Annotated in this window: 57 protein-coding genes, 1 tRNA gene and 1 riboswitch (1 of these 59 cut by a window edge); of the genes, 19 read left to right on the top strand and 39 right to left on the bottom strand. The window is 67.1% G+C overall.

Annotated elements, in window-relative coordinates; translation table 11 throughout:
- The 4 genes from nagZ to O2K97_RS13125 all read left to right on the top strand — a co-directional run.
- A protein-coding gene (nagZ, locus tag O2K97_RS13140) for a beta-N-acetylhexosaminidase (protein WP_269219605.1) crosses the window boundary here: on the top strand, positions 1-819 show its 3' portion. 231 nt of this gene lie to the left of the window's left edge; the window shows 819 of its 1050 coding nt (coding positions 232-1050); its start codon lies off the left edge, out of view; it ends in the stop codon at positions 817-819.
- Positions 820-825: 6 nt separating this feature from the next.
- A complete protein-coding gene (locus tag O2K97_RS13135) occupies positions 826-1644 on the top strand; it encodes a segregation and condensation protein A (protein WP_269219604.1) in 819 nt (272 codons plus the stop codon).
- Entirely contained in the window at positions 1641-2321 is a 681-nt protein-coding gene (gene scpB, locus O2K97_RS13130) for an SMC-Scp complex subunit ScpB (RefSeq protein ID WP_269219603.1), read from the top strand. Before O2K97_RS13135 ends, scpB begins: the two co-directional genes overlap by 4 nt.
- 107 nt (positions 2322-2428) lie before the next feature.
- Positions 2429-3973: a sensor histidine kinase gene (locus tag O2K97_RS13125; protein WP_269221141.1), complete on the top strand. Its 1545-nt coding sequence runs from the start codon at positions 2429-2431 to the stop codon at positions 3971-3973.
- On the opposite strand, the gene ispH is transcribed toward O2K97_RS13125, so the two are convergent.
- A complete protein-coding gene (gene ispH, locus O2K97_RS13120; protein ID WP_269219602.1) occupies positions 3970-4941 on the bottom strand; it encodes a 4-hydroxy-3-methylbut-2-enyl diphosphate reductase in 972 nt (323 codons plus the stop codon). The two genes, O2K97_RS13125 and ispH, sit on opposite strands and share 4 nt — an antisense overlap.
- Positions 4942-5261: 320 nt before the next feature.
- On the opposite strand from ispH, the gene O2K97_RS13115 reads away from it, so the two are divergent.
- From O2K97_RS13115 to O2K97_RS13095, 5 genes are all read left to right on the top strand, one after another.
- Positions 5262-5552: an AtpZ/AtpI family protein gene (locus O2K97_RS13115; protein WP_269219601.1), complete on the top strand. Its 291-nt coding sequence runs from the start codon at positions 5262-5264 to the stop codon at positions 5550-5552.
- Positions 5553-5558: 6 nt separating this feature from the next.
- The gene (locus tag O2K97_RS13110) at positions 5559-6344 is read left to right on the top strand and encodes a F0F1 ATP synthase subunit A (protein WP_017505297.1); all 786 of its coding nucleotides are present in this window, start codon (positions 5559-5561) and stop codon (positions 6342-6344) included.
- A 58-nt stretch (positions 6345-6402) separates the two neighbouring features.
- Positions 6403-6627, top strand: a complete 225-nt coding sequence (locus tag O2K97_RS13105) for a F0F1 ATP synthase subunit C (protein ID WP_017505298.1) — start codon at positions 6403-6405, stop codon at positions 6625-6627.
- Between the two features lie 68 nt (positions 6628-6695).
- Entirely contained in the window at positions 6696-7268 is a 573-nt protein-coding gene (locus O2K97_RS13100; RefSeq protein WP_165115817.1) for a hypothetical protein, read from the top strand.
- Positions 7268-7783 carry a F0F1 ATP synthase subunit B gene (locus O2K97_RS13095; RefSeq protein ID WP_269219600.1) on the top strand — a complete coding sequence of 172 codons (516 nt, stop codon included), beginning with the start codon at positions 7268-7270 and terminating at the stop codon, positions 7781-7783. Before O2K97_RS13100 ends, O2K97_RS13095 begins: the two co-directional genes overlap by 1 nt.
- A gap of 76 nt (positions 7784-7859) precedes the next feature.
- Here the strand turns inward: O2K97_RS13095 and O2K97_RS13090 are convergent, their stop codons facing one another.
- The 7 genes from O2K97_RS13090 to gcvT form a co-directional block, all read right to left on the bottom strand.
- Positions 7860-8327 carry a DUF6789 family protein gene (locus O2K97_RS13090; RefSeq protein ID WP_269219599.1) on the bottom strand — a complete coding sequence of 156 codons (468 nt, stop codon included), beginning with the start codon at positions 8325-8327 and terminating at the stop codon, positions 7860-7862.
- 81 nt (positions 8328-8408) lie between these two features.
- Positions 8409-8867, bottom strand: coding sequence for a PGPGW domain-containing protein (locus O2K97_RS13085; RefSeq protein WP_269219598.1), 459 nt, complete (start codon positions 8865-8867; stop codon positions 8409-8411).
- 210 nt (positions 8868-9077) lie between these two features.
- Positions 9078-9995 carry an SDR family oxidoreductase gene (locus tag O2K97_RS13080; RefSeq protein ID WP_269219597.1) on the bottom strand — a complete coding sequence of 306 codons (918 nt, stop codon included), beginning with the start codon at positions 9993-9995 and terminating at the stop codon, positions 9078-9080.
- 66 nt (positions 9996-10061) lie between these two features.
- On the bottom strand, positions 10062-11630 hold the full coding sequence (gcvPB, locus tag O2K97_RS13075) for an aminomethyl-transferring glycine dehydrogenase subunit GcvPB (protein ID WP_419466064.1): 1569 nt from the start codon (positions 11628-11630) through the stop codon (positions 10062-10064).
- Positions 11631-11642: 12 nt separating this feature from the next.
- Positions 11643-12989, bottom strand: coding sequence for an aminomethyl-transferring glycine dehydrogenase subunit GcvPA (gene gcvPA, locus O2K97_RS13070; RefSeq protein WP_269219596.1), 1347 nt, complete (start codon positions 12987-12989; stop codon positions 11643-11645).
- A 135-nt stretch (positions 12990-13124) separates the two neighbouring features.
- Positions 13125-13490 carry a glycine cleavage system protein GcvH gene (gene gcvH, locus O2K97_RS13065; protein WP_112861550.1) on the bottom strand — a complete coding sequence of 122 codons (366 nt, stop codon included), beginning with the start codon at positions 13488-13490 and terminating at the stop codon, positions 13125-13127.
- Positions 13491-13501: 11 nt separating this feature from the next.
- Positions 13502-14614, bottom strand: a complete 1113-nt coding sequence (gene gcvT, locus O2K97_RS13060) for a glycine cleavage system aminomethyltransferase GcvT (RefSeq protein WP_269219595.1) — start codon at positions 14612-14614, stop codon at positions 13502-13504.
- Positions 14615-14757: 143 nt separating this feature from the next.
- A riboswitch (glycine riboswitch) is annotated at positions 14758-14855 on the bottom strand.
- A gap of 105 nt (positions 14856-14960) precedes the next feature.
- Between gcvT and O2K97_RS13055 the strand changes: the two genes are divergently transcribed.
- The 3 genes from O2K97_RS13055 (at position 14961) to O2K97_RS13045 (ending at position 17803) form a co-directional block, all read left to right on the top strand.
- Positions 14961-15998, top strand: a complete 1038-nt coding sequence (locus O2K97_RS13055; RefSeq protein ID WP_017505308.1) for an alpha/beta hydrolase — start codon at positions 14961-14963, stop codon at positions 15996-15998.
- Between the two features lie 219 nt (positions 15999-16217).
- Positions 16218-17183, top strand: a complete 966-nt coding sequence (locus tag O2K97_RS13050; RefSeq protein ID WP_269219594.1) for a class 1 fructose-bisphosphatase — start codon at positions 16218-16220, stop codon at positions 17181-17183.
- Positions 17183-17803, top strand: coding sequence for a nicotinamidase (locus O2K97_RS13045; RefSeq protein ID WP_269219593.1), 621 nt, complete (start codon positions 17183-17185; stop codon positions 17801-17803). Before O2K97_RS13050 ends, O2K97_RS13045 begins: the two co-directional genes overlap by 1 nt.
- A gap of 7 nt (positions 17804-17810) precedes the next feature.
- On the opposite strand, the gene O2K97_RS13040 is transcribed toward O2K97_RS13045, so the two are convergent.
- The 8 genes from O2K97_RS13040 to xseA all read right to left on the bottom strand — a co-directional run bounded on the left by O2K97_RS13040 (position 17811) and on the right by xseA (position 26466).
- Positions 17811-19163 (bottom strand): type VI secretion protein ImpB, encoded by a 1353-nt coding sequence (locus O2K97_RS13040; protein ID WP_269219592.1) that lies wholly within the window; start codon positions 19161-19163, stop codon positions 17811-17813.
- A 150-nt stretch (positions 19164-19313) separates the two neighbouring features.
- The gene (locus tag O2K97_RS13035) at positions 19314-20324 is read right to left on the bottom strand and encodes an adenosine deaminase (RefSeq protein WP_269219591.1); all 1011 of its coding nucleotides are present in this window, start codon (positions 20322-20324) and stop codon (positions 19314-19316) included.
- Between the two features lie 36 nt (positions 20325-20360).
- Positions 20361-22163 carry an arginine--tRNA ligase gene (argS, locus tag O2K97_RS13030; RefSeq protein WP_269219590.1) on the bottom strand — a complete coding sequence of 601 codons (1803 nt, stop codon included), beginning with the start codon at positions 22161-22163 and terminating at the stop codon, positions 20361-20363.
- Positions 22163-22849: a Tat pathway signal sequence domain protein gene (locus tag O2K97_RS13025; RefSeq protein WP_205681427.1), complete on the bottom strand. Its 687-nt coding sequence runs from the start codon at positions 22847-22849 to the stop codon at positions 22163-22165. Before O2K97_RS13025 ends, argS begins: the two co-directional genes overlap by 1 nt.
- 108 nt (positions 22850-22957) lie before the next feature.
- A complete protein-coding gene (locus O2K97_RS13020) occupies positions 22958-23401 on the bottom strand; it encodes a PaaI family thioesterase (protein ID WP_055804066.1) in 444 nt (147 codons plus the stop codon).
- A gap of 74 nt (positions 23402-23475) precedes the next feature.
- Positions 23476-24042 (bottom strand): DUF3035 domain-containing protein, encoded by a 567-nt coding sequence (locus tag O2K97_RS13015; RefSeq protein ID WP_269219589.1) that lies wholly within the window; start codon positions 24040-24042, stop codon positions 23476-23478.
- Between the two features lie 71 nt (positions 24043-24113).
- On the bottom strand, positions 24114-24620 hold the full coding sequence (gene lspA / locus O2K97_RS13010; protein WP_269219588.1) for a signal peptidase II: 507 nt from the start codon (positions 24618-24620) through the stop codon (positions 24114-24116).
- Between the two features lie 250 nt (positions 24621-24870).
- Positions 24871-26466 (bottom strand): exodeoxyribonuclease VII large subunit, encoded by a 1596-nt coding sequence (gene xseA, locus O2K97_RS13005; RefSeq protein ID WP_269219587.1) that lies wholly within the window; start codon positions 26464-26466, stop codon positions 24871-24873.
- On the opposite strand from xseA, the gene O2K97_RS13000 reads away from it, so the two are divergent.
- From O2K97_RS13000 to purD, 3 genes are all read left to right on the top strand, one after another.
- Positions 26465-26692: a hypothetical protein gene (locus tag O2K97_RS13000; protein ID WP_269219586.1), complete on the top strand. Its 228-nt coding sequence runs from the start codon at positions 26465-26467 to the stop codon at positions 26690-26692. The two genes, xseA and O2K97_RS13000, sit on opposite strands and share 2 nt — an antisense overlap.
- 16 nt (positions 26693-26708) lie before the next feature.
- Positions 26709-27140, top strand: coding sequence for a hypothetical protein (locus O2K97_RS12995; protein WP_269219585.1), 432 nt, complete (start codon positions 26709-26711; stop codon positions 27138-27140).
- Positions 27141-27213: 73 nt separating this feature from the next.
- On the top strand, positions 27214-28488 hold the full coding sequence (purD, locus tag O2K97_RS12990; RefSeq protein ID WP_017505324.1) for a phosphoribosylamine--glycine ligase: 1275 nt from the start codon (positions 27214-27216) through the stop codon (positions 28486-28488).
- Positions 28489-28491: 3 nt separating this feature from the next.
- Here purD and O2K97_RS12985 read toward each other — a convergent pair whose 3' ends face one another.
- Positions 28492-29142, bottom strand: coding sequence for a murein L,D-transpeptidase catalytic domain family protein (locus O2K97_RS12985; RefSeq protein WP_269219584.1), 651 nt, complete (start codon positions 29140-29142; stop codon positions 28492-28494).
- Positions 29143-29298: 156 nt separating this feature from the next.
- Between O2K97_RS12985 and O2K97_RS12980 the strand changes: the two genes are divergently transcribed.
- Entirely contained in the window at positions 29299-30624 is a 1326-nt protein-coding gene (locus tag O2K97_RS12980; RefSeq protein ID WP_269219583.1) for a metal-dependent hydrolase family protein, read from the top strand.
- On the opposite strand, the gene lpxK is transcribed toward O2K97_RS12980, so the two are convergent.
- The 5 genes from lpxK to O2K97_RS12955 are packed head-to-tail and all read right to left on the bottom strand — an operon-like array spanning position 30609 to position 35984.
- Positions 30609-31625: a tetraacyldisaccharide 4'-kinase gene (gene lpxK / locus O2K97_RS12975; RefSeq protein ID WP_269219582.1), complete on the bottom strand. Its 1017-nt coding sequence runs from the start codon at positions 31623-31625 to the stop codon at positions 30609-30611. The two genes, O2K97_RS12980 and lpxK, sit on opposite strands and share 16 nt — an antisense overlap.
- Entirely contained in the window at positions 31622-32914 is a 1293-nt protein-coding gene (locus O2K97_RS12970) for a 3-deoxy-D-manno-octulosonic acid transferase (RefSeq protein WP_269219581.1), read from the bottom strand. The genes lpxK and O2K97_RS12970 overlap by 4 nt, the downstream gene beginning before the upstream one ends.
- Positions 32915-32924: 10 nt before the next feature.
- On the bottom strand, positions 32925-33608 hold the full coding sequence (locus O2K97_RS12965; protein ID WP_269219580.1) for a lysophospholipid acyltransferase family protein: 684 nt from the start codon (positions 33606-33608) through the stop codon (positions 32925-32927).
- On the bottom strand, positions 33605-35434 hold the full coding sequence (locus tag O2K97_RS12960) for an ABC transporter ATP-binding protein (protein ID WP_269219579.1): 1830 nt from the start codon (positions 35432-35434) through the stop codon (positions 33605-33607). The genes O2K97_RS12965 and O2K97_RS12960 overlap by 4 nt, the downstream gene beginning before the upstream one ends.
- 31 nt (positions 35435-35465) lie before the next feature.
- Positions 35466-35984: a hypothetical protein gene (locus O2K97_RS12955; protein ID WP_269219578.1), complete on the bottom strand. Its 519-nt coding sequence runs from the start codon at positions 35982-35984 to the stop codon at positions 35466-35468.
- Between the two features lie 88 nt (positions 35985-36072).
- Here O2K97_RS12955 and O2K97_RS12950 point away from each other — a divergent pair, with 88 nt between their 5' ends.
- Complete coding sequence (locus O2K97_RS12950; protein WP_269219577.1) at positions 36073-36738, top strand: fused DSP-PTPase phosphatase/NAD kinase-like protein; 666 nt, start codon at positions 36073-36075, stop codon at positions 36736-36738.
- Between the two features lie 151 nt (positions 36739-36889).
- On the opposite strand, the gene O2K97_RS12945 is transcribed toward O2K97_RS12950, so the two are convergent.
- The 16 genes from O2K97_RS12945 to folE all read right to left on the bottom strand — a co-directional run bounded on the left by O2K97_RS12945 (position 36890) and on the right by folE (position 50324).
- Positions 36890-37102: a hypothetical protein gene (locus O2K97_RS12945; RefSeq protein ID WP_269219576.1), complete on the bottom strand. Its 213-nt coding sequence runs from the start codon at positions 37100-37102 to the stop codon at positions 36890-36892.
- Between the two features lie 77 nt (positions 37103-37179).
- Positions 37180-37425: a DUF4170 domain-containing protein gene (locus O2K97_RS12940; protein WP_017505336.1), complete on the bottom strand. Its 246-nt coding sequence runs from the start codon at positions 37423-37425 to the stop codon at positions 37180-37182.
- A 110-nt stretch (positions 37426-37535) separates the two neighbouring features.
- On the bottom strand, positions 37536-38333 hold the full coding sequence (locus O2K97_RS12935; protein WP_269219575.1) for a 3'(2'),5'-bisphosphate nucleotidase CysQ: 798 nt from the start codon (positions 38331-38333) through the stop codon (positions 37536-37538).
- Complete coding sequence (locus O2K97_RS12930; RefSeq protein ID WP_269219574.1) at positions 38330-39685, bottom strand: TldD/PmbA family protein; 1356 nt, start codon at positions 39683-39685, stop codon at positions 38330-38332. Before O2K97_RS12930 ends, O2K97_RS12935 begins: the two co-directional genes overlap by 4 nt.
- Before the next feature lie 39 nt (positions 39686-39724).
- Complete coding sequence (locus O2K97_RS12925) at positions 39725-40132, bottom strand: MAPEG family protein (protein WP_269219573.1); 408 nt, start codon at positions 40130-40132, stop codon at positions 39725-39727.
- Between the two features lie 3 nt (positions 40133-40135).
- Positions 40136-41968 carry a M14 family metallopeptidase gene (locus tag O2K97_RS12920; protein ID WP_269219572.1) on the bottom strand — a complete coding sequence of 611 codons (1833 nt, stop codon included), beginning with the start codon at positions 41966-41968 and terminating at the stop codon, positions 40136-40138.
- A 38-nt stretch (positions 41969-42006) separates the two neighbouring features.
- Positions 42007-42639, bottom strand: a complete 633-nt coding sequence (locus O2K97_RS12915) for a hypothetical protein (protein ID WP_269219571.1) — start codon at positions 42637-42639, stop codon at positions 42007-42009.
- 9 nt (positions 42640-42648) lie between these two features.
- Positions 42649-43011, bottom strand: coding sequence for a type II toxin-antitoxin system PemK/MazF family toxin (locus O2K97_RS12910; RefSeq protein ID WP_269219570.1), 363 nt, complete (start codon positions 43009-43011; stop codon positions 42649-42651).
- Complete coding sequence (locus O2K97_RS12905; RefSeq protein WP_404413772.1) at positions 42960-43187, bottom strand: hypothetical protein; 228 nt, start codon at positions 43185-43187, stop codon at positions 42960-42962. Before O2K97_RS12905 ends, O2K97_RS12910 begins: the two co-directional genes overlap by 52 nt.
- 81 nt (positions 43188-43268) lie before the next feature.
- Entirely contained in the window at positions 43269-44798 is a 1530-nt protein-coding gene (locus O2K97_RS12900; protein WP_269219568.1) for a UbiD family decarboxylase, read from the bottom strand.
- A 79-nt stretch (positions 44799-44877) separates the two neighbouring features.
- On the bottom strand, positions 44878-45720 hold the full coding sequence (locus O2K97_RS12895; protein WP_269219567.1) for an aldo/keto reductase: 843 nt from the start codon (positions 45718-45720) through the stop codon (positions 44878-44880).
- Positions 45721-45790: 70 nt separating this feature from the next.
- Positions 45791-46684: a serine aminopeptidase domain-containing protein gene (locus O2K97_RS12890; RefSeq protein WP_269219566.1), complete on the bottom strand. Its 894-nt coding sequence runs from the start codon at positions 46682-46684 to the stop codon at positions 45791-45793.
- A 69-nt stretch (positions 46685-46753) separates the two neighbouring features.
- On the bottom strand, positions 46754-47095 hold the full coding sequence (locus O2K97_RS12885) for an MmcQ/YjbR family DNA-binding protein (RefSeq protein WP_269219565.1): 342 nt from the start codon (positions 47093-47095) through the stop codon (positions 46754-46756).
- Positions 47096-47122: 27 nt separating this feature from the next.
- Positions 47123-48964, bottom strand: coding sequence for a gamma-glutamyltransferase family protein (locus O2K97_RS12880; RefSeq protein WP_269219564.1), 1842 nt, complete (start codon positions 48962-48964; stop codon positions 47123-47125).
- Positions 48965-49091: 127 nt separating this feature from the next.
- Positions 49092-49526, bottom strand: coding sequence for a biopolymer transporter ExbD (locus tag O2K97_RS12875; protein ID WP_269219563.1), 435 nt, complete (start codon positions 49524-49526; stop codon positions 49092-49094).
- A gap of 168 nt (positions 49527-49694) precedes the next feature.
- Positions 49695-50324, bottom strand: a complete 630-nt coding sequence (gene folE, locus O2K97_RS12870) for a GTP cyclohydrolase I FolE (protein WP_269219562.1) — start codon at positions 50322-50324, stop codon at positions 49695-49697.
- Positions 50325-50452: 128 nt separating this feature from the next.
- On the opposite strand from folE, the gene cysS reads away from it, so the two are divergent.
- The gene (gene cysS, locus O2K97_RS12865; RefSeq protein WP_269219561.1) at positions 50453-51904 is read left to right on the top strand and encodes a cysteine--tRNA ligase; all 1452 of its coding nucleotides are present in this window, start codon (positions 50453-50455) and stop codon (positions 51902-51904) included.
- 774 nt (positions 51905-52678) lie between these two features.
- Here the strand turns inward: cysS and O2K97_RS12860 are convergent.
- Entirely contained in the window at positions 52679-53962 is a 1284-nt protein-coding gene (locus O2K97_RS12860; RefSeq protein ID WP_269219560.1) for a lytic murein transglycosylase, read from the bottom strand.
- A gap of 192 nt (positions 53963-54154) precedes the next feature.
- Between O2K97_RS12860 and O2K97_RS12855 the strand changes: the two genes are divergently transcribed.
- Positions 54155-54231 (top strand) — tRNA-Ala (locus O2K97_RS12855).
- The last annotated feature ends 130 nt before the right edge of the window (positions 54232-54361 follow it).

The raw sequence follows: 54361 nt of genomic DNA, 5'->3' as shown, positions 1-54361 counted from the left end.
TGGCCGAAATATCCGCCGGGCGCCGCCTATCTGAAGGCGACGAACGAGCTGGCTCAGGCGCGTGAGCTGACGCGCCTGGGCGCACGTCTGATGGCGCACGATCTGCGCGAGGTCGGTGTGACCGTCGATCTGCTGCCGGTGCTGGACGTGCCGGTGCCCGGCGCCCACGACATCATCGGCGACCGCGCCTATGGCGTCGACCCCGAGACGGTCGCCGTGCTGGGCCGGGCGGCGGCGGAGGGGCTGCTGGCCGGCGGGGTTCTGCCCTGCATCAAGCACATGCCGGGCCACGGCCGGGCCTTTGCGGATACGCACAAGGATCTGCCGACGGTTCACGCCGATCTGGACACGCTGGATGCCTGGGACTTTGCCCCGTTCAAGGCCCTGTCGGACATGCCGATCGGCATGACGGCGCACATCGTCTTCACCGCGATCGATCGCAAACATCCGGCCACGCAATCGAAGAAGGCCATTCGCCTGATCCGCGAGCGATTGGGATTCGGCGGTCTGCTGCTGTCCGACGATCTGGTGATGAATGCCCTTTCGGGCTCGCTGACCCAGCGCGCGCACAAGGCCCTGAAGGCTGGCTGCGATCTCGTCGTCCACTGGAACGGCGACATGGACGAAATGCGCCAGGTCGCCGAGGGCGTCGGCTCGCTGAAGGGCGGGGCGCGCCGCCGGGCGGAAGCCGCGCTGGCCCGGATCGTGCGGACGCCCGAGCCGCTGGATCCCGTCGCGGGGCACGACCGCTTCTTCAAGGCCATGGGCGGTCGGATGGACGCCGCCAAGGGGCCGGATGTGGGTGAGGCGCAGGCCTAAAGACCTATGACGGAGTCTTTCCAGCCCAATCTGGATTTCAACGCCGAGGAGGTCGAGGAGCGCGAGGCCTTCGTCGTCGATCTGGAAGGCTATGAGGGACCGCTGCACGTCCTGCTGGCCCTGGCGCGAAACCAGAAGGTCGATCTGCTGAAGCTGTCGATCACCCAGTTGGCGGAACAGTATCTGGCCTTCGTGCACGAGGCGCGGCGGCGCAACTTCGCCTTGGCGGCGGACTATCTGGTGATGGCGTCGTGGCTGGCCTATCTGAAGTCGCGTCTGCTGCTGCCGCGCACCGACAAGGGCAAGGCCGAGGAACCGCCGGCTGAGGAAATGGCCGCCGCCCTGGCGTTCCGGCTGCAGAAGCTGGAGGCGATGCGAAAGGCTGTCGAACAGCTGATGGCTAGGCCCCAGCTGAAGCGCGACGTCTTCACGCGCGGCGATCCCGAGGCGACGGTGATCACACCCTCGGATCGCATCGACGCCAGCCTGTACGAACTGATGAGCGCCTATGTGGTGCAGCGCCGGCGCGAGGAGGCCCGGCGCTACGCCCCCGGTCAGCGGGTCGAGGCCTTTCCATTGGAAGCTGCCCGCGACTGGCTGCGCGAGATCATGCCGAAGCTGGCCGACTGGACACCGCTGGAAAAGGTGGCGCCGCACCGCGAGGATGAGGAGGGGCCCAGCCAGGCCAGCTTTACGGCCTCGACCCTGTCGGCCAGTCTGGAGCTGGTGAAGGAGGGGGCGATGGACATCCGGCAGAGCGAGGCGTTCGCGGACCTGTTTCTGAAACGGCGTGGACCGGGCCAGCCGCTGGAGCTGACGCCGTGAGCGACCTGTCGTTCCAGCCCGACGAGGCCGAGATCGAACGGCGGGTCGAGGCCCTGCTGTTCGCCGCCGCCGGGCCGTTGACGGCGGCCGAGATCGCCGCGCGCCTGCCCGCGAACTCCAACGTCGCCCGCGCCATATCGGGTCTGCGCGCCCGCTATGAGGGGCGGGGGGTCGAGCTGGAGTGCGTCGCCGACCGCTGGCGCTTTCGCACCGCGCCGGACCTGGCCTTCATGATGACGCAGGAGCGCGAGGAGCCGCGCCGGCTGTCCAAGGCCGCGCTGGAGACCCTGGCCATCATCGCCTATCACCAGCCCGTCACCCGCGCCGAGATCGAGAGCGTGCGCGGCGTCAGCATCTCCAAGGGCACGCTGGACCTGTTGCTGGAGATGGGGTTCGTGCGGCTGCGCGGACGCAGGCGCACGCCGGGGCGGCCCGTCACGTATGCGACCACCGACCGGTTCCTGGAGCATTTCGGCCTGGCGACCCTGTATGACCTGCCAGGCGTGCAGGAGATGAAGGCGGCGGGCCTGCTGGACCTGTCGCTGCCGGTCGGATTCGAGGTGCCCGACCCCAGCCGCGCGTCGGAGGCCGACGACGAGGACGGGACCCTGCCGCTGGAAGACGAGGCGCCCGAGTTCGCCCAGGATTTCGTCGGCGAACGCGGCGGACCTGGATGATGTTCACGACGTCTTAGTCTGCCCACCTTAAGCCAGACCATATGAGTGGCGTGACAGCGATTACGGGTTGGCAGGCGTGGAGCACGTTCAGGATCGCGTTGATCCTGATGCTCTCGTCCGTCATCGGCATGGCCGGGGTTCTGGCCATCGTCAGTCGCGGAATCGATGCGCACCAGGCGCGCAAGGAAGAGGGTTTGGTCAAGTTGCGCCTGACGCGGGCGCTGGAAACCATTGGTGAGAACCTGACCACCGCCTCCATCTGGGACGATGCCGTGGATCGGATGACGTCGGCTGATGTGGGCTGGTATGACCGCAACTTCGGCGCCTTCTACGCCGCGCAACACAAGCATCAGTTCACCCTGGGCTATGATGGTACGGGGCGGTTGTTTCGCATTAGCACGCTCGGTCGACCGGCCGAGGCGAAGGTTGGCGAGCCCTTCGGTCAAGCCGCCCGGCCGTTGATCGACGCGCTCCGGGCCGAGGCCGCAGGACGCGACCGAACGGTTGCCGCTGATGCTGGCGTGCGTCTGAAGGCGGCGTTCGTGCGCGTCGGCGACGAGGTGTACGTCTTGGGGGCTTCCACTGTAGTGCGGCATACGGCGAGCGGATCGACGCCGGCGTCCGATCCGGTCGTGGCGTCGTTCAAACCGTTCAATGGCGAGCTCAATCTCTTGCGAACGCGGCTGGCGCTGGACCGGATTCACTTCCAGCCCGGTGATGCAGAGCCGCCCGAAGGTATGATCGGCGTCGATGTCCGCGATGCTGGGGGCGTTTTGTTAGGCCTTGTGGTCTGGGCGCCGGAACAGCCGGGCTATCAGATCCTGACCAAAGCCGGTCCGCTGCTGCTGCTGCTGTTCGTGGTGCTGTTGATCGGCACGGGGTCGTTGCTATGGACAACGACCAAGGATGTGCGGCGTCTGAGGGCGTCGGAAGTGGCCCTGTCGGCGGCGCTGCAGCGGGCCGAGGCGGCCAACCGGGCCAAGACGCGGTTCCTGTCCAACGTCAGTCACGAACTGCGTACGCCCCTGAACGGCGTTCTGGGCATGGCCGAGATCATCGGGGCCGATCTGGTGACGCCGCAACAGCGCGAGCGGCTGGAAATCCTGAAGGCGTCGGGGCGTCAGCAGTTGCGGCTGGTCGAGGAACTGCTGGATGTCGTGCGGCTTCGCGACGGGGCGGTGACCCTGGAGACCCGTCCGTTCCGGCCCGACAACCTCCTGCAGCGGGTCGCCAACGATTTTCGCAGCGCGGCCGAGGTCAAGGGACTGAAGGTCAAGGTCGAGGCGGCCGAAGGCGAGTGGCTGGGCGATCCGGTGCACATCGAAAAGCTGATGGCGGCGCTGACGGACAATGCGGTGCGGTTCACGCGAACCGGCGGCGTGATGCTGCGCGCCGTCGCGGGCGCGGGCGCGGGCCTGGCGTTGGAGGTCGAGGATACGGGGCCGGGCATGGAGCCGGCGGCAGCGGCGCGCTTGTTCGAGGCCTTTACCCAGGGCGATGAAAGCGCGACGCGCACCGCCGAAGGGCTGGGACTGGGATTGACGGCGGCGCACGGTCTCGCGGCCCTGATGGGCGGCAAGATCGAGATCGTCACCGCGCCCGGCGCCGGCAGCACCTTCCGCGTCGTCCTGCCGTTGAAGGCCGTCGCCTAGGCGGTCAGCAGGCGCGGCAGTTTGAAGGTGACCGTCTCGCGCGCGCCGTCGTCTTCGGTCACCGTGGCGTCGAAGCGCGCCCGGATGGCGTCGACAAGGGCCTCGATCAGCGGCTCGGGCGCCGAGGCGCCGGCGGTGACGCCGACGGTGTTCACGCCGTTAAACCAGGACCAGTCCACCTGGGACGCATCGTCCACCAGATAGGCGGCTGGGGCGCCGGCGCGCATCGCGACCTCGACGAGGCGCACCGAATTGGACGAGTTCTTGGATCCGACGACCAGCACGAGGTCGCAGCCTTCGCCCAGCGCCTTGACGGCGTCCTGGCGATTGGTCGTGGCGTAACAGATGTCTTCCTTGTGCGGATCGGGCAGTTCGGGGAAGCGGCGCTTCAGCACCTTCAGGATGCCCGCCGTGTCGTCCACCGACAGGGTGGTCTGGGTGGCGTAGGCGAGGGGCGCGTCGCCGGGGCGTTCGAACGATTCGGCGTCGGCCTCGGTCTCGACCAGGGTGATGGCGCCGGGCGGCAGCTGGCCCAGGGTGCCGACGACCTCGGGGTGGCCTGCGTGGCCGATCAGGATGATGTGCCGGCCAGCCGCATGATGACGCTCGGCTTCGACGTGGACCTTGGACACCAGGGGGCAGGTCGCGTCCAGGAAGACCAGTTCGCGCGCCCGCGCCGTCGCCGGCACGGACTTGGGCACCCCGTGGGCCGAGAAGACGACCGGCCGGTCGTCGGGACATTCATCCAGTTCCTTGACGAAGACGGCGCCCATGGCCTTCAGCCGCTCGACCACATGTTTGTTGTGGACGATCTCGTGGCGCACATAGACGGGGGCGCCGAACTTTTCGATCGCGCGCTCGACGATCTGGATCGCCCGGTCGACCCCGGCGCAAAAGCCCCGCGGGGTGGCCAACCTCACCGAAAGCGGGCGAAGCGGAGCGTTGGGGACAGGAACATGCGCATTCATGGCGGCGAACCTAGTCGTTTGCGGCGCTGACCGCCATCGGAGCCGAAGGGCGGATGCGGCGGATTCTGTCGCCCGCAGCAGCGGCGCATCGTCACGGCGGGCGGGCGCGAATGGAAAGTCGATATTCTACAATGTCTTAGGCTATAATCACGACGCCTTGACCTGTAGGCCGCTCACGATTAGTTTCCGCGCCGAATTCAGACCCGTCCGGACGCACTGTCTGGACGCCGAACGCACAGGTCCTATCCCCCATGTCGGAATCGCGCGAAGAGGCGATCAAACGCCTCCAAAACAGCGCATCCGCATTGGAGGCGCGGACCATGGCGGAGAAATCCGCCGAACTGACCGGCCATCAGGTGTCGGGTCAGGCCTACAAGATTATCGCCGAGCTTCTCGGCGGCGTCTTCGTGGGGCTGGCGTTCGGAGCGATCGCAGACCGGGCCCTCGGGACCCGTCCGTGGGGTTTGATCGGCGGGGTCCTTCTGGGCTTCGCCTTGTCGATTTACATGGCGCGTCGCACAGCCAACCGGCTGATGGCGCAGGCCAAGGCGCAAGGGACGACGGCTCCGGCCGAGCCCTACGTCGAGGCCGACGAAGACGGGGAACGATAGGGCTTCATGGCCGATCCGATTCATCAGTTTGCGATTCAGAAGGTCGTCGACCTTGGCGACGTCACCCTGCCTGTGCTGGGGACGGTCGATCTGGCGATCACCAACTCGCACATCGCCATGACGGTCGCCTTCGTGCTGATCGTCGGCTTCCTGGCCGCCGTGACCGCGAACGCCCAGGTCGTGCCCGGTCGGCTGCAAGCCGCCGGCGAGGGTCTGTTCGGCCTGATCGACAATCTGGCCGATTCCATCATCGGTCACGAAGGCCGCAAGTATTTCCCGTTCATCTTCACCCTGTTCATCCTGATCCTGGGCATGAACATTCTGGGTCTGTTCCTGACCTTCACGGCGACCTCGCAGCTGGCCATCACCGCCACCTTCGCCCTGATCACCTTCGGTCTGGTGCTGGTCGTCGGCTTCGCAAAGAACGGTCTGGGCTTCTTCAAGCTGTTCTGGCCGATGGGTGCGCCGCTGGCGCTGCGCCCGGTGGTCGGCCTGATCGAGTTCGTGTCCTTCCTGCTTCGCCCGGTTACCCTGGCGCTGCGTCTGTTCGGCAATATGCTGGGCGGTCACGTCGCGCTGAAGATCTTCGCCGGCTTCGTCGTGTCGCTGGGCCTCTTGGGCCTGGGCGGCGGCATCGGTCTGCTGGCCTTCCCGGTCGCGGCCCTGTCGCTGGGCATGGTCGTCGCCCTGACCGCTCTGGAGTTCCTGGTGGCCTTCCTCCAGGCCTTCGTCTTCGCCGTTCTGGCCTGCATCTATCTGAACGATGTGGTCAACCTGGACCACGCCCACTAAAGGGCCGGACCAGTCTCTTCACCCCAACCACCAACGACTTTAATCTAGGAATACAATCATGGACGCTGAAGCCGCGAAGTACATCGGCGCTGGTCTCGCCACCCTGGGCATGATCGGTTCGGCCCTGGGCGTGGGCAACATCTTCGGCAACTTCCTTGCCGGCGCCCTGCGCAACCCGTCGGCCGCCGCCGGCCAAGTCGGCAACCTGTTCGTCGGCGCCGCTCTGGCCGAAGCCCTGGGCATCCTGGCCTTCGTGCTCGGCATCCTGATGATCTTCGGCTGATATCAGTCGATCACGGCGCGCGGGGTTCGCCCGCGCGCCGCTTCATCTGATCCTGCAGTAGACGGTTCATGGCCAGCACCCACACCATCGACGCGGTCCCGCCTTCGGTCGAAGCGGACCTGCACGCCGAGACGGCGACCACCGCCGAGCACGGCTCGGGCGGCCTGCCGCAATTCCAGTTCGAACACTGGGCGGGCCAGATCGGCTATCTGCTGATCCTGTTCGTCATCCTGTATGTTCTGGTCTCCAAGGTCTTCGCGCCACGCCTTCGCAAGGTGATGGACGAACGGGCCGACACCATTTCCACCGCCGTTGCGACCGCGCGCCAGGTTCAGGCTGAAGCCGCTGAACAGGCCGCCCAGGCTCAGGCCGAAGTCGCCAAGGCTCGCGCTGACGCCCGCGCCACGGCCGCCGCCGCCAAGGCGCGCGTGACCGAAGAGGCAAACGCCCGTCAGGCCGCCGAAGAAGCCGTGGTCAACGCCCGCATCGCCGAGGCTGAAGCCTCGATCGGCAAGACCCGCGACGCCGCCATGGCCAATGTCTCCACCATCGCCTCCGACACGACCGCCGCCATGGTCGAGCGTCTGACCGGCAAGGCCGCGACCGCCGCCGAGCTGGCCGCCGTCAAGGGAGCCGCCTGATGAACCTGATCTTCGAACACGGCATCTGGAGCTTCGCCAATGCGGAGATCTGGGTCGGCATAGGCCTGATCATCTTCTTCGGCATCCTGATCGCCGCTGGCGTGCCCAAGATGGCCGGCAAGGCGCTGGACGCCAAGGCCGTCAAGATCCAGGCCGACTTGGACGAGGCCGCGCGCCTGCGCGCCGAGGCCGAAGCCCTGCTGGCCCAGATCCGCAAGGAGAAGGCCGAGGCTGAAGCCCAAGCCGCCGAGATGATGGCTCAGGCCGAAGCCGACGCCCGTCGTCTGGAAGCCGAGACCAAGGCCAAGCTGGAAGAGACCCTGGCCCGTCGTCAGAAGATGGCCGAAACCCGCATCGCCCAAGCCGAAGCCCAGGCCTCGGCCGAGGTGAAGGCCGCCGCCGCCGATCTGGCCGCCAAGTCGGCGGAACAGGTTCTGGCCGCGCGGCTCGCCAGCGGCGCCAAGGATCCGCTGCTGGACAGCGCCATCGCCCAGATCGGCGATCGCCTGAACTGATCAGGGTTGGTCCTGAACGAAACAAGGCCCCCGACGTCGCCGTCGGGGGCCTTTTTCTTGGTCGATCAAGCCGTGATCAGTGGGCGTGGGCGCCGCCGATGATGGTTGCGCCCATCCGCTTGTCGCGCGCCACCAGTCGGGCATAGACGTTGCCCAGCACGATGCCGAAGACCGCGTGGGTGATCAGCAGCCAGGCGAAGGTGCCGAAGCCTGCGCCGGCCGTGAAGGTGCGGTAGTTGCCGAACATCACGATGGCGGCCATCATCAGGATCCAGGCGCCGACGGCGAAGACTATGCCCTTGGTCTCGGGCGTGTCCGTCGGCAGGCGGGGACACAGGACGGCGAACAGCGGCCCCAGGATGAAGACGCCGCTGATGACATGGACGACCCAGCCGACGGCCAGATTGCCGGGCATTCCAAGCATGCTGGCGATGACCCCCTGGAAGGGATCGAACCAGTTCAGGAACATATTGGGGATTTCGAGCAGTGAGACGGCCACGGTCGCCGCAACCCCGGCGATCAGACCTTTTTGTACGCGTGACATCATGACCTTAGCGCCTCCCAACGCATGAGTGGTTCTCTGATAACGCGCACGCAGAATACGCCCGACTTGGGAGAGCGGTGTTCACGATCCTGTGGTTAGCGGTTGCAGCAACGCAACCGCGAAATCAGGCGGTGATTGGCGGAAAAGCTTGCGGAAATAGCGCCGCACGCTCTTGCGGCCGCTCGAGAGGCGACGGCTGGAGCGTTTGGTCACGATCCTCTCGGCGCGGAGCGCCTGTTGCCAGAAGACCGGGGCGAACTCAGGCTTCTTCCGCATCAGGCGACGGAAGGGATAGACCCATTTCGGCCGCGCATATTGAGCGCGAATGAACTGGCGCTTGGCCCAGAACGAGCTTTTCAGGATCAGCATCAGGCCGACGGCGATGACGGGAATGCCGCCGGGCCCCGGCAGGGGGGCGATCAGAATGCCCAGCAGCACGACGAACAGACCCCCGATCATCAGCGCCCAGCGTTTGACGACCCGTAGCGTCGAGGCGCGCGGTTTGTCTGAACGGACGAAGGGAACGGGGAGTGAGGTCACGAATACGCCAGATGGGGAGGAGGATCGTCATGACAACGATCGCCACGATCGCACGATCCCTCGTCGGGAAAGGAAAAGGCGACCGTGACGACCTTGCCACAAGTCTCCTAACGCCCTGCGTCCGTGGCGACGGCATGTCCGGCAGGTGAAGCTTTCGTCATGAAGGCGTGATCGATGCGCGCCGTGGCGCGACGGACACGCTTCGCGCCGTCAGCTGTAGGCCACGCCCGTCAGACGCTCTGATTCCGACCACAGACGCCTGGCCACATCACCGTTCTTGGCCTGGCGCTTGATCACCGCAACGCCGGGCGGGCCCTTCATCTCCTGAAAGCCGGTGGGGCCGTAATAGCCGCCGGGCGTCGGGTCCGGCAGGGTCGCGGCCATCAGGATCGGCAGGGCGCCGTCCGCGGCCGAATGGCTGAGCACGGCCTCCAGCAACCGGGCGCCGCGCGCGAACAGTCCGGGCTTGCCGGCATGGCCGTTGGCGATCAGGTCGGTGCGGGCGAAGCCGGGATGGGCCGCGACGCTGGTCAGGCCCCAGCTGTGCGCGTCGCTGCGGCGCTGAAGCTCCAAGGCGAACATCAGCATGGCCAGTTTGGACTGCTGATAGACGGTCCACGGGCTGTAGCCGGTCTGATAGTTCAGGTCGTCCAGGCGGATATGGCCGCTGCGGTGGGCGACGCTGGACAACTGCACCACGCGGGCCTTTGCCCCAATCAGCAAGGGCAGCAGGCGGCCGACCAGGGCGAAATGGGACAGGTAGTTGGTCCCGAACTGCATCTCGAACCCATCGACGGTCGTCTGGCGCGTCGGCAGGGCCATGACCCCCGCATTGTCGATCAGGATGTCGATGGGGCGTCCCATCGCCAGATGGCGCTCGGCGAAGGCCCGAACGGAGGCCAGGCTGGCGAGGTCCAGCAGATCGAACCGCACGGCCGCATTCGGATGACGAGACCGGATCAGCCGTTCGGCCTCGGCCCCCTTGTCGGGGTTGCGGGCCGCCAGCACGACCTCGGCGCCCTTGCCGGCCAGCACCAGGGCGGTTTCCAGGCCCAGTCCGCCGGTCGCGCCGGTGACGATGGCCAATCGGCCGGAAAGGTCGGGGATGTCGTTCGTCGTCCAGGTCATGGCCATGACCTAGCGATGGATAAGCCGCGCGTCAGCCCCTTCCGGCAGGAAGGGGCGACTTCAGGGTCAGGCCGCCTTGTTGGAGCCTTCCGGCGCGGTCCAGCGCAGAACCGGCGAACGGGCGGCGCGGGTTTCGTCCAGACGTTTCAGCGGCGCGTGGAAGGGCGCGCCCTTGAAGCGATCGACGTCGCCGGCCTTGGTGGCCCCGGCCAGGGCGCGCATCGCCTCGATGAAGCGGTCCAACTCGGCCTTGGACTCGGTTTCCGTCGGCTCGATCAGCATGGCGCCGTGGACGACCAGAGGGAAATACATGGTCATCGGGTGGAAGCCTTCGTCGATCATCGCCTTGGCGAAGTCGAGCGTGGTGATGTCCGTGCCCTTCAGCCATTCGTCGTCGAACAGGGCCTCGTGCATGCAGGGGCCGTCGGGGAAGGCGGCCGACATCAAATCACCGAGCCGGGCCTTGATGTAGTTGGCGTTCAGGACGGCGTCCTCGGCGACCTGACGCAGGCCGTCGGCGCCGTGCGACATCATGTAGGACAGGGCGCGGGTGTACATGCCCATCTGGCCCTGGAAGGCGCACAGACGGCCGAAGGCTTGCTCGGCCTCGTCCTCCTCGCGCTCGATCAGGCGATAGCCGCCGTCGTCATGCACGACCCACGGAGCCGGGGCGAAGGGCGCCAGGGCTTCGGACAGGACCACCGGACCCGCGCCCGGACCGCCGCCGCCATGGGGCGTCGAGAAGGTCTTGTGCAGGTTGATGTGCATGGCGTCGACGCCCAGGTCGCCTGGACGAACCCGGCCGACGATGGCGTTGAAGTTGGCGCCGTCGCAGTAGAAATAGGCGCCGGCCTCGTGCGTCAGGCGGCTGATCTCCAGGATGTCGCGCTCGAACAGGCCGCAGGTGTTCGGATTGGTCACCATGATGGCGGCGACGTCGTCACCCAGCTTGGACGCCAGGTCAGCGACGTCCACGCGGCCGTCCTCGGTCTGGGCGACTTCGACCACCGAATAGCCGACGAAGGCGGCGGTGGCCGGGTTGGTGCCGTGGGCGCTGGTGGGCACCAGAACCTTGCGGCGCTTCTCATGCTGGCCCGACGCCTCGTGGGCGGCGCGGATCGCCATCAGACCGCACAGTTCGCCGTGGGCGCCGGCCTTGGGCGACAGGGCGACGGCGGGCATGCCGGTCAGGGTCTTCAGCCAGTGGGCCAGGGTGTCCATCAGCTCCAGCGCACCCTGAACCGTCGAGATCGGCTGCAGCGGGTGGATGTCGGAGAAGCCGGGCAGGCGGGCCATCTTCTCGTTCAGGCGCGGGTTGTGCTTCATCGTGCACGAGCCCAGCGGATAGATGGCCAGGTCGATGGCGTGGTTCTTTTGGCTCAGGCGCACATAGTGGCGCATGGCTTCGGGCTCGGACAGGCCGGGCAGGCCGATCGGATCCTTGCGGACCAGGTCGCCCAGATCGGAGCCGTCCGTCTTGGGTTCCGGCAGGTCGACGCCGGTCTTGCCCCAGCCGTCGCCCTCGAAGATCAGGGCTTCGTTCTGCAACAGGCCGCGGCCGCCGGTCAGGGTGGCGGGCTTGGTCTGGACCTGGTTCGGGGCGGTCGGGCGGCCGACGGTGTTCATGGTGCTCATGGTCAGTATCCCTTACGCGCCGAGGACTTTGGAGAGCGACTTGGCGAGGATCTGGATGTCGGCGTCCAGGGCCGTCTCGGTCGCAGCGACCAGCAGGACATCGTCCATGCCGGCGTCGGGGGCCAGGCGGCTGTAGGGCACGCCGGCCAGGACGTGATGGGCGGCCAACTGATCCACGACCTCGGCCGCGTTCTTGGGCAGGCGCACCGCGAACTCGTTGAAGAAGCGGTCGGTCAGGATTTCGACGCCCGGAATGGCGGCCAGGGCGTCACGCGTGGCGACGGCCTTTTCGTGGTTCAGCAGGGCCAGCTTGCGCAGGCCCGTCTCGCCCAGCAGGCTCATGTGGATGGTGAAGGCCAGGGTGCACAGGCCCGAGTTGGTGCAGATGTTCGAGGTCGCCTTGTCTCGGCGGATGTGCTGCTCGCGGGTCGACAGGGTCAGGACGAAGCCGCGCTCGCCGTCGGCATCCACGGTCTCGCCGGTCAGGCGGCCGGGCATCTGGCGGATCAGCTTCTCGCGCGTGGCGAACAGGCCGACGTAGGGACCGCCGAAGTTCAGGGCGTTGCCGATCGACTGGCCTTCGGCGGCGACGATGTCGGCGCCCATCTCGCCGGGCGACTTCAGCAGGCCCATCGACACGGCCTCGGTGACCACAACGATCAGCAGGGCGCCGGCGGCGTGGGCGGCCTCTGCGATCTTGGTCACGTTGGTGGCCGTGCCGAAGACGTTGGGGGTCTGGACGACGACGCAGGCCGTGTCGGGACCGATCTGGTCGATGACGGCGGTCTCGGCGTCGACGGCGGCGGGCAGGGCCAGGGTCTCGACGCCGACGGCGTGGACCACGGTCTCGGTCGCCTTGACGTAGTGCGGGTGGACGCCGCCCGAGATCACCGCCTTGTTGCGACGGGTCACGCGGGTCGCCATCAGCACGCCCTCCGCCATGGCGGTCGAACCGTCGTAGAGGCTGGCGTTGGCGACCGGCATCCCGGTCAGGTTCGCGACCTGGGTCTGGAACTCGTACAGGTACTGCAGCGTGCCCTGGGCGATTTCCGGCTGGTAGGGGGTGTAGCTGGTCAGGAACTCCGAGCGCTGGATCACGTGGTCCACCGTCGCGGGGACGTGGTGCTTGTAGGCTCCAGCGCCGCAGAAGAAGGGCACGGCGCCGGCCGTGGCGTTCTTGGCCGCCATGGCGGACAGGGCGCGCTCGACCTCCAGTTCACCTGCGACGCGCGGCAGATCGACGGGGCCGTCCAGACGGGCGGCCTGGGGCACGTCCACGAACAGATCATCGATGGATTTCGCGCCGATGGCGGCGAGCATCGCCGTGCGGTCGTCGGGCGTCAGGGGGAGGTAACGCATTGCCGGTTTCCTTCACCCGTCATCCTCGGGCTTGACCCGAGGACCGGATGTTGTGCGGCTCGTGCGTCAAAGGCTTCGCACGAGTGGTTGATTGTCCGGCCCTCGGGTCAAGCCCGAGGGTGACGGAGTTTGAGATTAGAGAGTGGAGAGGAAGGCGTCGTAGGCGGCCTGGTCCATCAGGGCGTCCAGCTGCGAGGCGTCCGAAACCTTGATCTTGGCGAACCAGCCGTCGGCCTCGGCGCCCGAGTTGACGGTTTCCGGGGCGGTCGACAGGGCGTCGTTCGCCTCGACCACTTCGCCCGAGACGGGGGCGTAGACGTCCGACGCCGCCTTGACGCTCTCGACCACGGCGAAGCTGTCGCCCTTGGAGACGGTCTTGCCGACTTCAGGCACTTCGACGAACACCACGTCGCCCAGGGCGTCGGCGGCATGTTTGGAGATGCCGACGGTGGCGATGTCGCCGTCCAGGCTGACCCACTCGTGATCCTTGGTGAACTTCATGGTCTGATCTCTCAGGCTTTGGGTTTGCGGTAATAGCGTTGAGCCACGAAGGGCATGGCGACGACTTCGGCGGCGGCGGTCTTGCCGCGCACGATGACCTTCAGCGCCGTGCCCAGGGCGGCATAGGCCGGCGGGACGTAGCCCATGGCGATGTTCTTGCCCAAGGTGGGGGAAGGGCCGCCAGAGGTGACCTTGCCGATCACGGCGCCGTCGGCGTCGGCGATCTCGGCGCCCTCACGGGCCGGGGCGCCTTCCTTGACGATCAGACCGACGCGAACGCGCGAGGGGCCGTCGGACAGCTCCTTCAGTATGCGGTCGGCGCCGGCGAAGTCCCCGCGTTCCTTGCGCGACTTGGACAGGGCGAAGGTCAGGGCGCCTTCGACCGGCGAGGTGGTCGGGTCGATGTCGTGGCCGTGCAGCGGCAGGCCGGCTTCCAGACGCAAGCTGTCGCGCGCGCCCAGGCCGATCGGCTTGACGCGGGCGTCTTCCAGAATGGTGTTCCAGATGCGCTCGGCCTGGTCCGCCGGGACGGAAATCTCATAGCCGTCTTCGCCGGTGTAGCCCGAGCGAGAAACATAGCAGTCGGCGCCGAACAGCATCAGACGGGCGCATTCCATGAAGCCCATTTCGGCCAGGATCGGCTCGTGCGCGGCCATGACCTCGGCGGCTTCCGGCCCCTGGATGGCGATCAGCGCGCGGTTCAGCACTGTCAGCTTGGCGTCGCCTTCGAGGTTGGCCTCCCAGAAGGCGAAGTCCTCGTCCTTGTTGCCGGCGTTGACGACGACGAACAGGCCGTCGTGATCCGGGTGGCCGGCCATCAGGTCGTCGATGACGCCGCCGTCCTTGTTCAGCAGTAGGGAATACTTCTGTTTGCCGGCCTTCAGGATCGCATAGTCGCCGGGCACGAACCGTTCGAACTGGGCGGTCGCGTCCTCGCCAGTGATCTTGCACTGGCCCATGTGCGACACGTCGAAGAGACCGGCGTGTTCCCGCGTCCAGCGGTGCTCGGCCAGAACGCCTTCGTACTGGACCGGCATGTCATAGCCGCCGAACCCCACCATGCGGGCGCCCAGCGCGCGGTGCGCGGCGTTCAGGGGCGTGGTCTTCAGGGTCTGGTCGGTCATGGTTCAGGCTTTCACGGTCGCGTGTTGTGGCGGAGCTCCGCCGTCCTCGCGCCCCCGCTGTCCTGAAGCCTGAGAGATTCCGGCGACCAAATCATGTCGCCTTGCTCCGTCGGCGCGCCCGAATGGGCGACTTTCCAGCGTCCGTATGCTTCGCGGTCCGTTTGCCTGAGCGTTTCCGGGGCGGTTGCGCCTTCGGCGTCGAACCCTGTTTCCAGCGCCCGATCTCTCCCGCGAGAGCGTGCGACCTAAGGCATCGACTCAAGCGCCAAGTCAAGCGGGCCGGGAACAAGGATGCGTGCGGCGGGTTGTCGTTCCGAACCCCGAAACCAAACCCAGGAATGCGAAAATGTCCATTATAGACAAGCTGTTCGGCGATAATGACAAGCCGCGCGACACCCCCGCCAAGGCCGATGGCCCGATGCAGAAGGTGCTGGACGAACTGGCGTCCCTCGGCGGCAAGCCGATCGAGACCCTGTCGCCCGAGGAGGCTCGCCAGCAACCGACCCCGACTGACGCGGTGAAATCGCTGTTGCGAAAGGACGGCAAGGACCCCAGCGACGACATGGGCGTCAAGACCAGCGACATCACCATCCCCGGCGCCGCCGGTCCGATCCAGGCGCGCATCTACAAGCCGCATGACCATTCCGAAGACAAGCTGCATCCGGTCGTCGTCTATTTCCACGGCGGCGGCTTCGTGATCGCGGATCTGGACGTCTATGACGGAGGCCCGCGCGGCGTGTCCAAGATGGCCGATGTGATCGTGGTCTCGGTCCATTATCGCCAGGCCCCGGAACATCATTTCCCCGCCGCGCACGACGACGCCCTGGCCGCTTATCGCTGGGTGCTGGAGAATGCGCAGACCTTCCGCGGCGACCCGCAGAAGGTGGCCGTGATGGGCGAAAGCGCAGGCGGCAACCTGGCGATCGGCGTGTCGATGATGGCGCGCGACGCCGGCCTGCCGGCGCCCAAACATCAGGTGCTGGTCTATCCGGTCGCCGGCGTGGACATGGACAATGAGTCCTACGTCGAGAACGCCGACGCCAAGCCGCTGAACAAGCCGATGATGAAGTGGTTCGTGAAGCACATCTTCGCCAACGAGGCCGATGCTCAGGACCCGCGCATCAATATCGTCGAGAAGGCGAACCTGTCGGGCCTGCCCTCGACGACGGTGATCTGCGCCGAGATCGATCCGCTGCGCACCGAGGGCGAACTGCTGGCCGAGAAGCTGGAGCAGGCGGGCGTGGACGTGCGTCACAAGACCTTCCACGGCTCGACGCACGAGTTCTTCGGCATGGCGGCGGTCGTGCCGGATGCAGCGGCGGCCCAGACCTTCGCCGCCCACGAACTGAAACGGGCGTTCGGTACGGCGATCCTGCCGATCTGATGAGATGAGCCCTTCTCCCGTTGGGAGAAGGTGGCCCGAAGGGCCGGATGAGGGTCGGCCGGTGGGCCAGTTCGCACCCCCCGACCCTCACCCTTTCGCGCAAGACCAATCGCTGCGCTCTCGGGCGCTCAAGCCCTCTCCCAATGGGAGAGGGTTTTTCTTGCGGTGGCGCGTCTCGCCCGCCAAGAACGCAGCACCCCTCAGAACTGGACCGACCGCATGACCCGCACACGCCTCGACGCCCATATCGCCGCCCTGGATGCGCCCGAGGGGCTGAAGACGGTTCTGACCGTGGTCGCCGCCACCTGCGCGGACATCAGCAAGGTCGTTGCCGGCGGCGCCTTGGCCGGGGCGCTGGGCGCATCGGGCCAGATCAATGTGCAGGACGAGGAGCAGAAGAAGCTCGACGTCATGACCAACGACATGCTGACCGACGCCCTGCTGGCCAGCCCGGCCGTCGCCGGCGTCGCGTCCGAAGAGATGGACGAGGTCCAGCCGGCCTCGAACCCGGTCGGCGAATATCTGGTGCTGTTCGACCCGCTGGACGGCTCGTCCAACATCGACATCAACGCGCCCGTCGGCACCATCGTCTCGGTGCTGAAGTCCGCGACGGCGACGCCGAGCGAGGCTGATTTCATGCAGCCGGGCCGCCGTCAGGTCGCCGCCCTCTATGCCGTCTATGGGCCGCAGACCATGCTGGTGCTGACGACGGGCGCGGGCGTGAAGGGGTTCACCCTGTCGAACGACGGCGACTGGATCCTGACCCACGACGACATCGCCATTTCGCCGGACACCAAGGAGTTCGCCATCAACATGTCGAACCTGCGCCACTGGGCCGAGCCGGTGCAGACCTATGTCGGCGACCTGCTGAAGGGTGACGAGGGGCCGCGAGCCAAGAACTTCAACATGCGCTGGGTCGCGGCCATGGTGGCGGATGTTCACCGCATCCTGATGCGCGGCGGAGTCTTCCTCTATCCCTGGGACCGGCGCGAGCCGAACAAGCCGGGCAAGCTGCGGCTGATGTACGAAGGCAATCCGATGGCCTTCCTGGTCGAGCAGGCCGGCGGCAAGGCGACGACGGATGGTCGTCAGGCCATTCTGGACGTGCAGCCCAAGCATCTGCACCAGCGCATCCCCGTCGCGCTCGGCTCGGCCAACGAGATCGACGTCTACGCAGGCGTGTGATGAGCGACGCCCTTCTGGTCATCGATCCGCAGAACGACTTCTGCGAAGGCGGCCGTCTGGCGGTGGCGGGCGGCGCGGGGATTATGCCGCTGATCAACCGGCTGTCGGCCCGGTTCGACCGCGTGATCGTGACGCAGGACTGGCATACGCCGGACCAGATCAGCTTCGCCTCCAACCACCCCGGCGCGGCGCCCTTTGCCGAGATCGAGGTCGCCTACGGTCGCCAGATGCTTTGGCCGGATCATTGTCTTCAGGGCACGCCTGGCGCCGACTTTCATCCCGATGCAGCGCCGACGGTCGACAAGGCCATGGCCGTGATCCGCAAGGGCTACAATCCGGCGGTCGACAGCTATTCCGGCTTCTTCGAGAACGATCACCGCACCCCGACGGGACTGGCCGGCCTGTTGCGCGAACTGGGCGTGTCGCGTGTCTTCCTGTGCGGTCTGGCCTTCGACTACTGCGTTCGTTTTACGGCCGAAGACGCGGTTCGCGAAGGGTTTCAAGCCGTGGTGATCGCCGACGCCAGCCGGGCCATCGCGCCGCAAACCGAGGCGGCGGCTCAAGACAGTTTCCGGGCCTTGGGCGTGGCTGAGATCGCGGCGGCGTCCCTACTGAGCTAGGTGGGCCTCACTCCCAGAAATCCTCGGCCTCGGGGATGCGGGTGAAGGCGATCTTGGCGCCGATATAGTCGGGCAGGCCGGCCTTCGGGCCGATGCTGACGGTGTCCTTGCCGTAACGGCGGTTCAGCGCATCCAGCGCCTGGGACAGGCGAAGAGACGGGGCGTCCCCGTCCTGATCCGGGCCGGCGGCGAACAGGTCGGTCTCGAAGGCGTCGCGGGCTTTCAGGCCGTGCACCCCGACCCCGACATAGCTCAGACGTCCCGCCTCCAGCTCCGGCTCGACCTTGCGCCACAGACTGTCGAGCGCGGCCAGAAGGGCGAAGGTGTCCTGCGTCGGCGCGATGGGACAACTCATCGCCGCCGTTTCCCAGCCGCGTCGACCGCTTCGGGGCGTCGCCTTCGGTCCCATGTCCAGATGCAGGGTCAGGCTGGCGCCGGTCAGGCCCATGCGCCGCAGGCGGGCTCCGCACTTGACCACCAGCCGCCGCGCCACGGCTCGCGCCTTGTCCGGGGTCCGCATGGCCTGGGCCAGGACGTGGCTGTGGCTGATCGAGGCGGGCGGTTTTTCCGGCGTCGGCTCGCTGTCCAGACCGTGCAGGCCGCGCCAGATGCGTTCGCCCTCGATGCTGTTCCAGACCGCCCGGGCCTGTTTCGCGCTCATGTTCCAAAGGCCGGCCGTGTCGGTGACGCCCGCCGCTTGCAACCGGATCTGCATGCGCGAGCCGATGCCCGGATATTTCGACAGCGGCAGGTCCAGCAGGGGACCGGGCAGCTCGTTGGCGCGCAGCACCGTCAGTCCGGCGGGCTTCTGCATGCCGCAGGCCGTCTTGGCCAGGAACCGCGACGGCGCCAGCCCGACGGACGACCTTAGACAATCGCCGACGTTTTGCAGGATGCCCGCCTGAATGCGTCGGGCCAGGGCGACGGCGTTCGCCTCCAGCCGTTCCGGACCGAGCAGTTCGCACGAACATTCGTCGATCGAGCTGACCTTCCACACCGGAACATGGCGGTCGATCTCGGCCATGATCTGCTGATGAATTTTGACGTAGAGGTCGGGTCGCGCCTCGGCGACGATCAGATCGGGGCACAGTTTGCGCGCCTCGGACACCCGCATCCCGGTATGAACGCCCCAGGCCTTGCTCTCATAGCTGGCGGCGATGGCGCCGGTGTATTCGCTCATCGCCGGCCGCACGATGACCGGCTTGCCCCGCCATTCCGGGTTCATCTGCTGTTCGACGCTGGCGAAGAAGGCGTTCAGATCGACGAACAGCCAGCGTAGGTTTGCGCTGTCTTCAACCTTAGTGCCCCCCTGGTCCATGCTGGAACATATCAGGAACATGGGGTTCGAGGAAGCGATCACCTCTTCGTTTCGTCATTCCGGGCGAAGCGTAGCGAAGACCCGGAACCCAGGGCCGCATTCCCTCTGCGCGATACAGCCCAGGCCGGATGTGCGCCTCCTGGGTTCCGGGTTCGTCTTTCGGACGCCCCGGAATGACGAATGGAGAGGGCGTCAGTGTACGCCCGCGTAGGCCTCCACCTCCGCCAAGAACGCAGCCTTCTCCGCCTCGCCCAGGAACGACCCTTCGAAGCTGTTCTTGGCCAGCTGCGTCACCTCATCGCGCGTCAGGCCGACGGCCTCAGCCAGCCGGCTGTAGTTATCGTTCACATATCCCCCAAAATAGGACGGGTCGTCCGAGTTCAGGGTGACGTGCAGGCCCCGGCGCAGCATCTCGGGGACGGGATGGTCCTTCAGATCATCGACCACGCACAGTTTCAGGTTCGACAGAGGGCAGACGGTCAGGGTCATCTGCTCGGCGACCAGCCGCTGGACCAGGGCCTCGTCCTCCATGGAGCGATTGCCGTGGTCCATCCGATCGATGTTCAGCAGGTCCAGCGCCTCATGGACATAGGCGGGCGGACCTTCCTCGCCGGCGTGGGCGCACAATTTCAGGCCCAGCTCACGCGCGGCGGCGAAGACCCGCTGGAACTTGGACGGCGGATGGCCGACCTCCGACGAATCCAGTCCGACGCCGATGAAATGGTGCAGATAGGGTTTGGCGGCCTCCAGCGTCGCGAAGGCTTCTTCCTCGGTCAGGTGGCGTAAGAAGCTGAGGATCAGGCCGCTGCTCACGCCCAGTTCCGCCTTGGCCCGGTCCATGCCCGCGATCAGCCCCTCGACCACCACGCCGAACGGCACGCCCCGATCGGTATGGGTCTGAGGATCGAAGAAGATTTCGGCATGGCGCACATTATCGGCCGCCGCGCGCTGGAAATAGGCGAAGGCCAGATCCTCGAAATCCTGCCGCGTCAGCAGGACGGCGGCCCCCGCATAGTAGATGTCCAGGAAGTCCTGCAGGTTGGAGAAATCATAGGCCGCCCGCACCGCCTCGACGCTGTCATAGGGAATGGACACGCCGTTGCGCTGCGCCAACTCGAACATCAGCTCGGGCTCCAGCGAGCCCTCGATATGCAGGTGCAGTTCGGCCTTGGGCAGGCCGGCGATATAGGCGTCAAGCGACATGGGCGATCTCCGGAAGGATGTCGCCCCGTCTATACCCTACATCCGCTCCGGCGTGTCGATGCCCAGCAGATTCAAGGCGATTTCAAGCTGGCGCAGAGCCGCGGCGGACAGGGCCAAGCGCGAACGTTTGGTCGCTTCGTCCGGCGCGATCAGCACCGGGCAGGCGGCGTAGAACTTCGAGAAGGACTGGGCCACCCGATAGGCGTGTTCGGCGACCAGATGCGGCATCCGCTTGTCGTAGGCGTCCGACACGGCGGTCGAGAAGGCGTCCAGCGTCAGGGCCAGATCGCGCTCCGCCGGTTCCGCGATGACGATGGCGCCGGGCGTCAGCCCCTGTTCGGCGCCCTTGCGCAGCAGGGATTTGATGCGGACCGACTGATACAGCAGATACGGCCCGGTCTTGCCCTCGAAGCTCATGAAGCGATCGAGATCGAACACGTAGCTGGTCGTGCGCGCGTTCGACAGATCGGCGAACTTCAGGGCCGCGATGGCCACCTTGTGCGCGATGGCCTCGAACTCTTCCGGCGACAGGTCGTAGCCCAGCTTGGCGTCGTGCAAACGCTCACGCGCCTTTTCGGTCGCCTGGTCGATCAGGTCGCGCAGTTTCAGCACGCCGCCCGCGCGGGTCTTGAAGGGCTTGCCGTCCTGTCCGTTCATCGTGCCGAAGCCGAGATGCTCCAGCGCGCCCTGTTCGGCGTAACCGGCCAGATAGGCGGCGCGGAAGACCTGCTCGAAATGTTCGGCCTGGCGTTCGTCGACGACGTAGAGGGCCAGGTCGGGAGCCAGAGCCTTCTTGCGGTCCAGGATCGTGGCCAGGTCGGTCGTGCCGTACATGGCCGAGCCTTCCGAGCTGATGACCAGCAGGGGTGGAGGCGAGGGCGCCTCGATCACCGAACCGTCGGCCAGCTTCTTCTTGCGCGTCTCGCCGGGCTTGGCGACGTGAACCACCTGGGCGCCGTCGTCCTCGACCAGCAGTCCGGTCTCTTTCAGGTGCGCCAGCATTTCCGGCATTTGCGGGTCGGCGTCGCTTTCGCCGTTCCACAGGTCGAAATCGACCGACAGGTCGCCGTATTCGCGCGTCAGCGCCTCACGGCTGACCACCACGAAATGCTGCCAGAGCGCGCGGTAGCCGGGACGGCCATTCTGAAGTTCCGCCGTCGCCTTGCGGGCGCGATCGCGGAAGGCCGGATCCTCCTTGGCCTTGCCGGCGGCCTGCGGATAAAGGCGATCCAGGTCGGCCAGGGTGACCGGGCTTTCGGCCGGGAAGGGGCCATCGCCTTCGGCCATGAAGGCTTCGGCGAGCCCCTCGTCGCCGCAGGCGACGATCAGTAGGCCCATCTGGAAGCCCCAGTCGCCGAAGTGGGCGTCGCCGGTGACGTGGTCGCCGCGGAAGCGGAACAACCGCTTCAGGCTCTCGCCGATGATGGCGCTGCGCAAATGGCCGACGTGCATCGGCTTGGCGACGTTGGGACCGCCGTAGTCGATGACCACCCGGCGTGGCTCGGCCACGGTCGCGGCGCCCGCGCGGGCGGCGTCGTTCGCCACCTCCGTCGCCCGTTCGGCCAGCAGCGCGTCGGAGAGCTTCAGATTGATGAAGCCGGGCCCCGCCACTTCGACCGAGGCGAAGCGGGCATCCGCGCTCAGGCGTTCGGCGATCTTGCCGGCCAGTTCGCGCGGATTGGCCTTCAGCGCCTTGGCGGCGGCGAGCGCGCCATTGGACTGGAAATCGGCCAGGTCGGGGCGGTCCGACGGGGTGACGCGGGCCAGGGCCGCATCCACGCCTTCGGCGGCGAAGGCGGCGGCGACCGCTTCGCTGAGGACGGTCTTCAGATCAGACATTATTGGCTCGGCGCAGAGGCAGGCGAGGGCGCGGCGGGCGTCGTGCCGGCGTTGACGCGGAAGCGGCTGCCCGAGCGGTTGAACTCGGCCATTTCCGGCGTCACGTCGAAACCGACCAGGATTTCGAAGTTGCTGCCGCTGGTTTCGATGCCGGCGCGCGGAATGACGATGGTGCGCTTTTCAGTGACCGAGGCGGTGCGCTGGCCCTCGAAGTTCACCGGCAGGTCGAAATATTCCTTGGACAGGATGGCGTTGTTCCGCTCGGTCACCGCGATCCAGTACCGGTAGGTGCGCTGCTCGCCCGTCGCCTGCGGGCCGCGGCCCAGGTTGAACAGCACGTCCATGTCGACGCGAATCGGATCGGCTTCGCGATATTCGCAGTCCGAAGAGATGCCTTCGATCTCGCCCGTGTAGCCGACGTTGGCCACGGCGGCGCGTCCGCCTTCCAGCTCGACGTAGCGGGCGGCGTCGTAGAGAATCTTCACATAGGGGCAGGGGCCGGCGTTGGCGCGGCGACGCAGGGGCGCGATGCGCGGCGCGCGCGACGGCGCGGCGTCTTCACCCGAGGCCTGTTGCTGTTGCCCGCCGCGCTCACGTTGGCGCTGGGAGGTCTGGGCCTCGGCGGCGACGGGCAGGACGGAGGCCGCGATGGAGAGGGCGGCCAGGGCGGTGAACACGCGACGCATCAGCTTATTTTTCCGACAGCGAGAGAGGGCGCACGACGATCGGCGGCCGATCATCAACGCTCGCCGCTGATAGCGGCTAAAGCGAGGCGCGGCAAACGCTTGCTGCCCTCAGCGCTCCATCACCAGGCAAGTCGAGGTCGCGGTTGCATAAAGCTTGCCGTCCAGGCCGCGCAGATCGGCCTCCGAGAAGGCCGCCCGGCGACCGGCCTGAACGATCCGGCCCTCGGCCCGAACCGGCGTGCCGGCGGTCAGCGCCTTGTGAAAAACCGTTTTCAGTTCCAGCGTCGTATAAGTCTGGCCCGGCCGAAGCGTCGAATGGACAACGCAGCCGCAGGCCGAGTCGAGCACCGTCGCGATCCAACCGCCATGGACGGTGCCCAGCGGATTATAGACGGCGGTGGTGGGGATGGCCTCGAACACCACCCGGCCTTCTTCCACTTCGGTCAGTTCGAAGCCGACTGTGCGAGCGATGGGCGCGATGAAGCCGCCCGTCATGCCCAGCCGCAGTTGGTCGATCCCGGACAGGGCGGCGATATCGACGGTTTCGGTCATGCAAACGGCTCCTGATCAGGTCCGTTTACAATAAGGACGGACGCTGCCCTGGCAAGCGCCCGTCGTATCGGTCCTTACAGGCCCGGCAGCTTGAAGCCGGTGCTGCGACGCGGCTGGATCGTGATGGCCTGCTGTCCGCCGGTCAGAGCCTGAAGGCGGGCGGCTTCGGTCGAGGCGTCGATAGTCTTCTGGCCTTCGGCGGTCTGGCGAACCGTTGGCGCCTGGGTCGAGGCGTCGTCCTTGCGCCAGAACATCAGGCGGTTGGCGAAGCTCTCGTCCTTGTGCGCCAGATCGCCGAACTCATCGTCGACGACATAGCGGGCCAGGGGGTCGGCCTGGTCGCCGCCGGCCTGGGCCACCAGGACCTGTTCGCCCGGCGTGCGGGTGACGGCCTGACGCTGACCCAGAAGGATCTGACGCGCGGCGCTTTCGGGGGCCAGTTCCTGCGGCCGCGGCTGGCCCGGCGCGGGCGGACGCAGGCCGTATTCCGGCGGGATGCTGAGCGGGGCGGTGGAGACGGTGACGAACTCGTCCGGCACCACCTTGGTCAGGCCGATGCCCTGTTTGATGCTTCCGCAGGCCGAGACGGCGAGCGCGGAGGAGGCGACGAGGGTCAGGACGGCGACACTGCGGATACGCATGGTTTCAGGCTCTGGTCGGCTGATGCAGGAAGCGCCGCGATGGCGCAGTCGGCATAGTGAAGACGGGGTGATTACGACTTTTCGACGGCCGCGCCAACCTTGGCGGGTTTGTCGGCCACCAGACTGTCGATGATCAGCAGCACGACGCCGATGGTGATGGCGCTGTCGGCGACGTTGAACACCCAGGGAAAGACGCCGGTGCCCGAGAAGTCGATGAAGTCGACCACATAGCCGAAGCGGATCCGGTCGATCACATTGCCCAGGGCCCCGCCCATGACGAAGCCGATCGCGGTGATCAGCAGGCGTCGGTTCGACTGCGTCGCCCACCAGGCCAGGCCGGCCGAGACGACGATGGAGAAGATGGCCAGGCCCCAGCGCGCTTCGCCGCCGCCGAACAGGCCGAAGCTGACGCCGGTGTTCTCGACCCAGCTGAAGTTGAGGATCGGCGGGAAAACGGGGATGCGGCCGACTTCCTGCAGCGACAGGCCGCTGATGATCCAGGCCTTGGTCAGCTGATCCAGGACGATGATCAGGAGGGCGAACACATAGGCGGTGACGGCGAGGCGCGTGATCTTCATGCTGGGCCGGTTAGCAGGAAGCGCCGTCGGGGCGAAGAGGAAAACCGCGCAGTTGGAATAGCTCGCCTTGGACCACGACCTGTCCACACTCGGTGACCAACCAAACGGCCGTCATTCCGGGGCTGAGCGGAGCGAAGAACCCGGAAGCCAGGACCACAGGCGCGCTGATAGATGCATCCGACGCCGGATGCCCGGCGCCTGGATTCCGGGTTCGTCCTGCGGACGCCCCGGAATGACCGTCGTTGAGATGCTAGAACAGGCTGCCCTGATCGGCGGCGGACGGCTTCGGCTTGGCCGCCGGACGCGGTGCGGACGGACGGGGTTCGCCGCCGTCGATCGTCGCCGGCTGAACGCCGTCGCCGAACACCAGCCGAACCGCCTGACCCGGCTCCAGCGCCTTGGCCGAGGTGATCCAGGCGCCGTCTGAATTTTCCACGCGGGCGAAACCGGGCTTGGGACGTCCGGGGTCCAGCGTCGTCAGCGCGCGCGACAGCGCCGCCAGGCGATCGGCGTCCCGCTCCAGCCGACGGGGCATGACCCCGTCCAGCCGCGCGCCGACGGCTTCAAGCCGCGCCTGACGCTGGTCCAGTCGCCGATGCAGTGGTTCGGGCGACAGCCGCCCAGAGACCTGCAACAGTCGCCGCTCGCCGCGCGCCACGCCCGCCTGAAGCGCCGCGCCCAGCCGGTCGCCCGCGCCGCGCAGCCGGTCCTGCCCTCGCTCGATCCGGGTGCGCAGCAGGGCCGGGCTCAGCTTGCCGCCCGTCACCGCCAGATGCCGCTCGTGCAGGGCGACATTTCGTTGCAGACCCGATCCCAGCCGGCTCGACACATAGTCCAGCCGCTGCTGCGCCAGGGCCAGCAGGTCCTCCGGCCGCGCCGGCAGGCCGCGCGCCACAGCCCGCAGGCGCGTGCGTCGATCCTCGATCAGCCGCCCGCCCGCCTGCACCATGCGCCGGTCCATGTCGGCGACGGCGTAGCGCAGGTCCGCCAGCACAGGCGTCGCCATTTCGGCGGCGCCCGTCGGGGTCGGCGCCCGGCGATCCGAGACGAAGTCGATCAGGGTGGTGTCGGTCTCGTGCCCCACGGCCGAGATGATCGGAATGCGCGCCGCCGCCACGGTCCGCGCCAGGCCTTCGTCGTTGAAGCACCACAGGTCCTCGACCGACCCGCCGCCGCGCGCGACGATCAGCAGGTCCGGGCGGGGGATCGGCCCGTCGGGCGTCATCCCGTCAAAGCCGCGAATGGCTTTCGACACCTGGCCGCAGGCGGATTCGCCCTGAACGACCACGGGCCAGACGATGACGCGACAGGGCCAGCGTTCTGCGATCCGGTGCAGCACGTCGCGGATCACCGCGCCGGTCGGGCTGGTGATCACGCCGATGGTCGCGGGAAAGGCGGGCAGGGGCTTCTTGCGCCCGGGCTCGAACAGACCTTCCTCACGCAGGCGGACCTTCAGCCGTTCCAACTGGGCCAAAAGGGCGCCGGCGCCGGCCGCCTCCATGCTCTCGATCACGATCTGATAGGACGATCGCGCCGGATAGGAGGTGATCTTGCCGGTGACGATGACCTCTAGCCCCGCCTCGGGCTGGACGCCCAGGCCGCGCACCGACCCCTTCCAAACCACGCCGTCGATGGCCGACTTGTCATCCTTCAGCGTCAGATAGACGTGGCCCGAGGCGTGGCGGTTGACCTTGGAGACCTCGCCGCGCAGCCGCACATGGCCGAACCGATCTTCCAGCGTGCGCTTTAGCGCGAACGACAGCTCCGAGATCGACAGGGGCGGATTGTTGTCGCGCGGGGCAGGGACCTCGGCCGGGCCTTCGAATACGTAGGAGTCGTCGCTCATGAGCCCATCCTATCCTGCGTCGATCCGTCCGGGAACGCTGCGCGCGCCCTGTCGTTCGACTTTCATGGCCGCCGACCCGCCCGGAACTGATCCTTCTGACCGTGACCCGCACGAGCGCGATCTGTCGCGCCGCGCCGGGGGTGGCGGGGCCATGAGCCCGTGGCTGATCATCGGCGGCATCATTCTGCTGGGCCTGGGCGTCTACGTCGTCTCGGCCCTGCTCTAACGCCCAAGGAGGCCGTATGAACCGCTTCGTCCCGCTCGCCGCCGTTCTTTGCCTGACCGGCAGCGTCGTCGCCTGCTCGGATCGTGACGACGATGTGGTCCAGGTTCCTGCGCCGGGCGCAGCGCCCGTGGCGTTGCCGGACCAGCAGGCGGATGCCGCCGCCTCGAACGCCGCCCTGGCCTTCAATATGACCCGCGATCAGCTGGAAGACGCGGATCTGTATTCGCGCGCCAACGTCGATCTGGGCGACGTGGAAACCCTGGTGCTGGACGCCTCGGGCGCCCTGACCCATCTGGTGATCGAGTTGAACGGGCCGGGCGACATGAAGGTGCGGGTTCCGGTCGCGGACGTGTCTCCGATCGACCGCAACGGCGACCGGGATCTGGTCACCGATCTGACGCCCGGTCAGCTTCAGGCCCTGCCGGCCTGGACGCCGCCCGTTCGCTGATTGGACACTGAATGCGGCGTTAAGTCTGACGGGCGCTTGACCGGCCGGCGCCGGCCGGTCATTGCCCGATCTCATGAACATTCTTCTCGTCGGATCGGGCGGCCGCGAACACGCCCTGGCCTGGAAGATCGCCCAGTCGCCGCTGGTCACACGCCTGGTCGCCGCGCCGGGCAACCCTGGCATCGAGAAGCTGTGCGAGCTGCGCGCCGTCAAGGCGGACGACGCCGACGGCTTGGCCGCCCTGGCCAGAGAGATCAAGGCCGATCTGGTCGTTGTGGGGCCCGAGGTGGCGCTGGCCGCTGGTCTGGCCGACCGCCTGGCCTCAGCTGGCATTCCCTGCTTCGGGCCGACCGCCAAGGCGGCGCAGCTGGAAACGTCGAAGGCCTTTTCGAAGGGGTTCCTTGAACGCCACGAAATCCCGACCGCAGGTTACGGCGTCTATGACACGGTCAAGGACGCCAAGGCGGCGCTGGACGTGTTCCGGCCGCCCTATGTGATCAAGGCCGATGGCCTGGCCGCCGGCAAGGGCGTGGCCATCAGCCCCGACCGCCCCGACGCCGAGGCCGAAATCGAGCGCATGCTGGGCGGCCGGTTCGGCGCGGCCGGCGCCCGCGTCGTGATCGAGGAGTTCATGGACGGCGAGGAAGGCTCGCTGTTCGCCCTGTGCGATGGTCAACGCGCCCTGCTGTTCGGCGGCGCCCAGGACCACAAGCGCGCTTTCGACGGCGACCTTGGCCCCAACACCGGCGGCATGGGCGCCTATTCGCCCGCGCCCGTCTTCACGCCTGAGCTGGTGCAGCAGGCCGACGCGCTGATCGTCCAGCCGACGATCCGCAAGATGGCGGAAGAAGGCGCGCCCTATCGCGGCGTGCTCTACGCCGGCCTGATGGCGACCGAGGACGGCCCCAAGGTGGTCGAGTTCAACGCCCGTTTCGGCGACCCGGAATGCCAGGTGCTGATGATGCGGATGGCGGGCGACATAGTCCCCTATCTGCTGGGCTGCGCGCGCGGCGACGTCTCGGGCCTGGCTTCGCCCGCCTTCAAGCCTCAGACGGTGATTTGCGTGGTCATGGCCGCCAAGGGCTATCCCGACAGCCCGCTGGAAGGCTCGATCATCCGCGGCGCCGATCAGGACTTCGGTCCCCATGTCCAGGTCTTCCATGCGGGGACCAAGCGCCGCGACGACGGCTTGCTGGCCGCCTCGGGCGGGCGCGTCCTGAACGTCTGCGCAGAGGGCGACGACATCGCCCAGGCCCGCGAACGCGCCTATGCCGCCATCCGCAAGATCGACTGGCCGGGCGGCTTCAACCGCTCCGACATCGGCTGGCGCGCTTTGGACCGAGGCTGAAGCCTAGGCCGCTGCGAACAGCAGTCGGCCTTCGCCCATGCGTTCGCGCAAGGCCGGCAGGTCGGTGTGGGCGACCGAGAAGCAGCCGTAGCTGCGACCCAGCTTGCCTTCGCGCGCCAGGAAGTCGGGATCGGCATAGTCGGCGCCGTGGATGATGATGGCCCGCTCGCGCGCCTTGTCATTGGTGTATTCCAGCCCGTCCAGCAGCACGTTCGGCCCCTGCTGCGCGCCCCAGTTGGCGCCCGCCGTCGCATAGGCGCCGATGGAGGACATGTTGGAATCCGGCGTGTTGGAAAAGCGCTGGGCATAGCCGGTGTGGCTGGGGTCCGATCCCCGGCCGTGGCAGGTGCGCAGCACTTTCACTTCACCCGCGATCAGGTCGACTTCATAGAGCCGCTCCTCGCCCGAGAACTTCTGGAAGTCGACCAGATACATCCGGTCACGCAGAGGCAGGCGGTGATGATGGGTGTCCAGCGCGGTCATGGCGCGCTCCATCAATTCCTTACGAACGTGACCGCGCGGGTCCAGGGGCGGCGGGGTCACGGGTGCAGTCTGGGCCATGGACAGGCCGACACGGGGCGTGCCGATCGGAGTGCCGTTCTGGGCCGTCGTCAGCGGCGCCGTAGCGCTCGCGCTGGCGCATCCCGCCAGCATGGCCGATCCGCCCAGAATAAGTCCTCGTCTCGATAGCCGCATGCGACGCCCTCGTTGCGGTTGGTCTTGAGGCGTGTTTGTTTCAGTTGGTTACGGGCGAGGCAACCTGAGCCTTGTGGGGCATTTTTGCGGCCGGCGCGTCGCGGGGAGACATCGATGAAGCGTTTCGGAATCGCGCTGGCGGCGCTGATGGCGTCGGCGGTAAGCGCTCACGCGCAACAAACCCCCGTGGCCAAAGGCGTTTCGACGCAACTCAACACAACGTTCGTTGAGGCCGGAAGGTTGCTTGCTGATCCGTCGAACGGCGTTGTGCAACGTGATAAAACTCTCGTGATCATAGGGAACCAGGTCGTTGAAGTGCGCGACGGCTTCGTCGGCGACCCTTCTCAGGGCAAGGTCGTGGACCTGCGCCAGGCCTTTGTCCTGCCCGGCCTGATCGACAGCCACGTCCATTTGACCGGCCAGCAAAACCCGAACGCACGCCTCGAAGAGGTGACCCTTTCGGACGCGGACCAGGCGATGGTCGGCGCCCGCTACGCGCGTCGCACCCTGATGGCCGGCTTTACGACGGTGGCGGATCTGGGCGCCTCGAACCAAGCCATCTTAGCCCTGCGAAACGCCGTTCAGAACGGCGACGTGCCGGGACCGCGCATCATTGCGGCGGGGTCGTCGGTGTCGATCCACGGCGGGCATGGCGACATCAACGGCTATCGCGAGGACGTCATGCACCTGCTGTCGTCCGAGAGCATCTGCTCGGGACCTGAGGACTGCATGCGGGCCGTGCGCACCCAGGTTCGCGCCGGCGCCGACATCATCAAGATCACGGCCACCGGCGGCGTACTGTCCAACACCGCCGCCGGTCTGAACCAGCAGTTCAGCGACGACGAACTGTCCGCCATCGTCGGCAGCGCCCACCGCATGGGCCGCCAGGTCACGGCGCATGCCCACGGGGTGGACGGCATCAACGCCTTCCTGCGGGCCGGCGGCGATTCCATTGAACACGGCACCTATCTGGACGATCAGTCGATCCGCCTGTTCAAGTCGAACGGCGCCTGGCTGATCCCGACCCTGCTGGCTGGGGATTTTGTGGCGCGCATCGCCTCGGGACCCGACAACTTCTTCACCCCCGCCCAGACAGCCAAGGCGCTGGAAGCCGGCCCCAAGATGCTGGACATGGCGCGCCGCGCGCATGAGGGCGGGGTCAAGATCGCCTTCGGCACCGACTCGGGCGTTTCGGCCCACGGCGACAACGCTCAGGAGTTCGCGCTTTTGGTCCGCGCCGGCCTGAGCCCGCTCGAGGCCATCCAGGCCGCCACCGTCGGCGCCGCCGAACACCTGCGCATCGCCAATGAGGCCGGGAAGATCGCCGTGGCCATGCCCGCCGACATCGTCGCCGTCTCGGGCGATCCGCTGTCGGACGTGACCGAGCTGGAGCGGATGAAGTTCGTGATGAAGTCCGGCGTCGTCTATCGCGCCGACTGAATCCGGTCGTTCAGGAAGGCGGCGAAAGCCGCCTCCTCCTCGAACCGGGCGACGACAGGCCAGGCGACGACGTCCTTGCGCTGCTCGGGCGTCAGCCGGACCCAGTCCTTCTCCGTCGTGACCAGGCGGGCGTCGAACACCGCCGCCCGGTCAGTCAGGAACGTCATATCGGCGGCGCTATAGGCCGCGTGGTCGGGGAAGGGGACGAAGTCGACCAGGTCGCAGCCCGCCGCCTTCAGCGACCGCTCAACCTTCCAGGGCTTGGCGATGCCGGCGAACCCGACCTGCGGCCCCGGCGGCGGGGGCCCCTCGGGCGTCAGACGCGCGACGAAGACGGGCAGGGCGCCAAACACCGCCACGAGTTCGGGATCGGCCTCTTCGACATCGGTCGGCAGCATGACCACCACGGCGTCGGCGCGCACCAGCCCGGCCTTCAGCGGCTCGCGCATGGGGCCCGACGGAAAGACCGAACCGTCCCCGAACGGCCATTCGTCGCCGCGCGTCTCGCCGTCCACGACGATCAGGCTGACGGTCTTTTTCAGCGCCGGGTTCTGATGGCTGTCGTCCAGCACCAGAGCCTGCGCGCCCTCCGCGACGGCGGCCCTGGCGCCCGCGACGCGATCGCGCGCGATCCAGACCGGCGACCCCTGCGCCAGCATCAGCGGCTCGTCCCCGACATCTTCGGCCGTATGGATTTGAGGACCGACCCGGACCGGCCCTTCCAGCCGCCCGCCATAGCCGCGCGACAGGCCTTGCGCCTCCATTCCCGCCGCCCGCAGCAGCCGCAGGGTTTCGCGCGCGACCGGCGTCTTGCCCGATCCGCCGACCGTCAGATTGCCGACCGAAATGACCGCGCAGCCGGGGTCGACCGGGACCGTCTTGGCGATCCGACGCGCCGTCACGGCGGCCCAGACCCAGCCCAGCGGTTTCAGCGCCGTGCGCGTCATCCGGGCGTGGTTGCTGTCGCGCACGTACCACCAGCGCGGCGTGTTCAGCTTCATCGCCGGCCCTGCCTCTGCGGCATCAGCGGCGATAGCAGGGCCCACAGTCGCTCCAGCCCGCCCCCGGCCTCGACAGCCGCGCGACGCCCGCGCTCGCCCACGTCCTTGGCCGCGTTCAGGTCTTCCAACAGGGGCTCGATCACGCCGGGCAGATCAGACGGCGCCTGAACCAGGACCAGGCCTCCGGCCTCGACCAGGGCCGCCGTCACCGGCGCCCAGTTGGATGCATCCGGCCCCGTGATCGTCGGCTTGCCCAGCCGCGCGGGCTCCAGCGGATTATGCCCGCCGACGGGGGGCAGGCCGATGGCGGGCGCGAACGAGCCGCCCATCACCACCACATCGGCGAGGCGCAGGAACAGGCCCATCTCATTCAGGGTGTCGGCCAGATAGATGTCGGTGTCCGGCCCGATCGTCTCGCCCCGCGAGCGCATGGCGAAGGCGTATCCGTCGCGCTGCAGCGCCTGGGCGATGTGCGCCCCCCGCTCGGGATGGCGTGGCGTCAGGATCAGGCAGACACGCTCGCTCAAATGGTCCAGCGCGCGCACGATGGCGATCTCTTCGCCCTCATGGGTGCTGGCGGCGACGATCACCGGCCGGTCGCCGATGGCGGCGCTTAGACGGCTGAAGGCGGCGGGATCGTGCGGTAGGGCCTCGCCAGACAGTTTCAGATTCACCAGCCCGTCGATCCGCGCGCCCATGCCCTCCAGGCGCTGGGCCGAAACCTCATCCTGCGGCAGGACCAGATCAAAGGCGCCCGTCAGCGCCTGCGCGGAGGCCGGAAACCGCGCCCAGCCCTCGACCGTCTTTTCCGTGATGCGCGCGCTGACCAGGGCCAGTTTCACGCCTCGCCGACGCGCCGCCAGCAACAGATTGGGCCACAGTTCGCTCTCGACGAAGACCGCCAAACCGGGCCGCCAATGGTCCAGGAACCGCTCGACCACGCCCGGCGCATCGACCGGCGCATATTGGTGGATCACGCCTGTCGGCAGCCGTTCGGCCAGAATATGCGCCGAGGTCACGGTGCTGGATGTGACCAGAACGGTCAGGTCGGGACGCGCCTTCACCAACCGCTCGACCACGGGCAGCAGCGACAGGCTCTCGCCCACGCTGACGCCGTGTAGCCAGACCAGATCGCCCGCGGGGCGCTTGGCGCGAGTGAAGCCCATCCGCTCGTCCACCCGCACCGGGTCTTCCTTGCCCCGCCTGGCGCGCGCATCCAGCAGGCGCGGGGCCAGCGGCTCCAGCGCGCGCGTCGCTAGCCGATAAGCGATCAGCGGCAGCGGCGTCACGGCTGCATCCTCACGGTTTCAGGCCCGTGATCGCATCGGCCCGCGCCTCGACGGCGTTCAGCCGCGCGGTCCAATCGGCCACGACATCGGCCATGTTGGCCTCGGCGGGGAAGTCGGCGCGGTCCCAGACGATCGCGCCCTTGCCGAAGGGCAGAGGCAGAATGGCCCGGTCCCAGCTCTTCAGCCGGATCGCCGGATTGCACGACATGCCGATGAACAGGGCGGGCGCCTTGGACAATTTCGCCATCAGCGGCAGGCCCTCGGCCATGACGTTCGCCGGCCCGCGCGGCCCGTCCGGCGTGATCGCCAGGGCGCCGACCTTCAGTTGTTTCAGTCCGTCACGCAGGGCCTGAGCCCCGCCCTTGGCGGCTGCAGCCTTGTCCTTGTTGGCGGACGATCCACGCACGGCGGGGAACCCCTGACGGGCCACGGCCTTGGCGATGAACTCGCCGTCTGCGGATAGCGAGATCAGGGCCTTGGCCGGTTGCGCCCGGTCCAGCGGCCAGCACGCGGGCGCCAAGCCGATGCGAGAATGCCAGAAGACGCACAGAACGCCGCCCCCTTGGTCCCAGACCTTTTCCGCGATCGCCTGGTTCTCGTGGGTCCAACGGATGGTCTTGATGCAGAACCGCATCCACTGCGCCAGGGTCCAGGCCAGGGCGGACTGGACGACGGGATTGCGAAACGGCCTCACGCGACCGTCTCGACGCTGGGCGCGGCGCCGTCCAGCGACTGCTGGCGCGCCAGGCGGGAATAGAGGCCGCCTCTTGCGACCAGGGCGTCGTGCGCGCCTTCCTCGACCACGCGGCCGGCCTCGATCACATAGATGCGGTCGGCGTTCCGGACGGTGGACAGGCGGTGGGCGATCATCAGGGTGGCGCGCCCCTGCATCAGCCGCTCCAGCGCCGCCTGGACCAGGGCCTCGCTCTCGGTGTCCAGGGCGCTGGTGGCCTCGTCCAGCAGCAGTATGGGCGCATCCTTGACGAAGGCGCGGGCGATGGCGATGCGCTGGCGCTGACCGCCGGACAGACGCAGGCCCGCCTCGCCCGCGCGGGTGTCGTAACCTTGCGGCAAGGCGGTGATGAAGTCGTGGGCGGCGGCGGAGCGTGCGGCCTCCTCGATCTGGGCCTGTGTAGCGCCCGGCCGGCCATAGGCGATGTTGGCGGCGATGGTGTCGTCGAACAGGAAGGGCTCCTGCGTCACCAGGGCGATATGGTCGCGCAGGTCGTGGATGCGCAGGGACCGCACGTCGGCGCCGTTGATCGTCACCGCGCCGGCCGTCACGTCATAGAAGCGCGGCAACAGGCTCAGGATCGTGCTCTTGCCCCCGCCCGACGGCCCGACCAGGGCCACCGTCTCGCCCGGCGCGACCCGCAGCGAGACATGATCCAGCGTCGGCGCCCCGCCGGGGGCATAGGCGAACGACACCTGGTCCAGCACCACCTCGACCGGGCCGGGCGCCAGGGGCGCCGCATCCGGCGCCTCGCGAATCTCGGCCTCGATGTCCAGGGCGCCGAACAGGCGACGCGCGGCGGTAAAGCCCTCGCTCATCACCGTCGCCAGATTGGTCACCTGGCGCAGGGCCTGACCGGCGGCCAGCAGCATGCCGATGAAGGCGGCGAACCCGCCCACCGTCATGTCGCCCGTCTGCGCCCGCCACCCGGCGTAGGCCATGACGGCGGCGACGACGATATAGGCGACCAGATCGCTGGACGGACCGGCGAAGGCGCGGGCGTTGGCGCCCTTGATCACGTGGCGCTGGCGACGGGCGACCACCTCGGCCACGCGGTCCTGTTCGGCGGCCTCGCGGTTTTCGATCTTGATCAGGCGAACCCCGTCCAGGTTCTCCATCAGGGCAGTGGACAGGTTCTCGGTCTCGGCCATGGCGCCGACGGCGGCCTTGCGCGTCTTGCGCCCGAACCGGCGCAGCACCAGCGCCACCAGCGGCACGCCCAGCAGCACGACGATCGTCAGCTGCCAGTCGATGAACCCCATGTAGATCAAGACCGCGATCAGGGTCAGCAGGTTCTGGGTGTAGTTGACCACGCCGGAGGTGAAGGCCTCGCGCACCATGTTGGCGTCGAACAGCACCGAGGAGACGAAGCCGCCCGAATGCTGGCTGCGTAAGCGCGCCAGATCGGCGCGGATCATGGCCCCGAACAGACGAATCTGGATGTCGCCGACGATGGTGTGACCCAGCCGGTTGACCAGGGCCGCCTGACCCAGCGCGGCCAGGGTTCGCGCAATGGCGACGGTCAGGATGGCGACCGGAATCCACACGACGGCCTTGTCCGCCGGAAACGTCACGAGGCCGAACAGACTGATCGGCTTGGTCCCGCCCAGGAACAGACCGTTGACGGCCGGCTCCAGCAGCTTCAGCAGCGCGGCGGTCAGAAGGCCGGTCGTCGCCGCGCACAGGACTGATAGGATCAGCGATCCCTTGTGCTTGGACAGATAGTCGCGCCAAATCCGCGCCAACAGGGCGCGCAGCGGCATGGTGTCTGAGGCGGCGACGGTCATCGGCTCTCGGTCGTCCGAGCCGCCGTTCAAGTCAAGGCTTGTCCGGCGACGGTTCCAGCGCAAGGCCCGCCTCGTCCGCGCGGATCAGCGTTTCGCCGGGCGCCTCCTGGATCCTGACGGCGGGCGGAACCGTCGGATTGGACGCGTATCGACGGCCGTTGAACGGCACGGCGGCCTCATAGCCCTCGGTGATTCCGCCGCCCGCGACATAGACGCCCAGATCCCGTCGGCCATGGGTCTGTCGCTCCAGCAACCGGATCGGCGCGCGCGCGACACTGATCTCGCCGACCGAGCGATAGGTCGCGCCGGTGCGGTCCAGCACCAGCCGGCATCCGCCCGAGCCGCCCCAGTTCGGCCCTGTCAGATAGACCAGGGTCATCGCCCCGTCCGGCGTGATCGCGGCCGTATAGCGGGTGGTGTCCAGCGCCTCCTGGGCCCGGTCGCGCAGATAGGCGATCAGGGCGGGGTCTTCGGGCGGTGGTGTCTGGGCGGCGGACGCGCCGGCCCACAGGCTGGCGGCGACGGCGGCGGCTGCGGCGAGGGTTCTCATCGGGCTGTTCTCCGGTCTCGACGAACATTCCAACGCATCAGGATCGAGATCGGATGACGCGGCGGCGTCGGATCGCTATCTGGCGGGCATGGCGCGCTTCGACCTCTCGACCGCGATGGGCCGTTTTCGGGCGCATTGGCATTATTTCTGGGCCGACCATGCGTTTCTGCGCGTGGCCTTTTCCAACGCCCACTGGCTGGGCCCGGATCTGGTGCGCACCAATCAGCCGTCGCCGCGACAGCTGGCCTATTGGAAAAAGAAGGGCGTCAAGACGGTCATCAACCTGCGCGGTGAACGCGACGAAGGCTATTACTGGCTGGAAAAGGACGCTTGCGAGCGGCTGGGCCTGACCCTGATCGACGCGCCGCTGGACTCGCGCGATCCGCCCGAGACGGTGCGCATCCACCGCGCGCGCGAGCTGTTCAGGACGATCCAGTATCCGGTGCTGATCCACTGCAAGTCCGGCGCGGATCGGGCGGGGATGATGGCGGTCTTCTATCGCCACTTCCACCTGGGCGAGCCGATCTCGGTCGCCATGAAGCAGCTCTCCAAGAAATATCTGCACTCCCGCGAGGGGCTGACCGGCGTGCTGGACTATACGCTGGAGAAATACGTCAACGAGATCGAGCCGAAGGGCATCAGCTTCATCGATTGGGTCGACAGTCCCGGCTACGACCCCAAGGCCATCCGCGCCGAGTTCAAGGCCGGCTGGTGGGGCACGCTGTTGACCGACAAGCTGCTGCGGCGGGAGTAGGGGCCGGTCTTATCCGTCATTCCGGGGCTGAGCGAAGCGAAGAACCCGGAAGCCAGGTCCGCATCCCCGGCGCTGGCGACTTCAACAGAGAAATGTTCTCCTGGGTTCCGGGTTCGGCCTGCGGCCGACCCGGAATGACGAACGTGTTCGCTTAGCCCCATGGTCCGGTTTTCGGCTCGTCGCCGGCCTCGCCGTTCGCCCGCGCCTCGGCGGCCAATTCGGCGTCGCGGCGCGACTTGCGTTCGGCCTCCCACTTCTTGAACCAGCGGGCGTAGTTGATGTGGCCACGCAGCGAAAAGCTGAACAGCGCCAGCACGGCCAGCAGGCTGACCAGTTGAAAGATCTGTTGCGGTTCCAGGTTCATCGTCGTCCTCGCCTACAGATCGAAACGTCGGATCAAGAAGCCGGTTCGGCCCCTCGATGTCGCACTCAGCCCTCGGCTCAGGCCGCGTCGCCGCGCGGATCGATCAGCTTGTGGGCGTGCAGGATGAAATAGCGCATGTGGGCGTTGTCCACGGTGGCCTGGGCGCGCGCCTTCCAGGCCTTCTTGGCTTCGTCATAGCTGCCGAAGGCCCCGACGAACTCGACCTGCGACAGGTCGCGGAAAGTCGGCTCGCCCAGGTGACGAAGCTCGCCGCCGATCACGATGTGCAGAAGTTGCGGCGGGACGGCGTTCTGATCGGTCATCGGAAATCCTAAAGGCTGGGCCGGAAGGCTTTGGGGGAGGGAGGTTTGCGCGCGGCATAGGCCGAGAACGCCCTCGGATCAATGTGGGCCGGGGTTTTTCCGTCCTCGCCTTAGGTCGAAAGCGGCACGTTTTTACAGCGCCGCACGATCATCGGCTGGATGGTCGGCGCCGCGCAGACCAGGCTGGCCTGACGCGGATCGGGCCGGTTGAAGGCCCACGGCCGCCCGTGGTGATCGCTGACCCTGGCGCCGGCTTCGGTCGCGATCAGCCAGCCTGCAGCGACGTCCCAGTCCCATTTCGGCGTCAGGGCCAGGGCGGCGTCAAAGGCGCCGGCGGCGACCAGCGCCATCCGATAGGCCAGGGCGTTGCGCTTCTCGAACCGCATCGCCGGCCACGGCTCGTCGTCGAAATAGGGCGCTTCGATCAGTCGCGCATCGCCCAGGATCGAGGCGTCCTCCAGCGTATCGACATCCGAGGCATGGATGGATTTGCCGTTGCGCCGCGCCCCACCGCCGCGCGTCGCCACATAGGTCTCGTCCACTTCGGGCGCATGGATGACGGCGGCGACGACCTCGCCGTCCTCGACCACGGCGATGGGCACGCACCACCACGGCGTCCGCTTCATATAGGCGACGGTGCCGTCGATGGGATCGACCACGAAGATGCGTCGTTTCGACAGACGCCCGGCCGTATCCGCCGTCTCCTCCGACAGCCAGCCATAGTCCGGCCGCGCCGACAGCAGCCTGTCCTTCAGCATGGCGTCGACCTTCAGGTCGCCGCTGGTGACGGGCGAACCGCCGACCTTGGACTCGATCTTCAGCCCCGCCTCACGCTCGGCGATGGCCAGCGCCCCGGCGTCGATGGCCGCCTGGCGGATCAGGTCGAGGTCGGCGCACAAGTCGATCATTTGCCCGCGATGGCCACCGCGTCGAACATCAGGCTGGGCACATTGAACCCGCCCCGGAACTCCAGATCCGAACCGCGCTGGATGCGTAGATAGAGGTCGGTCAGCTTTCCCGCGACCGTGACCTCGCTGACCGGATAGGCGATCACGCCGTTCTCGAACCAGAAGCCCGACACCCCGGCGGACCAGTCGCCGGTGTTGCCGTTCAGCGACGGGCCGAACATCGACGTCACCAACAGGCCGGTCCCGGCGTCCGCCATCAGGCCCGCCAGATCGCGCTCGCCCGGTTCCATATGCAGATTGTGCGTCGAGACGCCGGATGGCCCGGCCAGCCCCCGCGACGCGTGGCCGGTGGTTTCCAGACCCAGTTGTCGGGCCGAGGCGCTGTTCAACAACCAGGTGGTCAAGACGCCGTCGTCGAACAGGGCGCGCTTTTCGACCGCCACGCCTTCGTCGTCGAACGGGGTCGATCCCATGCCGCGCGGGCGGAACGGATCGTCGATCAGGGTGACGCCCTCGGCGAACACGCGCTGACCCATGCGGTCCTTCAGGAAGGAGGTGCCGCGCGCGATCGACGGGCCGGAAATGGCGCCGATGGCCGGCGACACGATCTGGCCCGCCATCCGGTTGTCGAAGATCACCGGGGCGGTGGTGGAGGCGATCTTGCGCGGCCCCACGCGCGCCACCGCGCGCTCGCCGGCGGTGCGGCCGATCAGGTCGGCGCCCGGCAGGTCGGACAGGTGGCGGGTCGAACGGCTCTCGCCGCCGCGCTCCATCGCCCCGTCCTTTTCGGCGATGACGCCGACGCCCAGCGAGAAGGCCGAACCCTCATAGGCGCCGTCGAAACCGTGCGAGGTCACCAGCCGCCAGCGGGTGGACGACCAGCCGGCATGGCCGCCTTCGGATCGCGCCACACCAGGGATCGCCAGGGCCGCCGCCTCGGCCTCGGCCGAGACCTGTTCCAGAGTTTGGGCGCTGCGTTCGCTGGGATCGAACAGGTCCAGATCGATGAACGGGCCGCGCGCCAGCCGACCCTCGGGCGCGAAACCCGCGTGGGGGTCTTCCGGCGCCAGCCGCGCCATAGCCACCGCCCGCTCGACCAGCCGCGCCTGGGTCGCGGGCGAAAGGTCCGAGGCCGAGACCGACGCCTGCCGCTGGCCCACGAACACGCGCAGGCCCAGGTCGCGCGATTCCTCGCGTTCCACGTCTTCCAGCTTGCCGTTGCGCACCCCGACCGACAGGGATCGGCGATCGGCGCTGACCGCCTCTGCGGCGTCGGCGCCGGCCTTCAGCGCAGCCTTGACGATGTCGTTGAGAAGATCGGTGGAAACGGGCGCAGCCAGGGTTTCAGTCATGCCCCGATATGGCGGACGCCCCGCTGCACCGCAACCGCGTCAGACGACGGCGAAGGCGATCAGGCCCACAGCCGCCGTCAGCAGCGCCACCCAGGTCAGCAGCATGCCGACGACGCGACCCAGCGACGGCCCGGTCTGCAGCAAAAGGCCCAGGGCATGGGCGACCCGGCCGACGAACAGCGTCGTGCCGACCCCGTGAACCATCCAGGCCGGCGCGCCCACGGCGGCCAGCAGCAGCATGGCGATCATGCCGGGCGTCGCATATTCGACCAGATTGCCGAAGGCGCGGCTGGCGGCCATCAGATCCGCGTTTCCGCCGTCGCCGAACGACACCATGTGTTTGCGCCGCCCGCTGACCACGATGCCCGACAAGACCAGCATCATCAGGATCAGCAGGCCGCTCCACAGGGCGGCGGCCTGGACGGCGTACATCAGCGGCGTGGTCATCGATCAGTCCTCACGCCCGACGGGGTAGAGCAGATAGTGGTCGTCATAGAAGGGCGTACGTTCGTAGAACCAGGCCAGACGCGCCTGCGGATCGGCGGCGAACGTGGCGTCGGCCGCCACCTTGGCCTCGAACTCGGCCTTCAATGCAGGGTCCGCCGCCATCATCTTGTCCGCCAGCGGCGCGATGGCGTAGGCCTCGATATATTCGACGCGGCTCATCACCTCGGGGAACATGCCCCAGGCGAAGAAGCTCTCGCTGGATTGCGGCTCCAGCAGCAGCACGACGATGTCGCCCAGCGGCTGATCCGTCGGCACGCGCACCGAGCCGGTCGGATACGTCCAGTCGCGCTTTTCGACCTCCACCGTCTTCACCGAAGCCTGCACGTGACCTTCGTTGGCGCGGGTCGCCAGCTTGGGCTCGACCAGGCGCAGCATCGAAAGGTTCACGGTGCGCGCAGTTTCGACCGTCTCCATTTCGACCCCGTGCGTCTTCAGCCGCTCGATGATGTCGGTGCGATAGCCCGGCACCCAATAGGCCGTCGGCCGCGTCAGGGTCAGCGTCGGATTTGAGCCAAAGAAGGGCATCCGCCACAGATCGGGATCGGGGCGGCCCAGCCAGCGGATCTCCTTCCGACCAGAGGCGGCGCTATCATACATCTCGTACAGCATGCCTTTGAACGGGCGCGTGGACGACGCCGTCTCGTCGGCCTCGAAGTTGGCGGGGATCTGCGCCGGACGCAGGGCCTTGTCCTGATCCGTCGCGGCGCGAAGACCGGCGCCCTGATCGGCCAGCAGACGCATCGCCTCCTCGATGAAGACATAGGTGCCCAGCACCCGTTGTTCGTGCGGTTTCAGGCTGTGGTTCTCGATCAGGATCGTCGGCACATGGGCTGATGCGCCCCAGCCGTTGGAAAACCGCTCTCCAAGGCCGCCGTCCGACAGGCCCTTCTTGGGGTCGTCGTCGTCGATGCCGAACACCAGTTGGCCGGGGATATGGCCTTCGCGTTCCAGCGCGGTGTTCATCGCCGGCTTGAACACCGAATCCAGCCAAGCCGAGCCGTTCGGCGAACGGCTGAAGGTCCCGTCCTCGCCGTTGAAGCCGTAGGTGACGTCGTACTGGTAATCCATGCCGTCGGTGACGTGGACGTCCACATACAGGTCCGGCCGGTATTTCAGGATCAGGCCGCGCACGGCCCGCATCTCGGGCTGGTCCAACTTCAGATAGTCGCGGTTCAGGTTCTGGTTGGTCGCCGTATTGCGCCAGCCCTGGATGCGCGGGCCGCGCTGGTTCGGCCGGGAATAGGGGCTGGAACGCTCGTGCCCGTCCACGCTCAGGATCGGGATCAGGATCAGGTTGACCCGGTCCAGCAGGGCGTCCTTCCCATAGAAGGCGATGTCGCGCAGCAGCATCATGCCCGCGTCCTTGCCGTCGATCTCGCCGGGGTGGATGCCGGCCTGGATCATCAGCACCGGCTTGGCCGGATCGAAAGCGACCCCGTCCTTCGACGCGATCACGGCATAGATGGGCCGTCCCTCGGGCGAGACGCCGAACTGCTCGATACGGATCAGATCGCTGGCGGCGTCCAGACGATCGAACCAGGCGCGGGTGTCGACATAGTTGGGGCTGAAATCATGCGCCGGATCGGCCTCGAACGCCGTGACCCATGGATCGCTCGCATCGCGCAGCAGGGCCTTGGACGCGCCGTCCCAGGCGGGGGCGGGCGGCAGGAAGGCCTGGTCCCATGGGGCGGTGTTGGGAAGCGTCTGGGACATGGCGGGGCTCACGCTACAGGCAAGGGCGGCGACCAGCGCCGAGACCAGAAGAGGGGACTGCATGGCCTTTCGTGGGCCGATTGCGCGGCCCTGACAAGGTTTCAACCGCCGCCGCCCAGCGCGGGCGCCCAGCCGCCGGCCTTGAGCAGCAGCGCCGCCGCATTCCCCATCTGCCACAGACTGTAGAGCAGCACGACGATCAGGGCGCCGACCGCGACCCGTCGCCACGGCGCGAACGCCGCCGTCGCCGTGCCGATCACGAAGATGGCGACGCCGACCCACAACCGCACCGAGCCGGCGATCTTGGCGAAGCCGGGGTTGAGCTGGGCCAGGATGATCACGATCACCGCCACGATCAGATTGGCCGCCAGGATGCAGCCGAACACCAGCCGCCGGTGCGCCCAGAAATGGTCGTCCAGATCGATCCGCTCGCCCCCGCCCTCGGCCGAAACGCGCGGGAAGGTCACGCTGGCCGCGACATAGAAGGTCGCGGCGATGGCCAATGAAATCAGCAGCACGAAGGTGTTGAACGGCGCCCCGCGGAAGATGACCCAGGCCTGGTTCCAGAAGGTGGCGATGTCGATGGCCACGAACAGGGCCAGCAGCGGCGTCAGCCAGCCGAACCGGATCCGCTGCTTCTCATGCAGCACCCGCGCGAACCCGCCGACCAGTTCGGCCACCGAGAGGCCCAAGAGCAGGCCGTAGAAGCTGAAGAAGAACTCGAATGCGCTCATCGTACCCAGTCAATCCTCGAACATCAGCCTTAGGATGCCGAGAACCTCGGCGACGTAGTGATCGTCCAGCCTGTCTAGGCGACGGATCAACCGGCTGCGGGCGACCGTTCGGATCTGGTCTGGCAGAACCCTGCCACGTCTGCCTTGAAAGGCGACCTCGACCCGGAAACGGGCGGCATGACCGCCGGAGCTCAGAGGGGCGACGATGAAGATATCGTGGTGACTGAGGCGATCCGGCGAAACAATCAGACAAGGCCGCGTCTTTTGAATTTCGCTGCCTTCCGTCGGATCGAGACGGGTCAGCCAGACCTCGCCCCGCTTTACCATTCCCAGTCCGTTTCGGTCTCGGCGCTCAATGGCGCTTCCAGCCATTCGCGATCTTCATGGGACAAGCCCAACGCGCCGAGTCGCTTGGAATCTTCCTCCCAACCGTCTCGCGGATCCGCGATCACAGGTGACAAGAACACACGCCCGTTCTCGGCGACGAAATCGATCTTGTCGCCCAGCTTTGCGCCAAGCGATTCCAGCACCGGCTTGGGCAGGATCACGCCTGCGGAGTTTCCGATCTTGCGTATGGCCGAGGACATTATCGCACTCCGTTCTAACGGCGTAATAACATAAGCCGCGGCTTATTTCCAGATCGGCGTCCCGTCGCCCGGCAAACCCAGCCGTCCCCACAGGTCGTTGACCCGCTCGATGACGGCCTCGTCCATGCGAATCTCTTCGCCCCATTCGCGCTTGGTCTCGGGCGGCCATTTGTCGGTGGCGTCCAGCCCGATCTTGGAGCCCAAGCCGCTCTCGGGGCTGGCGAAGTCCAGATAGTCGATGGGCGTCGACTCGATCACGGTGATGTCGCGCGCCGGGTCCATCTTGGTCGAGATCGCCCACATGACGTCCTTCCAGTCGCGGGCGTCGATGTCGTCGTCCACGACGATGACCCATTTGGTGTACATGAACTGGCGCAGATAGCTCCAGACGCCCAGCATCACGCGTTTGGCGTGGCCCGGATAGGCCTTCTTCATCGACACCACGGCGATCCGGTAGCTGCACCCCTCGGGCGGCAGCCAGAAGTCGACGATCTCGGGGAACTGCTGGCGCAGCAGGGGAATGAAGACCTCGTTCAGCGCCTCGCCCAGCACACTCGGCTCGTCCGGCGGCCGCCCGGTGAAGGTGGTCAGATAGATGGGGTCGCGGCGCATGGTGATGGCGCTGACCTTGACGACCGGGAACTTCTCGACCGAGTTGTAATAGCCGGTGTGATCGCCGTACGGGCCCTCGTCCTCGAACTCGTCCAGCAGGACATGGCCCTCCAGCACGATTTCGGCCTGGGCCGGAACCATCAGCGGCACGGTCTTGCATGGGACCAACTCGGCCTTGGCGCCCCGCATCAGGCCGGCGAACTGATATTCCGACAGGGTGTCCGGCACCGGCGTCACGGCGGCCAGGATGGTGCCAGGATCGGCGCCCAGCACCACGGCGCAGGGCAGGGGCTCCTTGGGCCGCGCCTTCTTGTGCCGGGCATAGTGTTGCGCCCCGCCCCGGTGCGCCAGCCAGCGCATGATGGCCTTGTCCTTGCCCAGCACCTGCATCCGGTAGATGCCCAGGTTGAAATCGTCCTCGCGGTCGTCCGACGGCCCCTTGGTCACGACCAGGCCCCAGGTGATCAGCGGCGCGGGCTCACCGGGCCAGCACGACTGGACAGGCAGGGCGGTCAGGTCGATCTGGTCGCCCTTCAGCACCACCTCCTGCACCGGCGCCTTCTTCACCGTCTTGGGCCGCATCGACAGGACGGTCTGCATCAGCGGCAGCATCTCCATCGCGTCGCCCAGACCGCGCGGCGGCGTCGGATTGCGCAGGAAGGCCAGCAGTTCGCCGACCTCGCGCAGCTCGCCCGCCGTCGTCCGGTCCTTGCCCTCCAGCGTCACCCCCATGGCGACCCGCTTCACCGTGCCGAACAGATTGGCCAGGCAGGGGATGGGACTGATCGTGCCGTCCGGCATGACCGGCTTTTCGAACAGCACCGCCGGACCGCCGTTCCTCAGCAGCCGGGTCTGGATCTCGGTCATCTCCAGCACGGTGGAGACGGGTTCAGACACCCTCACCAACTCGCCCTTGGCTTCCAGCTGGTCGATGAAGTCACGCAGGGATTTGTAGGCCATGTCTTCGCCTAAAGGGCGGAGGCGAAACTGTCACGCGGCGTTCGCTCCCACGGACAGTCCCGTCTCGTCACAGCTGTTGTCAGGCGGCCGTCTTGTCCCATTCGAACGCCGGATCCAGCCAGTCGCCCAGCCGTTCGCCGCGATCCAGGGCGTCCATCCGTTGCATCTGCTCGTCCGTCAGGGCGAAGTCGAAGATGTCGAAGTTCTCGCGCGCGCGGCTTTCCTTGCTGGTGCGCGGGATGGCGATGATCCCGTGCTGGATCAGCCAGCGCAGGGTGATCTGGCCGTTGGTCTTGCCGTGCGCGCCGGCGATCTCGCTGATCGTGGCGTCGTCGGCGATCTTGCCTTGCGCCAGCGGCGACCAGGCGGTGATCGACGACCCCAGCTCGGCCGCCGTCGCCACCAGCTGATCGACGCCCAGGTAGGGGTGATGCTCGACCTGATCGGTCAGCAGCCGCGCCTTGGACAGGCCCTGCGCCTGGCGGAATTCCTTGGAGGGGAAGTTCGACAGGCCGATCGACTTGGTCAGGCCCTGGTCCTTGGCCGCGTTCAGGGCGCCCAGCGTCTCTTCGAACGTCGGCGTCGTCTTGGGCCAGTGCAGCAGCAGCAGGTCGGGCGTCGTGCCCAGGCTGTCGGCCGATTCCCTGGCCTGTTTCAGCAGGGCGTCGTGGGTGAAATGCTCGACCCAGATCTTGGTGGTCAGGAAGATGTCCTCGCGCGCGACGCCGGAGTCCCGGATGCCTTCGCCGACCGCCTTCTCGTTCTTGTAGATCCAGGCCGTATCGATGTGGCGATAGCCGATCCGCAGGGCCTCGGCGACCATGCGCCGCGCATCGTCCGGCTCCAGCTGCCAGGTGCCGAAGCCGAGCAGGGGGATTTCGATACCATCAACGGTGATCGTGGGTTGGTCGCCGTATGCCATGCGCGTCTCCTGCTGGGCCGTGTCGCCCGATATAGGCTTTGAACCCGGCTTCGCTACGGTTCCGCCCGTCTCAATCGCTCGCCGACGTCCGGCCGGCGTTCACCGGGTCCGCCTCGAACCATGCCAGGATTTCCGTCCATAACGGCTCCATCCCCTTTCTGAACGCCCCCTCATGACCGATGCGCCTGACGCCAAAGTCTTCCGGACGCCGCGTCAGAATTTTCGATGGCGCGCCGGGATAGGCGGTCAGCAGCCTCGCGCCCGTGTTGGGCGTGGCGATGGGATCGTCGCTGAAGATCCACGACCGGATCGGCGCTTTCACCCTGTCGAACTGTTGCGGGTCCAGCGCGCCGTCAGCCAGCTCCTTAAGGAAATAGCTCGGCTTCAGGCACCACCGTTTCCAGGTCTGAAAAACCCCGCGCGGCAGGTCGGTCCCGCGCCACAGCTTGCCGCTGCGGACATAGCCGTGTTTTCTGAGATCGTGCGGACCCAGCACCAGCCAGAACGTCAGCTCGAACGGGTTGTAGGTCCGGTGATGGCCGCCCCACCAGCCGCTGCCGACCGAGACGAAGGCGTGCCGGGCGATCTCGTCCTGGTTCTGCATGAAGCCGACGAAATGGCCGCCGACGCTGTGGCCGACATGAAAGACCGGCAGACCGGGCGCCGCCGTCTTCAACGCCTCCAGCGCGGCGGGCATATCCAGCCGCCCCCAGTCGGGATAGTCCATCCGCATCGCCGCCAAATCCTCGGGCCGCGATCCGCCGATTCCGCGATAGTCATAGGTCAGGACCACCGCCCCGTGCGCGGCCATCCAGCGCGCGAACCGGCCATAGAATCCGCGCGGAAACCCGGTCCCCGCCGACATCAGCACCGCCATCCGCGCCTCGTCGGGCCTGAATGTCGTCGCCTCCAGCGGCCAGCCGTCGCCGGACTTGATGATGCGATCCTCGACCTTGACCGTCACGGCGTCGCCCCCAACGTGCCTGTCCGTCCTTATTGGATACGGACCATGCCGGATTTCCGTCGCGTCAGGTCAAGCCTGATCGATGCCTTTCATCAACCGCCTGGGCGCAACCTTTCGCCAGCGCCTTTCCATCTTGGCTTTCAGCCAGACCGGATCGACCGTGGCGATGCGCGCCAGCACGATGGCGTGATCGCGATAGTGGTCGGTGAAATGAAAGGTCGACGGGTCCATCTCGATCAGCAGTTCGCGCTCATCCAGATTGTCCAGATGCACCACGATGCTGTCGTCCAGCGCCGGGCGCATCCAGGTGAAGAACTTGCCCGCGACCTTGAACGACGGCTCGCCATAGGACACGCCATCCTCCACGCCGGGAAACGAGAGCAGAAGGGCGCGGACGTCGTCGTGGGTCATCGCTCGGTCAACCTCAGTAGGCCAACTTCAATAAGCCAGCGCGATGCCGTCCTTGCGCATCTCGGTCGCCGCGCCATAGGTCCAGCGTCCGCCGGGGTTCATCTGCTTCATGACGTTCTGATAGCCGCCGAAGCCGCCGTCAGGTTCGCCCAGCGTCCAGCCCATGGCGCGCAGCTGGGCCTTGGTCGCCTCGGGCACGCCGCTTTCCAGATGCAACACGCCGGTTCCTTCCTGCGGCTGGCCCGTCGGTTCGGACGAGCCATAGTGTTGCCAGCGCGGGGCGTCGCCCGCCGCCTGGGGCTCCAGCCCGTAATCGACCATGTTGATGATGATCTGGGCCTGGCCCTGGGGCTGCATGGCGCCGCCCATGACGCCGAACGCCATCCACGGCTCCCCGTCCTTGACCGCAAAGCCGGGAATGATCGTCTGGAACGGACGCTTGCCCGGCGCATAGATGTTGGGGTGGCCGTTGGTCAGGGCGAACAACTCGCCTCGGTCCTGGAACATGAAGCCCAGCGGTTCGGACCCGTTGTCGGGCGCCAGGCCCGAGCCCATGCCGCGATAGTTGGACTGAATCCAGCTGACCATCATCCCGTCGCTGTCGGCGACGCTGAAATAGGTGGTGTCGCCGTGGTGCGGGGCGTCGCCCGGCATGACGCGGTCCATGACCCGATCGGGCCGGATCAGCTTGGCCCGCTCGGCAGCATAGGCCTTGGAGTTCAGCCATTCGACCGGCGTTTTGGAGAATCGGTCGTCGGCGAACCAGCGCGCCCGGTCCTCGAACGCCAGCCGCTTGGCCTCGGCCTGGACGTGCAGCGAGGCGGCGGACTGGAAGCCCATGGCTTTCAGGTCGAACTGTTCGCAGATGTTCAGGATCTGGTTGGTGCTCAGCCCCTGCGTGTTGGGACCGAGGCCGAAGACGTCCACGCCGCGATACTCAGTCCGGATCGGCTCGACCCATTCGGTATGATGAGCGGCCAGGTCGGCGCGGGTCATCCAGCCGCCGATCCGCTTGAAATAGGCCTCGATCTGATCGGCGATGGGACCGTTGTAGAAGGCGTCGCGCCCGCCCTCGACGATCATCCGCAGGGTCTTGCCCAAATAGGGGTTGGCGAAAATCTCGCCCACCTTGGGCGTTGAGCCGCCGGCTGCCCAGATGCGCTTTCGGTTCTCGTTTTCCTCGATCGGGATCTGGCCCCGATCAAACGCAGCCATGTTGCGTTCCAGATAGTAGGCGATGACCTGGGGCACGGGCACGCCCTGTTCGCACAGTTCGGCGACGGGCAGCAGCACCTCTTTCCACGGCAGCTTCCCATACCGCTGGTGCGCGCTCCACCAGGCGTCAACCGTGCCGGGCACGTTTACCGTCACCGCGCCATAGCGGGGCAGATAGCCGTCGATAGCCTTGGATCGCGCGATCTCCAGGCTTAGGCCCCGGGGACTGGCGCCCGAGCCGTTCAGCCCGACGACCTTCTTCTGCTTGGGGTCCCACAGCATGCAATAGGCGTCGCCGCCGATGCCGTTGGCGACCGGCTCCAGAAAGCCCAGGGCCGCATTGATGGCGATGGCCGCATCGATGGCCGATCCGCCGCGCCTTAGGGTGTCGATGCCGATCAGACTGGCCGCCGGATGCGCCGTCGCCGCCGCCCCATTCGCGCCCCAGACGGTCGAGCGCCCCATGAACTTCGGTCCCGAAATCCGATCGCCGATGCCGACGCCGGCATAGGGGTCGGCCGGGCGAGCCGATAAAGGTGTGGGGGCAGGGGCCGCCTCGGTCGGCCTGGCGGCGGGAGAAGCCTGCCGGGCCTGAGCTGCGGTCGCCGCCAGCGCGCCGGCGGGCAGGGCGGACAGGAAGGTGCGACGACGCATGGGCGGACTCCTCGAACAACGGATGCGGCATCAAGGGTGCAGCCGGTCGATCCGGCAAGCCTTGCGGCAAAGAAAAAGGCCGCGTCCCTTTCGGAACGCGGCCCAAATCCTGGAAAGGACGATGGTCCTATTCGATGTCTTCGTTCAGCAGGCCGACTTTGAAGAAGCCGTTCTCCTGCATCTTGTTCATGACTTCCATGAACTGCGAGTACTTCACTTCCGGCTGGGCGCGGACGAAGACGCGCTCTTCCTGGCAGGCGCCGCCGCCCAGGGCGGTGCAGACGTCAGTGGCCAGGTTGTCGATCGAGGTTTGCTTGTCCGACAGGAACAGCTGACCGTTTTCCTGGATGGTGATGTACACCGGTTCCTTCTGGATATCGTTCGGCGCCGGCGGCTGTGCGGGCGGCAGGTCCAGACGGATCGACACGGTCGCCATCGGTGCGGCGACCATGAAGATGATCATGAGCACCAGCAGAATGTCGATGAACGGCGTGATGTTGATATCCGCCGTCTGTTCGATCGTGTGCTTGTCCCCACCGGAACCGCCGATCTTCGCAGCCATGCTCGTCTCCGTTACTCGCCGGCTGCGTTCCGCGCCGACATTTCCCTATGGATCGCCCGAAGGCTTGATCGGTTCTTGGCGTCCCGATGCGGGCTTGTAAAGCGGTTCTAAACGATCTGCCGTTCCGGAACGTCAATTATACACGACAGAGGGACGACGGTTCGGCGTTCAGGCCTTGGCCAGCTTCAAAAAGCGGTCCGCCAAGGTAGGATCGTCCTTGAAGGCGCCGGTGAAGCGGGTCGTGATGGTCGAAACGTGCCGATGATGCACGCCGCGCGTGGTCATGCACTGGTGCTCGGCGTCGACCAGCACCGCCACCCCGCGCGGCTGAAGGTGCGATTCGATGGCGTCGATGATGTCGTTGGTCAGGGTTTCCTGGTTCTGCAGGCGCCGCGCATAGATCTCGACGACCCGCGCCAGCTTGGAGATGCCGACCACCTTCTCACCGGGCAGATAGGCGACATAGGCCTTGCCCAGGAACGGGGCCAGGTGGTGCTCGCAGTGGCTCTCCACCTCGATGTCGCGCAGGATGACCATGTCGTCATAACCGGTCACGTCCTCGAAGGTGCGGCTCAGCTCCTTGCCCGCATCGGCGTCATAGCCGTCGAACCATTCGCCATAGGCGTCGACCACCCGCTTGGGCGTGTCGATCAGGCCGGGACGGTTCGGATTGTCGCCAGCCCAGGCGATCAGGGTGCGCACGGCCTCCAGCGCCTGTTCGCGCGACGGGCGCGCAACTTCAGCGGACTTGGGGGTTTCGTCGCTGACGAGGACGGGCTTGGCGGGGGTGACGCTCATGAACTCGATTTCCGGCCGGGGCGGGCGGGTCGCCCGGTTTACCTTCTACAATCCGTCGGGACTGTATATCAGGCCGCTATATGGGACAGACCGTCCGTCCCGCAAGAAAACCCGCTAAAGACTGATCCATGCCGCTGCACATCCACGACACCCTGCGCCGTGAAAAGCGCCTGTTCGAGCCTCGAAACAAGGATCGTGTGACCCTCTATGTCTGCGGCCCCACGGTCTATGACTACGCCCACATCGGCAATGCGCGCCCGCCGGTGGTGTTCGACGTCCTGGTGCGTCTGCTGCGCCGGACCTATGGCGCGGACCATGTGATCTACGCCCGCAACGTCACCGACGTGGACGACAAGATCAATCAGAAGGCCGCGCGCGAGGGCGTGCCGATCGGAGAAGTCACGGCCCGCTACGAAGCCGCCTATCTGGCCGACATGGGCCTGCTGAACGTCTCGCCGCCCGATATCGCGCCCCACGTCACTGACTACATCCCGGCCATCGTCGATCAGATCCAGGCCATCGTCGACGCCGGCTGCGCCTATGCGGCCGAGGGCCACGTCCTGTTCGACGTCTCGTCCTACAAGGCCTACGGCGCCCTGTCGGGCCGGAACCTGGACGACATGATCGCCGGCGCCCGCGTCGAGGTCGCGCCCTACAAGAAGAACCCCCACGATTTCGTTCTGTGGAAGCCGTCCAAGGCAGACGAGCCGTCCTGGCCGTCGCCGTGGGGCGAGGGGCGTCCTGGCTGGCACATCGAATGCTCGGCCATGATTGAAAAGACCCTGGGCCTGCCCATCGACATTCATGGCGGCGGCATCGACCTGGTCTTCCCTCACCATGAGAACGAGATCGCCCAGGGCGTCTGCGCCCATGGCCATGCGCATGGCGATCAGGCCCATGACGAATACGCCCGCTACTGGATGCACAACGGCTTTCTGACCGTGGATGCCGAGAAGATGTCCAAGTCTGTCGGCAACGTCCTGCTGCTGCACGACCTGGTCCAGGCCATGCCGGGCGAGGTCGTCCGCTGGGCCCTGCTGAGCGCCCACTACCGCCAGCCGCTGGACTGGAACCAGGGCCTTCTGGAACAGAGCCGCAAGAACCTGGACCGGCTGTATGGCGTCCTGCGCGACGCCGATACGGCCCTGACCGACTTCGATGAGGCGACGCTGGACGAGGCCGAGATGGAGCTGGCCGAGAACGCCCTGGATCCGGTGTTGGACGCGCTTGAGGACGACCTCAACACGCCGGGCGCCATCGCCCAGCTGTTCGGGCTGGGCAACGCCCTGCGCGAGCTGCTGAACGACGCCGAGGCCGATATCAACGATGTCGCCATGGCCCGCTGGAGCCTGAAGGAAGCGGCCGGGCTGCTCGGCGTTCTGTCGCTGACGCCGGACGCCTGGTTCGAGGGCGGCGATCCCGCCCTGAAGGCCGAGGTCGAAGCTCTGCTGGACCAACGCGCCAAGGCCCGCGCCGCAAAGGACTGGCCCGAGGCCGACCGCATCCGCGACCGCCTGAACGCCCTGAACGTCGTCGTCATGGACGGCCCCGACGGCGCCACCTGGCGCGTGAAGGGGTAGAACCAACGTCTCCTCCCCGCTTGGCGGGGAGAGGGACCGCGAAGCGGTGGAGGGGTTTTCCTCTTTCGTCATCCTCCGGCGCGAAGCGACCGGGGGACCCAGCGGCGCGCGCGAGCGCGAACCTGTCGCGGACTCGCTGATTACCGTGGGGCGGCCGCATCGCCTTCGGCGCCTTCCCCGGTCCCGCTCCGCGGGCAGGAGGATGACGCGGGGTTCCCCGGTCTGCGCCGCGAAGGCGCGGCTTGCTGGGGGATGACGAATGTAAGGGCTGTCGGTCCAGCCATCGCAATGCCGCTGGTCCATTTCCAGCGATTCCAACCGCTTGCCGAAATATGTCCCCCGTCTCCCATCCACGGGGTCAAACGGCCCCATAATGCACCCGTCTCGTCGTATGGAGGGCTCGTAAGGCCTGCGACCTTGCGGCGGCGAGAGCGGAGGGAACGGGGGCGATGGTGAAATCCCATCGCGGCGCCGGGGCTGATCGGTCGGGGAATCGCCCCGGCGTCCGCAGTCGCGTCGCAGGGTCGAGGGGGATACTCGGCCGCACCGGGGATCGGGGATCGCTGCTCCGACCCGCCCGTCGCAGGCTTATGGGGTTAGGCGATAAGACCGCCACCGCTCGGCGCCCCGAGCTTGCAGGCCAACCTTCCGCGCGGAGCGTCATACCCTTCGTCGAAACGGTAACAACACACACAGAAATCCGGGCGAAGGCCCGGCGCTCCGCCTCCGCCCGGTGAAAGGCAGGAGCGCCGAATCATGCCCGGATTTACGCCCTCAGTTCGTCCGGCGGATCAGTTCGTCCGCCAGCGCCGGCGTCAGATAGCCGTCGGCGATCCGGTTGTTGGCGATCTGCCAGCGACGAAGGGCCGCGCGGGTATTGGAGCCGATCACCCCGTCGACGCCCTGGGTGTCGTAACCCAGTTGGGTCAGGGCGCGCTGCGCTCCGATGCGCTGATCGCGCGTCATAGACGGATCGTTGGGCCAGGCTTTTGTCAGCCCCGGCTTGCCCATGATCCCGTCGGCCGTCAGGCCGATGGCCAGTGCGTAGGACACCGAGTTGTTGTAGCGGCGTATCACATAGTGGTTCGGCAGTGCCAGGAAGGCCGGACCGTTCGCGCCCTGCGGCAGCAGGATGGTCGCCTCTTCCAGCGCCTCTGCGCCGTTCGGGGTGCCGCCTTGCGCCAGGCGCACGCCCTTGGCCGCCCAATAGGCCCAGTTGCGCTTCGGGCCTTCCGCCTCGGCATAGTCGAAGCCGGAGGGCAGGGTGACTTCATAGCCCCAGCCCTGACCGCGCTTCCACCCGGCCTGGGCCAGCAGGTTGGCGGCGGACGCCAGGGCGTCGGCGTCGTCGCGCCAGATGTCGACCTTGCCGTCGCCGTCCTGATCCACGCCCAGGCGCAGATAGTTGTCGGGCATGAACTGGGTCTGGCCCATGGCCCCGGCCCAGCTGCCCTTCAGACCCGCACGCTCGCGCCGGCCGTCCACGACGATGTCCAGCGCGTCCTTCAGCTGCCCCTCGGCCCAATCGCGTCTGCGACCATCATAGGCCAGGGTCGCCAGCGAGCGGATCACGTCATAGTCGCCCTGCACCTGACCGAATGCGCTTTCCTGGGCCCAGACGCCGACCAGGATTTCGCTGGGCACGCCGAAGCGTTGAACCACCGACCACGGCACCCGGTCTATGCGCTGTTTGGCCTGGGCGATTCGCACCGGAGTCACCGCATTCTGAACATAGGCGCCGGCGGGTTTGGAGAACTCAGGCTGGTTGCGATCCAGGCGGATAACCGTCGGATCGGGCGTCAGGCCCTCCAGTTCCCGGGCGTAGTCCGCGCGGCGGGCGCCGCCCTTGCGCGCCAGAAATCCCTGTTTCCAGCCCTCGAAACCCTGCTGGTCATAGGCGGCCAACGGCGGCGTCTGGGGGGCGGGGGCTGGCGTCGTGACCGGCGCGCCCGCCAGGGGCTGGGGTTGCGGTGTCGGCAGATTCACCTGCGGCTCGGGCAGCATGGGCGCGCAGGCCGAGACGCAGCCGATTAGGAGAAGGCGGTAGGAAAAGCGCATGAGATTCAAACTAAAGCCCCCGGGGTCAGACACGAAATGACATCCGCGCGAACGGCCATTTCGACGCCCTAAAGCGCGCACCGCGCGAATGCGTTGCCTCACCGTTCCCCGCTCGGGTGTAAGGCGCGCTGTTAACCACCTTTGTATTGGACGCCTTATATGTGTGTGTCGTAATGACGCACCAGCTCTGACGGGCTGATGGCGGAGCGGCGACGCGGCGGGCGTGCAACCCCGTAAACCCTCCGTTCGACTCGGAGGTCAGGCCTCCAAAGTTTCTAAGTGTGCTATCGCCCTTCGGGCTGCTTGAGCACGTGAAGTGTAAGGGTTCGCCAGGCAGACGGGGACTGGGTTTTCTGCGGTTTCGGGCTTTGGCGGCTTGACCTTCCGAACCCCTCTCTC

The organism is Brevundimonas vesicularis, from assembly GCF_027105095.1.
Classification (GTDB): domain Bacteria; phylum Pseudomonadota; class Alphaproteobacteria; order Caulobacterales; family Caulobacteraceae; genus Brevundimonas; species Brevundimonas vesicularis_E.
The sequence above is the reverse complement of the archived record's forward strand: the minus strand, read 5'-3'. Positions and strand labels throughout refer to the sequence as shown.

What these genes read in the sequence shown, in the direction of transcription:
- O2K97_RS13135 (WP_269219604.1), top strand. Translation starts at nt 826, where the DNA reads ATGACGGAGTCTTTCCAGCCCAATCTGGATTTCAACGCCGAGGAGGTC.
- O2K97_RS13125 (WP_269221141.1), top strand. Translation starts at nt 2,429, where the DNA reads ATGCTCTCGTCCGTCATCGGCATGGCCGGGGTTCTGGCCATCGTCAGT.
- ispH (WP_269219602.1), bottom strand. Translation starts at nt 4,941, where the DNA reads ATGAATGCGCATGTTCCTGTCCCCAACGCTCCGCTTCGCCCGCTTTCG.
- O2K97_RS13115 (WP_269219601.1), top strand. Translation starts at nt 5,262, where the DNA reads ATGGCGGAGAAATCCGCCGAACTGACCGGCCATCAGGTGTCGGGTCAG.
- O2K97_RS13110 (WP_017505297.1), top strand. Translation starts at nt 5,559, where the DNA reads ATGGCCGATCCGATTCATCAGTTTGCGATTCAGAAGGTCGTCGACCTT.
- O2K97_RS13105 (WP_017505298.1), top strand. Translation starts at nt 6,403, where the DNA reads ATGGACGCTGAAGCCGCGAAGTACATCGGCGCTGGTCTCGCCACCCTG.
- O2K97_RS13100 (WP_165115817.1), top strand. Translation starts at nt 6,696, where the DNA reads ATGGCCAGCACCCACACCATCGACGCGGTCCCGCCTTCGGTCGAAGCG.
- O2K97_RS13095 (WP_269219600.1), top strand. Translation starts at nt 7,268, where the DNA reads ATGAACCTGATCTTCGAACACGGCATCTGGAGCTTCGCCAATGCGGAG.
- O2K97_RS13090 (WP_269219599.1), bottom strand. Translation starts at nt 8,327, where the DNA reads ATGTCACGCGTACAAAAAGGTCTGATCGCCGGGGTTGCGGCGACCGTG.
- O2K97_RS13080 (WP_269219597.1), bottom strand. Translation starts at nt 9,995, where the DNA reads ATGACCTGGACGACGAACGACATCCCCGACCTTTCCGGCCGATTGGCC.
- gcvPB (WP_419466064.1), bottom strand. Translation starts at nt 11,630, where the DNA reads ATGAGCACCATGAACACCGTCGGCCGCCCGACCGCCCCGAACCAGGTC.
- gcvPA (WP_269219596.1), bottom strand. Translation starts at nt 12,989, where the DNA reads ATGCGTTACCTCCCCCTGACGCCCGACGACCGCACGGCGATGCTCGCC.
- gcvH (WP_112861550.1), bottom strand. Translation starts at nt 13,490, where the DNA reads ATGAAGTTCACCAAGGATCACGAGTGGGTCAGCCTGGACGGCGACATC.
- gcvT (WP_269219595.1), bottom strand. Translation starts at nt 14,614, where the DNA reads ATGACCGACCAGACCCTGAAGACCACGCCCCTGAACGCCGCGCACCGC.
- O2K97_RS13055 (WP_017505308.1), top strand. Translation starts at nt 14,961, where the DNA reads ATGTCCATTATAGACAAGCTGTTCGGCGATAATGACAAGCCGCGCGAC.
- O2K97_RS13050 (WP_269219594.1), top strand. Translation starts at nt 16,218, where the DNA reads ATGACCCGCACACGCCTCGACGCCCATATCGCCGCCCTGGATGCGCCC.
- O2K97_RS13045 (WP_269219593.1), top strand. Translation starts at nt 17,183, where the DNA reads ATGAGCGACGCCCTTCTGGTCATCGATCCGCAGAACGACTTCTGCGAA.
- O2K97_RS13035 (WP_269219591.1), bottom strand. Translation starts at nt 20,324, where the DNA reads ATGTCGCTTGACGCCTATATCGCCGGCCTGCCCAAGGCCGAACTGCAC.
- argS (WP_269219590.1), bottom strand. Translation starts at nt 22,163, where the DNA reads ATGTCTGATCTGAAGACCGTCCTCAGCGAAGCGGTCGCCGCCGCCTTC.
- O2K97_RS13025 (WP_205681427.1), bottom strand. Translation starts at nt 22,849, where the DNA reads ATGCGTCGCGTGTTCACCGCCCTGGCCGCCCTCTCCATCGCGGCCTCC.
- O2K97_RS13020 (WP_055804066.1), bottom strand. Translation starts at nt 23,401, where the DNA reads ATGACCGAAACCGTCGATATCGCCGCCCTGTCCGGGATCGACCAACTG.
- O2K97_RS13015 (WP_269219589.1), bottom strand. Translation starts at nt 24,042, where the DNA reads ATGCGTATCCGCAGTGTCGCCGTCCTGACCCTCGTCGCCTCCTCCGCG.
- lspA (WP_269219588.1), bottom strand. Translation starts at nt 24,620, where the DNA reads ATGAAGATCACGCGCCTCGCCGTCACCGCCTATGTGTTCGCCCTCCTG.
- O2K97_RS13000 (WP_269219586.1), top strand. Translation starts at nt 26,465, where the DNA reads ATGAGCCCATCCTATCCTGCGTCGATCCGTCCGGGAACGCTGCGCGCG.
- xseA (WP_269219587.1), bottom strand. Translation starts at nt 26,466, where the DNA reads ATGAGCGACGACTCCTACGTATTCGAAGGCCCGGCCGAGGTCCCTGCC.
- O2K97_RS12995 (WP_269219585.1), top strand. Translation starts at nt 26,709, where the DNA reads ATGAACCGCTTCGTCCCGCTCGCCGCCGTTCTTTGCCTGACCGGCAGC.
- purD (WP_017505324.1), top strand. Translation starts at nt 27,214, where the DNA reads ATGAACATTCTTCTCGTCGGATCGGGCGGCCGCGAACACGCCCTGGCC.
- O2K97_RS12985 (WP_269219584.1), bottom strand. Translation starts at nt 29,142, where the DNA reads ATGCTGGCGGGATGCGCCAGCGCGAGCGCTACGGCGCCGCTGACGACG.
- O2K97_RS12980 (WP_269219583.1), top strand. Translation starts at nt 29,299, where the DNA reads ATGAAGCGTTTCGGAATCGCGCTGGCGGCGCTGATGGCGTCGGCGGTA.
- lpxK (WP_269219582.1), bottom strand. Translation starts at nt 31,625, where the DNA reads ATGAAGCTGAACACGCCGCGCTGGTGGTACGTGCGCGACAGCAACCAC.
- O2K97_RS12960 (WP_269219579.1), bottom strand. Translation starts at nt 35,434, where the DNA reads ATGACCGTCGCCGCCTCAGACACCATGCCGCTGCGCGCCCTGTTGGCG.
- O2K97_RS12955 (WP_269219578.1), bottom strand. Translation starts at nt 35,984, where the DNA reads ATGAGAACCCTCGCCGCAGCCGCCGCCGTCGCCGCCAGCCTGTGGGCC.
- O2K97_RS12950 (WP_269219577.1), top strand. Translation starts at nt 36,073, where the DNA reads ATGGCGCGCTTCGACCTCTCGACCGCGATGGGCCGTTTTCGGGCGCAT.
- O2K97_RS12945 (WP_269219576.1), bottom strand. Translation starts at nt 37,102, where the DNA reads ATGAACCTGGAACCGCAACAGATCTTTCAACTGGTCAGCCTGCTGGCC.
- O2K97_RS12940 (WP_017505336.1), bottom strand. Translation starts at nt 37,425, where the DNA reads ATGACCGATCAGAACGCCGTCCCGCCGCAACTTCTGCACATCGTGATC.
- O2K97_RS12935 (WP_269219575.1), bottom strand. Translation starts at nt 38,333, where the DNA reads ATGATCGACTTGTGCGCCGACCTCGACCTGATCCGCCAGGCGGCCATC.
- O2K97_RS12930 (WP_269219574.1), bottom strand. Translation starts at nt 39,685, where the DNA reads ATGACTGAAACCCTGGCTGCGCCCGTTTCCACCGATCTTCTCAACGAC.
- O2K97_RS12925 (WP_269219573.1), bottom strand. Translation starts at nt 40,132, where the DNA reads ATGACCACGCCGCTGATGTACGCCGTCCAGGCCGCCGCCCTGTGGAGC.
- O2K97_RS12920 (WP_269219572.1), bottom strand. Translation starts at nt 41,968, where the DNA reads ATGCAGTCCCCTCTTCTGGTCTCGGCGCTGGTCGCCGCCCTTGCCTGT.
- O2K97_RS12915 (WP_269219571.1), bottom strand. Translation starts at nt 42,639, where the DNA reads ATGAGCGCATTCGAGTTCTTCTTCAGCTTCTACGGCCTGCTCTTGGGC.
- O2K97_RS12910 (WP_269219570.1), bottom strand. Translation starts at nt 43,011, where the DNA reads ATGGCTGGAAGCGCCATTGAGCGCCGAGACCGAAACGGACTGGGAATG.
- O2K97_RS12900 (WP_269219568.1), bottom strand. Translation starts at nt 44,798, where the DNA reads ATGGCCTACAAATCCCTGCGTGACTTCATCGACCAGCTGGAAGCCAAG.
- O2K97_RS12895 (WP_269219567.1), bottom strand. Translation starts at nt 45,720, where the DNA reads ATGGCATACGGCGACCAACCCACGATCACCGTTGATGGTATCGAAATC.
- O2K97_RS12885 (WP_269219565.1), bottom strand. Translation starts at nt 47,095, where the DNA reads ATGACCCACGACGACGTCCGCGCCCTTCTGCTCTCGTTTCCCGGCGTG.
- O2K97_RS12880 (WP_269219564.1), bottom strand. Translation starts at nt 48,964, where the DNA reads ATGCGTCGTCGCACCTTCCTGTCCGCCCTGCCCGCCGGCGCGCTGGCG.
- O2K97_RS12875 (WP_269219563.1), bottom strand. Translation starts at nt 49,526, where the DNA reads ATGGCTGCGAAGATCGGCGGTTCCGGTGGGGACAAGCACACGATCGAA.
- folE (WP_269219562.1), bottom strand. Translation starts at nt 50,324, where the DNA reads ATGAGCGTCACCCCCGCCAAGCCCGTCCTCGTCAGCGACGAAACCCCC.
- cysS (WP_269219561.1), top strand. Translation starts at nt 50,453, where the DNA reads ATGCCGCTGCACATCCACGACACCCTGCGCCGTGAAAAGCGCCTGTTC.
- O2K97_RS12860 (WP_269219560.1), bottom strand. Translation starts at nt 53,962, where the DNA reads ATGCGCTTTTCCTACCGCCTTCTCCTAATCGGCTGCGTCTCGGCCTGC.